The organism is Escherichia sp. E13S3 (assembly GCF_004212325.1).
In the GTDB taxonomy this organism is placed as follows: domain Bacteria; phylum Pseudomonadota; class Gammaproteobacteria; order Enterobacterales; family Enterobacteriaceae; genus Escherichia.
The window spans coordinates 1-57671 of record NZ_RHJR01000002.1 but is presented as its reverse complement, the minus strand read 5'-3'; the positions used below and the strand labels follow the sequence as shown (position 1 = coordinate 57671).

General features: G+C 51.4%; 58 protein-coding genes, 1 tRNA gene and 1 pseudogene (1 of these 60 running past the window's edge). 31 read left to right on the top strand and 29 right to left on the bottom strand.

The genetic code is table 11. From position 1 onward, the window contains the following. Positions 1 to 38 carry the start of an arginine exporter ArgO gene (argO, locus tag D9597_RS01490; RefSeq protein ID WP_130217989.1) on the bottom strand. It extends 598 nt beyond the left edge of the window, so only the first 38 of its 636 coding nucleotides appear in the window; its start codon is at positions 36 to 38; the stop codon falls past the left edge of the window. 214 nt (positions 39 to 252) lie between these two features. Here argO and D9597_RS01485 point away from each other — a divergent pair, with 214 nt between their 5' ends. Together D9597_RS01485 and dctP are read left to right on the top strand one after the other, a co-directional pair. Further along, complete coding sequence (locus D9597_RS01485) at positions 253 to 1182, top strand: hypothetical protein (protein WP_130221448.1); 930 nt, start codon at positions 253 to 255, stop codon at positions 1180 to 1182. Positions 1183 to 1236: 54 nt separating this feature from the next. Continuing rightward, a complete protein-coding gene (gene dctP, locus D9597_RS01480) occupies positions 1237 to 2280 on the top strand; it encodes a TRAP transporter substrate-binding protein DctP (protein ID WP_130221581.1) in 1044 nt (347 codons plus the stop codon). Between the two features lie 41 nt (positions 2281 to 2321). Here dctP and mscS read toward each other — a convergent pair whose 3' ends face one another. The 4 genes from mscS to epd form a co-directional block, all read right to left on the bottom strand. Beyond that, the gene (gene mscS / locus D9597_RS01475) at positions 2322 to 3197 is read right to left on the bottom strand and encodes a small-conductance mechanosensitive channel MscS (RefSeq protein WP_130217995.1); all 876 of its coding nucleotides are present in this window, start codon (positions 3195 to 3197) and stop codon (positions 2322 to 2324) included. A 190-nt stretch (positions 3198 to 3387) separates the two neighbouring features. Continuing rightward, on the bottom strand, positions 3388 to 4467 hold the full coding sequence (fbaA, locus tag D9597_RS01470; RefSeq protein ID WP_000034372.1) for a class II fructose-bisphosphate aldolase: 1080 nt from the start codon (positions 4465 to 4467) through the stop codon (positions 3388 to 3390). A 90-nt stretch (positions 4468 to 4557) separates the two neighbouring features. Beyond that, positions 4558 to 5721, bottom strand: coding sequence for a phosphoglycerate kinase (gene pgk, locus D9597_RS01465; RefSeq protein ID WP_130217997.1), 1164 nt, complete (start codon positions 5719 to 5721; stop codon positions 4558 to 4560). A gap of 49 nt (positions 5722 to 5770) precedes the next feature. After that, positions 5771 to 6790, bottom strand: a complete 1020-nt coding sequence (epd, locus tag D9597_RS01460) for an erythrose-4-phosphate dehydrogenase (protein WP_130221447.1) — start codon at positions 6788 to 6790, stop codon at positions 5771 to 5773. A gap of 371 nt (positions 6791 to 7161) precedes the next feature. On the opposite strand from epd, the gene D9597_RS01455 reads away from it, so the two are divergent. From D9597_RS01455 to D9597_RS01435, 5 genes are read left to right on the top strand one after another with little or no spacing between them, the layout of a single operon-like run. Next, positions 7162 to 7593, top strand: coding sequence for a PPC domain-containing DNA-binding protein (locus D9597_RS01455; protein WP_130221446.1), 432 nt, complete (start codon positions 7162 to 7164; stop codon positions 7591 to 7593). Positions 7594 to 7615: 22 nt separating this feature from the next. Then, positions 7616 to 8194, top strand: a complete 579-nt coding sequence (locus D9597_RS01450; protein ID WP_024245982.1) for an ECF transporter S component — start codon at positions 7616 to 7618, stop codon at positions 8192 to 8194. Continuing rightward, positions 8195 to 8902 (top strand): energy-coupling factor transporter transmembrane component T, encoded by a 708-nt coding sequence (locus D9597_RS01445; RefSeq protein ID WP_130221445.1) that lies wholly within the window; start codon positions 8195 to 8197, stop codon positions 8900 to 8902. It begins immediately after the preceding gene. Next, on the top strand, positions 8890 to 9567 hold the full coding sequence (locus D9597_RS01440) for an energy-coupling factor ABC transporter ATP-binding protein (RefSeq protein WP_130221444.1): 678 nt from the start codon (positions 8890 to 8892) through the stop codon (positions 9565 to 9567). Before D9597_RS01445 ends, D9597_RS01440 begins: the two co-directional genes overlap by 13 nt. Continuing rightward, positions 9561 to 10238: a sulfate/molybdate ABC transporter ATP-binding protein gene (locus tag D9597_RS01435; RefSeq protein ID WP_130221443.1), complete on the top strand. Its 678-nt coding sequence runs from the start codon at positions 9561 to 9563 to the stop codon at positions 10236 to 10238. Before D9597_RS01440 ends, D9597_RS01435 begins: the two co-directional genes overlap by 7 nt. Here D9597_RS01435 and D9597_RS01430 read toward each other — a convergent pair. From D9597_RS01430 to cmtB, 6 genes are read right to left on the bottom strand one after another with little or no spacing between them, the layout of a single operon-like run. Continuing rightward, on the bottom strand, positions 10210 to 10923 hold the full coding sequence (locus D9597_RS01430) for a nucleoside/nucleotide kinase family protein (RefSeq protein WP_130221442.1): 714 nt from the start codon (positions 10921 to 10923) through the stop codon (positions 10210 to 10212). The two genes, D9597_RS01435 and D9597_RS01430, sit on opposite strands and share 29 nt — an antisense overlap. Continuing rightward, on the bottom strand, positions 10920 to 11429 hold the full coding sequence (gene fumE / locus D9597_RS01425; protein ID WP_130221441.1) for a fumarase E: 510 nt from the start codon (positions 11427 to 11429) through the stop codon (positions 10920 to 10922). The genes D9597_RS01430 and fumE overlap by 4 nt, the downstream gene beginning before the upstream one ends. Before the next feature lie 21 nt (positions 11430 to 11450). Next, positions 11451 to 12416, bottom strand: a complete 966-nt coding sequence (glpX, locus tag D9597_RS01420) for a class II fructose-bisphosphatase (RefSeq protein WP_130221440.1) — start codon at positions 12414 to 12416, stop codon at positions 11451 to 11453. Then, complete coding sequence (locus D9597_RS01415; protein WP_130221439.1) at positions 12413 to 13690, bottom strand: zinc-binding dehydrogenase; 1278 nt, start codon at positions 13688 to 13690, stop codon at positions 12413 to 12415. Before D9597_RS01415 ends, glpX begins: the two co-directional genes overlap by 4 nt. Positions 13691 to 13704: 14 nt before the next feature. Further along, a complete protein-coding gene (gene cmtA, locus D9597_RS01410; protein WP_130221438.1) occupies positions 13705 to 15093 on the bottom strand; it encodes a PTS mannitol transporter subunit IICB in 1389 nt (462 codons plus the stop codon). Positions 15094 to 15120: 27 nt separating this feature from the next. After that, complete coding sequence (cmtB, locus tag D9597_RS01405; RefSeq protein WP_130221437.1) at positions 15121 to 15564, bottom strand: PTS mannitol transporter subunit IIA; 444 nt, start codon at positions 15562 to 15564, stop codon at positions 15121 to 15123. A gap of 377 nt (positions 15565 to 15941) precedes the next feature. Between cmtB and D9597_RS01395 the strand changes: the two genes are divergently transcribed. Continuing rightward, positions 15942 to 16850 (top strand): prohibitin family protein, encoded by a 909-nt coding sequence (locus tag D9597_RS01395; protein ID WP_000646923.1) that lies wholly within the window; start codon positions 15942 to 15944, stop codon positions 16848 to 16850. A 45-nt stretch (positions 16851 to 16895) separates the two neighbouring features. On the opposite strand, the gene tkt is transcribed toward D9597_RS01395, so the two are convergent. Next, a complete protein-coding gene (gene tkt / locus D9597_RS01390; RefSeq protein WP_000098613.1) occupies positions 16896 to 18887 on the bottom strand; it encodes a transketolase in 1992 nt (663 codons plus the stop codon). Positions 18888 to 19164: 277 nt separating this feature from the next. Between tkt and loiP the strand changes: the two genes are divergently transcribed. Further along, on the top strand, positions 19165 to 19923 hold the full coding sequence (loiP, locus tag D9597_RS01385) for a metalloprotease LoiP (RefSeq protein WP_130218025.1): 759 nt from the start codon (positions 19165 to 19167) through the stop codon (positions 19921 to 19923). Between the two features lie 205 nt (positions 19924 to 20128). Here the strand turns inward: loiP and speB are convergent, their stop codons facing one another. From speB to D9597_RS23490, 6 genes are all read right to left on the bottom strand, one after another. Beyond that, on the bottom strand, positions 20129 to 21049 hold the full coding sequence (speB, locus tag D9597_RS01380; protein ID WP_130221436.1) for an agmatinase: 921 nt from the start codon (positions 21047 to 21049) through the stop codon (positions 20129 to 20131). A 135-nt stretch (positions 21050 to 21184) separates the two neighbouring features. Then, positions 21185 to 21916, bottom strand: coding sequence for a hypothetical protein (locus tag D9597_RS01375; protein WP_130221435.1), 732 nt, complete (start codon positions 21914 to 21916; stop codon positions 21185 to 21187). Between the two features lie 145 nt (positions 21917 to 22061). After that, complete coding sequence (gene speA / locus D9597_RS01370; RefSeq protein ID WP_010347927.1) at positions 22062 to 24038, bottom strand: biosynthetic arginine decarboxylase; 1977 nt, start codon at positions 24036 to 24038, stop codon at positions 22062 to 22064. Positions 24039 to 24046: 8 nt separating this feature from the next. After that, complete coding sequence (gene yqgB, locus D9597_RS01365) at positions 24047 to 24178, bottom strand: acid stress response protein YqgB (RefSeq protein ID WP_001338822.1); 132 nt, start codon at positions 24176 to 24178, stop codon at positions 24047 to 24049. Positions 24179 to 24271: 93 nt separating this feature from the next. Next, positions 24272 to 24415 carry a protein YqgG gene (gene yqgG, locus D9597_RS23495; RefSeq protein WP_001297404.1) on the bottom strand — a complete coding sequence of 48 codons (144 nt, stop codon included), beginning with the start codon at positions 24413 to 24415 and terminating at the stop codon, positions 24272 to 24274. 110 nt (positions 24416 to 24525) lie between these two features. Continuing rightward, a complete protein-coding gene (locus D9597_RS23490; protein ID WP_130218033.1) occupies positions 24526 to 24777 on the bottom strand; it encodes a hypothetical protein in 252 nt (83 codons plus the stop codon). 55 nt (positions 24778 to 24832) lie between these two features. On the opposite strand from D9597_RS23490, the gene metK reads away from it, so the two are divergent. The 8 genes from metK (at position 24833) to ruvX (ending at position 32236) form a co-directional block, all read left to right on the top strand. Next, positions 24833 to 25987 (top strand): methionine adenosyltransferase, encoded by a 1155-nt coding sequence (gene metK, locus D9597_RS01350; RefSeq protein ID WP_130207895.1) that lies wholly within the window; start codon positions 24833 to 24835, stop codon positions 25985 to 25987. 617 nt (positions 25988 to 26604) lie between these two features. After that, the gene (gene galP, locus D9597_RS01345; RefSeq protein WP_130207899.1) at positions 26605 to 27999 is read left to right on the top strand and encodes a galactose/proton symporter; all 1395 of its coding nucleotides are present in this window, start codon (positions 26605 to 26607) and stop codon (positions 27997 to 27999) included. A 76-nt stretch (positions 28000 to 28075) separates the two neighbouring features. Beyond that, positions 28076 to 28573: a SprT family zinc-dependent metalloprotease gene (locus D9597_RS01340; RefSeq protein WP_130218035.1), complete on the top strand. Its 498-nt coding sequence runs from the start codon at positions 28076 to 28078 to the stop codon at positions 28571 to 28573. 94 nt (positions 28574 to 28667) lie between these two features. Next, positions 28668 to 29375, top strand: coding sequence for a deoxyribonuclease I (endA, locus tag D9597_RS01335; protein ID WP_130207903.1), 708 nt, complete (start codon positions 28668 to 28670; stop codon positions 29373 to 29375). A 78-nt stretch (positions 29376 to 29453) separates the two neighbouring features. Then, positions 29454 to 30185, top strand: a complete 732-nt coding sequence (gene rsmE, locus D9597_RS01330) for a 16S rRNA (uracil(1498)-N(3))-methyltransferase (protein ID WP_130221434.1) — start codon at positions 29454 to 29456, stop codon at positions 30183 to 30185. A gap of 12 nt (positions 30186 to 30197) precedes the next feature. After that, positions 30198 to 31148: a glutathione synthase gene (gshB, locus tag D9597_RS01325; protein WP_130221433.1), complete on the top strand. Its 951-nt coding sequence runs from the start codon at positions 30198 to 30200 to the stop codon at positions 31146 to 31148. Between the two features lie 108 nt (positions 31149 to 31256). Continuing rightward, positions 31257 to 31820 carry a YqgE/AlgH family protein gene (locus D9597_RS01320; RefSeq protein ID WP_130207909.1) on the top strand — a complete coding sequence of 188 codons (564 nt, stop codon included), beginning with the start codon at positions 31257 to 31259 and terminating at the stop codon, positions 31818 to 31820. Then, on the top strand, positions 31820 to 32236 hold the full coding sequence (gene ruvX, locus D9597_RS01315) for a Holliday junction resolvase RuvX (protein ID WP_130221432.1): 417 nt from the start codon (positions 31820 to 31822) through the stop codon (positions 32234 to 32236). The genes D9597_RS01320 and ruvX overlap by 1 nt, the downstream gene beginning before the upstream one ends. A gap of 227 nt (positions 32237 to 32463) precedes the next feature. Here the strand turns inward: ruvX and D9597_RS01310 are convergent, their stop codons facing one another. Continuing rightward, the gene (locus D9597_RS01310; protein ID WP_130221431.1) at positions 32464 to 33444 is read right to left on the bottom strand and encodes a type IV pilus twitching motility protein PilT; all 981 of its coding nucleotides are present in this window, start codon (positions 33442 to 33444) and stop codon (positions 32464 to 32466) included. A 17-nt stretch (positions 33445 to 33461) separates the two neighbouring features. Between D9597_RS01310 and yggS the strand changes: the two genes are divergently transcribed. From yggS to hemW, 5 genes are read left to right on the top strand one after another with little or no spacing between them, the layout of a single operon-like run. Continuing rightward, positions 33462 to 34166, top strand: coding sequence for a pyridoxal phosphate homeostasis protein (gene yggS / locus D9597_RS01305; RefSeq protein WP_000997795.1), 705 nt, complete (start codon positions 33462 to 33464; stop codon positions 34164 to 34166). A 17-nt stretch (positions 34167 to 34183) separates the two neighbouring features. Continuing rightward, positions 34184 to 34750 (top strand): osmotic shock tolerance protein YggT, encoded by a 567-nt coding sequence (gene yggT, locus D9597_RS01300; RefSeq protein ID WP_001094831.1) that lies wholly within the window; start codon positions 34184 to 34186, stop codon positions 34748 to 34750. Beyond that, the gene (gene yggU / locus D9597_RS01295) at positions 34747 to 35037 is read left to right on the top strand and encodes a DUF167 family protein YggU (protein WP_001277222.1); all 291 of its coding nucleotides are present in this window, start codon (positions 34747 to 34749) and stop codon (positions 35035 to 35037) included. The genes yggT and yggU overlap by 4 nt, the downstream gene beginning before the upstream one ends. A gap of 7 nt (positions 35038 to 35044) precedes the next feature. Beyond that, entirely contained in the window at positions 35045 to 35638 is a 594-nt protein-coding gene (locus D9597_RS01290) for an XTP/dITP diphosphatase (RefSeq protein WP_130207915.1), read from the top strand. Next, on the top strand, positions 35631 to 36767 hold the full coding sequence (gene hemW, locus D9597_RS01285; RefSeq protein WP_046080683.1) for a radical SAM family heme chaperone HemW: 1137 nt from the start codon (positions 35631 to 35633) through the stop codon (positions 36765 to 36767). The genes D9597_RS01290 and hemW overlap by 8 nt, the downstream gene beginning before the upstream one ends. 242 nt (positions 36768 to 37009) lie before the next feature. Here the strand turns inward: hemW and D9597_RS01280 are convergent, their stop codons facing one another. From D9597_RS01280 to trmB, 5 genes are all read right to left on the bottom strand, one after another. Then, entirely contained in the window at positions 37010 to 38017 is a 1008-nt protein-coding gene (locus tag D9597_RS01280) for a DUF1202 family protein (protein ID WP_130221430.1), read from the bottom strand. A gap of 116 nt (positions 38018 to 38133) precedes the next feature. Next, on the bottom strand, positions 38134 to 39180 hold the full coding sequence (gene ansB / locus D9597_RS01275) for an L-asparaginase 2 (RefSeq protein WP_130221429.1): 1047 nt from the start codon (positions 39178 to 39180) through the stop codon (positions 38134 to 38136). 175 nt (positions 39181 to 39355) lie between these two features. Next, positions 39356 to 40075: a DUF2884 domain-containing protein gene (locus D9597_RS01270; protein ID WP_000984796.1), complete on the bottom strand. Its 720-nt coding sequence runs from the start codon at positions 40073 to 40075 to the stop codon at positions 39356 to 39358. A 183-nt stretch (positions 40076 to 40258) separates the two neighbouring features. Further along, the gene (locus D9597_RS01265; protein WP_001107564.1) at positions 40259 to 40585 is read right to left on the bottom strand and encodes a YggL family protein; all 327 of its coding nucleotides are present in this window, start codon (positions 40583 to 40585) and stop codon (positions 40259 to 40261) included. Then, on the bottom strand, positions 40585 to 41304 hold the full coding sequence (gene trmB / locus D9597_RS01260; protein ID WP_000786911.1) for a tRNA (guanosine(46)-N7)-methyltransferase TrmB: 720 nt from the start codon (positions 41302 to 41304) through the stop codon (positions 40585 to 40587). Before trmB ends, D9597_RS01265 begins: the two co-directional genes overlap by 1 nt. 160 nt (positions 41305 to 41464) lie before the next feature. Between trmB and mutY the strand changes: the two genes are divergently transcribed. The 4 genes from mutY to nupG all read left to right on the top strand — a co-directional run bounded on the left by mutY (position 41465) and on the right by nupG (position 45420). After that, a complete protein-coding gene (mutY, locus tag D9597_RS01255; RefSeq protein WP_130221428.1) occupies positions 41465 to 42517 on the top strand; it encodes an A/G-specific adenine glycosylase in 1053 nt (350 codons plus the stop codon). 27 nt (positions 42518 to 42544) lie between these two features. After that, a complete protein-coding gene (locus tag D9597_RS01250) occupies positions 42545 to 42820 on the top strand; it encodes an oxidative damage protection protein (protein ID WP_000091700.1) in 276 nt (91 codons plus the stop codon). Positions 42821 to 42884: 64 nt separating this feature from the next. After that, a complete protein-coding gene (mltC, locus tag D9597_RS01245; RefSeq protein ID WP_130221580.1) occupies positions 42885 to 43964 on the top strand; it encodes a membrane-bound lytic murein transglycosylase MltC in 1080 nt (359 codons plus the stop codon). 199 nt (positions 43965 to 44163) lie between these two features. Next, entirely contained in the window at positions 44164 to 45420 is a 1257-nt protein-coding gene (gene nupG / locus D9597_RS01240) for a nucleoside permease NupG (protein ID WP_064529710.1), read from the top strand. A 47-nt stretch (positions 45421 to 45467) separates the two neighbouring features. Here nupG and speC read toward each other — a convergent pair whose 3' ends face one another. Next, a complete protein-coding gene (speC, locus tag D9597_RS01235; RefSeq protein WP_130221427.1) occupies positions 45468 to 47603 on the bottom strand; it encodes an ornithine decarboxylase in 2136 nt (711 codons plus the stop codon). 401 nt (positions 47604 to 48004) lie between these two features. On the opposite strand from speC, the gene D9597_RS01230 reads away from it, so the two are divergent. From D9597_RS01230 to D9597_RS01220, 3 genes are all read left to right on the top strand, one after another. Further along, positions 48005 to 48712, top strand: coding sequence for a DUF554 domain-containing protein (locus tag D9597_RS01230; protein ID WP_130207927.1), 708 nt, complete (start codon positions 48005 to 48007; stop codon positions 48710 to 48712). A gap of 105 nt (positions 48713 to 48817) precedes the next feature. After that, a tRNA-Phe gene (locus tag D9597_RS01225) sits at positions 48818 to 48893 on the top strand. Between the two features lie 159 nt (positions 48894 to 49052). Beyond that, the gene (locus D9597_RS01220; protein WP_130221426.1) at positions 49053 to 50309 is read left to right on the top strand and encodes an integrase arm-type DNA-binding domain-containing protein; all 1257 of its coding nucleotides are present in this window, start codon (positions 49053 to 49055) and stop codon (positions 50307 to 50309) included. Positions 50310 to 51321: 1012 nt separating this feature from the next. Here D9597_RS01220 and D9597_RS01210 read toward each other — a convergent pair. From D9597_RS01210 to D9597_RS23165, 4 genes and pseudogenes are all read right to left on the bottom strand, one after another. Continuing rightward, a pseudogene (locus D9597_RS01210) lies at positions 51322 to 52207 on the bottom strand (integrase domain-containing protein). A 785-nt stretch (positions 52208 to 52992) separates the two neighbouring features. Continuing rightward, positions 52993 to 53265: a HigA family addiction module antitoxin gene (locus D9597_RS01205; RefSeq protein WP_130221425.1), complete on the bottom strand. Its 273-nt coding sequence runs from the start codon at positions 53263 to 53265 to the stop codon at positions 52993 to 52995. Positions 53266 to 53414: 149 nt separating this feature from the next. Beyond that, complete coding sequence (locus D9597_RS01200; RefSeq protein ID WP_130221424.1) at positions 53415 to 53669, bottom strand: helix-turn-helix transcriptional regulator; 255 nt, start codon at positions 53667 to 53669, stop codon at positions 53415 to 53417. Continuing rightward, positions 53666 to 54127, bottom strand: coding sequence for a hypothetical protein (locus D9597_RS23165; protein WP_130221423.1), 462 nt, complete (start codon positions 54125 to 54127; stop codon positions 53666 to 53668). The genes D9597_RS01200 and D9597_RS23165 overlap by 4 nt, the downstream gene beginning before the upstream one ends. Before the next feature lie 584 nt (positions 54128 to 54711). Here D9597_RS23165 and D9597_RS01185 point away from each other — a divergent pair. Beyond that, positions 54712 to 55893, top strand: coding sequence for a DUF2169 domain-containing protein (locus tag D9597_RS01185; RefSeq protein ID WP_130221422.1), 1182 nt, complete (start codon positions 54712 to 54714; stop codon positions 55891 to 55893). Between the two features lie 2 nt (positions 55894 to 55895). Then, a partial coding sequence (locus tag D9597_RS01180; protein ID WP_240780420.1) for a PAAR-like domain-containing protein occupies positions 55896 to 57671 on the top strand: 1776 nt, incomplete at its 3' end.

The following is a 57671-nucleotide window of genomic DNA, read 5'->3' as shown; positions in this document are numbered from 1 at the left end:
GCACCAAGTGCAAGACCTTGAAAATAATAAGAAAACACGTTGAACATTCCGAACTAATTATCTGATAAAGAGACTATAGCGCGGGATTGTTATTAGATAAAATTTATAATGCTAATAGCATATAAATAATTTTAATAAAAAAATAAATAATTCTATTCGGTAACTGATTTTAGGATAAAGATCTCATCATTCCCCATAACATAAACGGCGTTATGGCTCTCTTTCCTGCTAGCGTTGTAAAGGACTAACACTATGCAAGCCTATGATCTCACTCTTCTCCCCTACCCTATCCACGAAAATATGCCGCGCCAACAAGGTTGGTGCTTTGGCCTACCGCCAGGCATAACGCCCGAACAGTGGCCGCTGGATCCAAATAATGGTTTCCCACTGAATCATGGATTTACCCTGCTGTTGCCGGAAGATTATCGGATTTATGGGCCAGAAATTGTCGCGTTATCTTTCTTTGCTGTTGCGCCCGAGCACAACGATGGCGGAACACCCTGTACAGAAGAAATATTGGATGTGTTTGAGAATTTTGAATCCTGCACCCCACCCAAAGATCCAGACCTTTATGTTTTCTGGCAGGCAGAAAAGCAACGACATCCACGGCTATTTCGGATGGAAGATATATTAGGCTGTTCTTATGCGGTAATTTTACTCACCCAGCACGAGTTCAACGGCCCATTTTGTGAGCCACCTGAACTTATACCTAACCACTATCGTGACCAGCAAGATACGCCAGAATGGCTGACTATTGGCAGTGCGTTTAGTTATTTTCAGGCTAACGTCAGGCCAAAAGATACGCCTGAAAGCAATTTTGTATACCGTAAAATGGGCACCATTCCTGAGCAGTCACTGGCTTTCAATCTGGCGATTTCATGCGAGCCGCGCGCTTTTGATCCTAATGCGGGAATTAGCCCCACAGAAAGAAATAATACGGAATATCAGTCCATTCATTATTGTTCTAAAGATGCAGAGGGAAAGAGTAAATATGAAACTCACCAGTGGCATAGCGCTCATCAGCTTGATCATCTCGGTGGTTCAATGGCGCCCGTGCAGTCTATACCAAACGAAATGTCGCCTTATTATATTGAGTTTGAGGAGTATTTCGGCGGGTATAATTTTGGTGCGGGTAATGCCTGGCTGGACTTTAAAAATATGAAGTTTGATTTTAGTTGTTAAAGTTTACAGCTTTTAATATTAATGACGACAAATAAAATTACAGAAGGAACTGACATGATATTCAAACCATTCTTACTCTCTGTGTTATCAGGATCACTTCTGATATCTACACCCAATTTTGCCGCAGAAAAAATTCTACGCTATACCGATCATGAACCTTATGGCGGAATGCGTACCCAGCTAATTCAAAATACATTTTTTGCCGAAATTGAAAAAGAATCTCAGGGGCGTTTGAAAATCGAACCACACTGGAACGGTGAAACCGCCATCAGCTATGATGCACTGGCGACGATAAGCGATGGCAGTAAAGCTGATATGGGTATCGTGGTGCCGGAATACACAGCGAAACAATTGCCGCTTCATCAAATCTTCAAGAGCTTTGCTATTGGCCCGGATCATGGAGCCAGTCAGGTAGAATTTTTTCATCGCGTTTATGCAGAAATACCTGAGTTTAACGCTGAACTTGAGCGTAACAATATCGTGAATTTACAGTTTTTCCTTGGCTACCCGGTAGGTTTTTTCTCTACCAGGCCCATTGATAAATTGACTGTGCTTCAGGGAACCACCTGGCGAACAGCCAGTTTCTGGCATCGGGCTTATTTAACTCATACGGGAGCAAAAACCGTAACCTTACCGTGGAATGAGCAAATTACGACAGCAATCCGCGAGGGAAAACTCGATGGCTTAATGGTCAATCTTGATAGCGGATATGACATCCATGCTGAACGTGCTGCGCCGAATGTGTTGCTCTCCCCTTCTCTCTGGCTTGGTCATGTCTATCTGCTGGTAATGAATAAACAAACGTGGGAAAACCTTGATAAAAGAGATCGTGAGGCGATTCAACGAGCAGCCATTACAACCGAGAAAGCGCTGGGCAAGGCATTAGATGACAACCTGATCAGCATGGTAAAAACGCTTGAGCAGGAAGGTGCACAAGTTCGCTATCTGAAAAAATCAGAGCTGGACGCCTGGCAGAAAGCAATTGGTTATCAGCAAGAGCAAACTCAGTGGGTAGAAAAGCAGAAAGCTGAAGGAGTAGACAATGCTGAGGAAGTCATGCAAAAAGTTGCCAATATACTAGATGAAACAATGCGTTAAATTGGTAGTGCGCCCATGAACTTCATGGGCGCTTCACATGATTAACGTGTTACCGCTTCGCTCTCTTTATTTTCTTTCACCCGCTTAAAGTTCACATCCATTTGCGGATACGGGAAGCTGATACCAGCAGCATCAAATTCACGTTTAATACGTTCCAGCACATCCCAGTACACGTTTTGCAGATCGCCACTGTTGCTCCAGGCACGAACGACGAAATTAATCGACGATGCGCCAAGTTCGTTCAGGCGTACGGTAATTTCACGATCTTTTAAAATACGATCTTCGGACTGAATAATATCGGTCAGGATCTGCTTAACCTGATCGATATCAGAATCATACGCTACGCCAATAATAAATTCGTTACGGCGCGCCGGCTCACGAGAGAAGTTAATAATATTACCGGCAATAATTTTACCGTTCGGAATAACAATTATTTTACCGTCTGCGGTACGCATGGTGGTGGAGAAAATCTGCACACTCTGCACAGTACCAGCAACGCCGCCGAGGTCAACATATTCTCCTGCACGGAACGGGCGGAACATAACCAGCAAAACGCCAGCAGCCAGGTTAGACAGTGAACCCTGCAAGGCCAGACCTACAGCTAAACCTGCGGCACCGAGTACGGCAATGACCGATGCGGTTTGTACGCCCACGCGGCCCAGTGCTGCAATTAACGTAAAGGCGATAATTGCGTAACGGATTAATGCAGAAAGAAAATCAGCAACGGTGGCATCTATGTTACGGGAGATCATCAGGCGATTCACCGCGTTGGAAATCATCCGCGCGATAATCAAACCAACGATGATGATCGCGAGTGCCGCCACGATGTTTACAGCATAACTCAGCAACAGCGCCTGGTTATTTACCAACCAGGATCCTGCGCCGTTTATGCTATCGACAACTTTCAAATCTTCCATTCAATATTCCTTTTCAACTGACTTAAATTGGAGAAACATACTCCGCCGCCTTACGACGGGCAGTCTGACAAGGGTAAACAATAAAGCATAATTTTGCCAAATAGATCACAGATTTCTTAAGTACATCACCTTGCTTTTGGCGAAAAAAAGACCCGCAGAGCGGGCCTTGAGATAAGCAGAAAGGAATATCTTACAGAACGTCGATCGCGTTCAGTTCCTGGAATGCTTTTTCCAGACGAGCGATCATCGAAGTCTGACCGGCACGCAGCCATACGCGCGGATCGTAGTATTTCTTGTTCGGCTGATCTTCGCCTTTCGGGTTGCCCAGCTGGCCCTGCAGGTAAGCTTCGTTCGCTTTGTAGTAGTTCAGAACACCTTCCCAGGTCGCCCATTGGGTGTCAGTATCGATGTTCATTTTAACTACACCGTAGCTTACGGAATCTTTGATTTCCTGAGCAGTAGAACCGGAACCACCGTGGAATACGAAGTTCAGGCTGTTGTGCGGCAGGTTGTGTTTCTTAGAAACATATTCCTGAGAATCACGCAGGATGGTCGGAGTCAGAACAACGTTACCCGGCTTGTAAACACCGTGTACGTTACCGAAGGACGCTGCGATGGTGAAACGCGGGCTGATTTTGCTCAGCTCGGTGTATGCGTAATCAACGTCTTCCGGCTGGGTGTACAGTGCAGAAGCGTCCATGTGGCTGTTGTCCACGCCGTCTTCTTCACCACCGGTGCAACCCAGTTCGATTTCCAGAGTCATGCCGATTTTGGACATGCGCTCCAGGTATTTAGAGCAGATTTCGATGTTCTCTTGCAGAGATTCTTCAGACAGGTCAATCATGTGAGAAGAGAACAGCGGCTTACCGGTAGCAGCGAAGTGTTTTTCACCCGCGTCCAGCAGACCGTCGATCCACGGCAGCAGTTTCTTCGCGCAGTGGTCGGTATGCAGGATAACCGGAACACCATAGTGTTCAGCCATCTGGTGAACGTGATGCGCACCAGAGATCGCACCCAGGATAGCAGCGCCCTGCGGAACGTCAGATTTCACGCCTTTACCAGCGATAAAGGAAGCACCACCGTTGGAGAACTGAACGATAACCGGCGCTTTAACTTTAGCAGCGGTTTCCAGTACGGCGTTGATGGAGTCAGTACCGACGCAGTTTACTGCTGGCAGTGCGAAGTTGTTTTCTTTTGCTACCTGGAAAACTTTCTGTACGTCATCACCAGTGATTACGCCAGGTTTTACGAAATCAAAAATCTTAGACATGTCTCTTGTCCTGTATCGTCGGGCTGTAGAAAAAGTGCGTGCTTTAAAAGCGCGCTGCAACAAGGGCAGGTTTCCCTGCCCTGTGATTTTTTACTTCTTAGCGCGCTCTTCGAGCATCGCTACTGCAGGCAGTACTTTACCTTCCACGAATTCGAGGAATGCGCCGCCGCCAGTGGAGATGTAGGAGATTTTGTCAGCAATGCCGAACAGGTCGATTGCTGCCAGAGTGTCGCCGCCGCCAGCGATGGAGAACGCTTCGCTGTCTGCGATAGCGTTAGCCACGATTTCAGTACCTTTGCGGAAGTTCGGGAATTCGAACACGCCAACCGGACCGTTCCACAGAATGGTTTTCGCATTCTTCAGGATTTCAGCCAGTTCCTGAGCGGAAGCATCACCGATATCCAGGATCTGCTCGTCAGCTTTCACATCGTTAACAGATTTCAGAGTAGCCGGAGCGGTTTCAGAGAACTCAGTCGCTACGCGAACGTCAGACGGAACCGGGATGTCGCAGATGGTCAGCAGACGTTTTGCTTCGTCAACCAGGTCAGCTTCGTACAGAGATTTACCCACATCGTGGCCTTGTGCCGCGATAAAGGTGTTAGCGATACCACCACCTACGATCAGCTGGTCAGCGATTTTAGACAGGGAGTCGAGAACGGTCAGTTTAGTAGAAACTTTAGAACCACCAACGATAGCCACCATCGGGCGAGCAGGTTCTTTCAGTGCTTTACCCAGCGCGTCCAGTTCAGCTGCCAGTAGCGGGCCTGCGCACGCAACATCAGCGAATTTACCGATACCGTGAGTAGAAGCTTGCGCGCGGTGAGCAGTACCGAATGCGTCCATTACGAACACGTCACACAGTGCAGCGTATTTTTTGGACAGGGTTTCGTCGTCTTTCTTCTCGCCTTTGTTGAAGCGAACGTTTTCCAGAACAACCAGTTCACCTTCAGCAACGTCAACGCCGTCGAGGTAATCTTTAACCAGACGAACCGGGTTAGACAGTTTGTCTTTCAGGTAGTTAACAACCGGCAGCAGAGAGAATTCTTCATTGTACTCGCCTTCGGTAGGACGACCCAGGTGGGAAGTTACCATCACTTTTGCGCCTTGTTTCAGGGCCAGTTCGATGGTTGGCAGAGAAGCACGGATACGCGCGTCGCTGGTTACTTTCCCGTCTTTTACTGGTACGTTCAGATCCGCACGGATAAATACACGTTTCCCAGCAAGATCCAGATCGGTCATCTTAATTACAGACATGGTGAATCCTCTCGTTGATTCTAAAAGTTTTGCAGACGCTGCTTGCGTCTTACCTGAAAGCAACAGTAGCCATAGCTAACGTCGTGTCGAGCATTCGGTTAGCAAAGCCCCATTCGTTATCGCACCAGACCAACGTTTTGATCAGGTGTGCGCCACTGACCCGGGTTTGGGTGCCATCGACAATGGCACTGTGCGGATCGTGGTTAAAATCTACAGAGACCAACGGTAATTCCGTATAGTCAACTATACCATGAAATGCACCTTGTGCTGCTTTTTGCAGCAACAGGTTGACTTCATTGGCTTTTACAGGTTTCTTCACCGTCACGCTTAAATCGATTGCCGTCACATTTATGGTTGGCACACGTACCGCAATCGCTTCAAAGCGATCATTAAATTGCGGAAAAAATCGTGTGATACCGGCGGCCAGTTTGGTATCGACCGGAATGATCGACTGGCTGGCTGCCCGGGTGCGGCGCAGGTCAGGATGGTATGCATCAATAACCTGTTGATCGTGCATGGCGGAGTGAATTGTGGTCACAGTGCCGGACTCAATACCGTACGCATCATCCAACAATTTGATGACAGGAATTATGCAATTCGTGGTACAGGAAGCGTTAGAAACGATGCGGTGTTCCGCACGAAGTTGATCCTGATTGACGCCGTAAACAACGGTCGCGTCGAGATCGTTACTGCCAGGATGTGAAAAGAGCACTTTTTTGGCCCCGGCGGCAATGTGCGCTTCGCCATGCTCGCGGGTGCCATATACGCCGGTGCAGTCGAGAACCACATCAACGCCTAGTTCACGCCAGGGAAGCGATTGCAGTGAACGTTCATGCAATAGGCGGATGGCATCATCACCAACAAAAAGTCGATCACGTTCCTCACGGACTTCCCATGCAAAACGGCCATGACTGGTGTCATATTTCAACAAATGCGCCATGCCCGCAGCATCCGCCAGTTCGTTGATTGCCACCACGGTAATTTCCGCACGGCGTCCTGATTCATACAAAGCACGAACCACATTACGCCCGATGCGACCGAAGCCATTTATCGCTACGCGTACGGTCATAGATCTCCTGCAAGGCTTTCCCTGAGCAAATTTGCCAGACAGAGTAATCCAGCAAATCGTTCGGGGAAACCTTACCTGTCGCAAACTGCGACTGATTGGTTAATTGTCGAACATTTAATCGACTGAAACGCTTCAGCTAGGATAAGCGAAACATGGAATAAAAGGAATGATTGTCCAGTCAAAGAAGACAATTATCTGACTTGCGTCACGTTTTCCGGCCTGATGCGTTGGAATTTATTCCACTTTGCAGAATCACGAATAAGCGTAGCAAAATCTTTTCGTTGTGCCGTCACAAACCCTGACTTATATCAGAATATGACTGATGCAGCGTCGATATTATCCGCAATACGTCCGAGTTTCGGAGTACTCCAATGATGACATTGCCCTACCCATATTCTTCCTCCGCACGCTTTTACGCGCTGCGCCTGCTCCCCGGGCAGGAAGTTCTCTCCCAATTACGCGCCTTCGCGCAGCAACAGCAACTCCACGCCGCGTGGATTGCAGGTTGTACCGGCAGTCTGACTGACGTCGCCTTACGCTATGCCGGGCAAGAAAACACGGCCCTACTAAGCGGTAAGTTCGAAGTGATCGCACTGAACGGCACGCTGGAACACACTGGCGAGCATCTTCATCTCTGCGTTTCTGACCCACGCGGCGCGATGCTTGGCGGTCATATGATGTCCGGCTGTACCGTGCGGACCACGCTTGAACTGGTGATCGGCAGCCTTGAGGAACTGGCGTTTAGCCGCCAACCTTGCGCGCTTTCTGGTTACGACGAGTTGCATATTTCCCCCGTTAAATAACTATTTGCAGAGAGGTTTTCTTATGGCGCGTCGCCACTTTTCCAGTCAGGCACTGGTGTTGATCGTTATCTCTATCGCCATCAATATGATCGGCGGGCAACTGGCCAGCATGGTTAAATTACCTATTTTTCTCGACTCAATCGGTACGCTCATTAGCGCGGTACTACTTGGCCCGGTTATTGGCATGTTGACCGGCTTACTGACCAATTTACTCTGGGGATTGCTAACTGACCCGATCGCCGCCGCATTTGCGCCCGTCGCGATGGTCATCGGCCTGATCGCCGGTTGGCTGGCGCGGGCGGGTTGGTTTCGCACTCTGCCAAAAGTCGTTGTCAGCGGCGTGATTATTACGCTTGCGGTAACGGTCGTCGCTGTACCGCTGCGTACTGCGCTGTTCGGCGGCGTGACAGGAAGCGGAGCCGATTTGTTCGTTGCCTGGATGCACTCTATGGGGCAAAACCTGGTGGAGTCGGTGGCGATTACGGTGATAGGCGCAAACCTGGTCGATAAAATTCTTACAGCAGTGATTGTCTGGCTTTTGCTCCGACAACTGCCGATTCGCACCACGCGGCATTTCCCGGCAATGGCTGCTGTGCGCTAAATGCATCCATTTACCTCATTAACACTGTGGGCATTGGCGGCCTGCACCACGTTTATCCTGCCCACACAGACAATATTGCCAGTCTATAGCGCGGCGACCTTTTTCTGCCTTATTGCGCTAAAGGCCACGCGGCGGCGGGCAAAATATGTCGCCTGGCTGATGTTCTCACTGGGAGCCGGGCTGTGGCTGGTACACGGTGGCTGGCTAACAGAATGGCTTAGCGGCACGCCGCGTTCGCCGGAACGTTGGACGTATGCCATTACGCTCTGGTTGCGGATTCTGGCGATTGTTTCAACCTCGCAGTTGTGGATGCAATTCGTCCCCGTGCAACATTTTATCCGCGCTCTGTTTGCTTCTCGCCTGCCGCCGGGCGTCGCTTATCTGTTCGCCGGGCCGTTGTTGGTCGTTGAGCAGTTAAAACGGCAATTAGCGATTATTCATGAGGCGCAGCGCGCCCGCGGCGTGCCGCTGGATGAGGGCTGGTATCAGCGTTTACGTGCGATGCCCGCGTTAATTATTCCGCTAACACACAATGCGCTTAACGATCTGGCTGTCCGTGGTGCGGCGCTGGATATGCGGGCATTTCGAATCAACAATAGGCGCACTACGTTATGGGCACCAGCCGATAGCACCCTACAACGCGTAGCACGTTACGCCATGATCTTGCTAATGCTGGCTGAATTCGGAGTGTGGATATGGTTACGTTAGAACAGTTTCGCTATTGCCCGACACACTCAACGCATCCTCCGTTCTGTTATGACTTTCACTATGCCAAACCGGGGATGGTCGCCATCTTTGGTGACAACGGCAGTGGCAAAAGTACGCTGGCACAGCTGATGGCGGGCTGGTATCCGGACTTTCTGCCAGGAGAGATAGCCGGCACGGGGACGCTTCTCGGTACGCCCATTGGACATCTCCCGCTTAATGAGCAATCCGCCACTATCCAGCTTGTCCAGCAATCGCCCTATTTGCAACTCTCCGGCTGTACCTTTAGCGTGGAAGAAGAAGTTGCCTTTGGGCCAGAAAATCTGTGTCTTGCTGAAGAAGAGATTATGGCGCGGATTGATGCCGCCCTGACTCTGACCGAGTGCCAGCCGTTGCGCCATCGTCACCCGACAACACTCTCCGGTGGAGAGACACAGCGCGTGGTCGTTGCCTGCGCCATCGCGATGCAGCCAAAGCTCTTAATTCTTGATGAAGCCTTTAGCCGCCTGACGCCGCAGGCCAGCGAAATGCTGTTGCAGCGCTTACAACACTGGGCGTTTGAACGTGGTTCGCTGATTATTCTTTTTGAACGTCATCGCACGCCTTTCCTGAACTACTGCCAGCAGGCGTGGCACCTGCAAAACGGAGCGCTCCAGCCATTATGTTAACGTTAAATCAGGTAACTTATCGCTGGCCAGGTGCGGTAACGGATTGTCTTTGCGACATTTCTCTGCAACTCAAACAAGGTGAATGGTTGGCGCTGACCGGCGACAATGGCGCGGGAAAATCGACACTGTTACGAGTAATGGCAGGTCTTCTTACGCCCACAGCCGGTACGGTTATGCTGCAACAACAGGCGATGAAAAACCTGAAAAACCGCCAGCGCGCGGCAAAGATTGGCGTACTGTTTCAGGAAGCGGAAAACCAACTGTTTCACAGCACCGTCGCCGACGAGATCGCATTTGGTTTGAAACTACAAAAATGCCCGGCGGATGAAATCACTCAACGTACCAATGCTGCCCTGCAATGCTGTCAGTTAGCAGATGTTGCCAGTGCGCATCCGTTAGATCTGCACAGTGCGCAGCGACGGATGGTCGCCGTCGCCTGCCTGGAAGCACTCTCTCCGCCACTATTGCTGCTGGACGAGCCGAGTCGGGATTTTGACGAAAATTGGTTGAGCGTGTTTGAAAGCTGGCTGGAAAAGTGCCGCCAGCAAGGCACAAGCGTCGTAGCAATCAGTCATGACGCCGCATTTACCCGGCGTCATTTCTCTCGTGTGGTGCGACTGGAAGGCGGTGTAGTGAAGGATGTTAATCCACCAGACGATATTCACCCGTAGCGGTCATCATTAAGGTCAAATTTGCAGGCAGACTCTCTTCAAGCACCCTGCGAACATTCGGCCCGTCGGTACGGTCATAAAAAGCTTCTGCGTCTGCCAGCGATAACCCTCCCGCCAGCTTTCGCCCCACCAGTCGTTCCCGCAACGCAGTAGCTGGCGCGTTGATAAAGATCGAGAAATCACAAAATTGCGCAAGCTGGCACCACTTCTCGTCGTCCAGCAACAACCAGTTTCCTTCGACGATGACGAGTGGTGCGGTAACGTGCAACGCATCTTCAACAGGATCATGCTTTTGTCGATCGTACTGCGGCCACGTACAATCCCCTTCCACTACCTGGCACAGATTTTCCGCCAGTTTCGCAACGTCGAATGTCTCTGGTGCGCCTTTGAAGGGGCGCAATTGATGCGCATCCAGCCAGCTATTGTAATGGTGAAAACCATCCATCGGGAGCGTCTGGATAGCGGGTAATTCAGGGTCTTGTTGCGCGAGATATTCCCAGAAGGTAGTTAAGGTAGATTTACCCGTCCCCGGCGGAGCGCAAAGAAAAACCACCGTACGTCGCTGCGGATTTACCGCCTGTAAGGCCGCCAGCATACGCAGTAGCGGTTTATGTACATTCTCAATTTCATCATCAGAGTACTGCGCCTGTACCTTTAGTCCATTCACCGTCAGTTCGATTTTCACGGCGTTAATTCCTTTAAAGTTGTCGTTACTGCCAGCGTCAGCGCCGTTTTGACCATCCCGCTAAAACGCGCCTCTGACCAGACGGCGAAATCGGCGAACTTCATCGCTTTTAACGCATCGTAGAGCGTCGCATTGCGGGTTATACTGTTGACATTACTGATAAAATCCCAGGTTATATCATCGGTAAATCCGGGCGTTTCATCCTGTTCGTTCAGGTAATGCCAGAACTGGGAAAAGTGCGTGATATCGGCGTACAGCCATTTATCCATTTTCCCCAGCGCATAAATCAAACGCAGCGCAACATCAATATCGTCAAGCGGGCCGCTTTGGGCGAGTAACGGCTTCACTGCATATTCGACGATCTCTTCATCGTTATCGACAAACAGCGACGGCAGAAACTGGCGTATCCCCTGGAGCAAAATAGAATGCGCAGTTTTCATAAATGACAATAAATTGTCCTGTGCATCCAGTTGCTCAAGCACATCATCTTCTGTCAGCGTCGCCATTCGTCTTCCGATAGATCACCATCAATGCAGGGAGTCTATTATATTACACGTTTGGTCCGCGCCGCCGATCAGTAATGTCTGCGTCCGCACCCCATTCGCCGTTTGTTGGATACCGTTCACCAGCTCACCGCCCGTCACGCCCGTAGCGCTAAAGAGGATATCGTTCCCCCTCACCAGTTCGTCGAGCGAGTACACACGGTTGACTTCAACACCCATCTTCTTACAACGCTTGCGCTCCTGCTCTGCAATCTGCCGATTTTCGGTGTAATCCCCTTTAGCCTGACAAAAGTCAATCAGCTCGGCCTGCATATCCCCGCCTAATGCTTTAACAGCACAGGCAGAAATCACGCCTTCCGGTGCGCCACCGATGGTGTACATCACATCGTAAGGATTATCCTGCCAGCAGGTCAGCACGCTGGCGGCAACATCGCCATCCGGCAGGGCAAAAACCTTCACGCCCAGCAGTGTTGCTTCCTCAATCGCGGCACTCAGGCGCGGTTTATCCAGCGTAACCATGCGCAGCTTGTCCAGCGGTTTGCCTAACGCTTTCGCCACGTTGCGCAAGTTGTCCGCCAGAGGCAAAGACAGATCAATCGCCCCGGCAGCCAGTCGATTAACAACCAGCTTTTTCATATACATATCGGGCGCATGTAACAGGCTATCTCGAGGGGCGAAAGCCATGACCGCCAGCGCATTGCTCTGCCCCATCGTCACCATCCGCGTGCCTTCAATCGGGTCAACCGCGATATCGACTTCTGGCCCGTCGCCTTTGCCCACCTCTTCGCCAATCCACAGCATCGGCGCATGGTCAATTTCTCCTTCGCCGATAACCACTCGTCCACGAAAAGCGACGTCGTTTAATGCCTGGCGCATCGCGGTGACCGCCAGGCCATCAATTTTATTTTTGTCGCCACATCCGGTTTGCGGCCAGGCAGCCAACGCTGCCTGTTCCGTAACGCGAAATAATGGCCACGCCAGGGACATCATTGCGCGGCCTCCCCGATATCAACGCCAAATTGCGCCAGCAGATATTTCTCGGCCTGTTCATTCCAGATGCCGTGCGTTTCCTCAACCAGCCGCGCCAGCTCTTTAAACAGCGGATCGGTTTTGCCTTTTTCGGCAAAATCGGCAATGGCAGTGAGCGGCATGGTCACGCCGTTATAAATGAGTTTTTTGCCGCCGGGGATATCCGGCAGATTGAGCACGGTTTCTGGCACCGCATCCAGGCCACCGATATGGGTCACCATAAACGACGGCTGTAACTGCCCCGTGGCGCTAAGGGCAATCGCCTCTTTCATGTCGTCCGTTGAACCACCGGATGTACCGACGACATGCGTGCTGTTGTAATGGACGTTGTAGAAATTAAACGGCACTTTGAAGTTTTTATCTGTCGGCCCGGCGAAGAAATTCAGACAACCATCTTCCGCCAGTAATCCATCAGCCATTTCAACGACAGCAGGCACCGCCGCATAAACAAAAATGTCATCGAACCCGGCATCTCCTGTTAGCGCCCGCAGCATCTGGACAGGATCGCTCATCCCTTTGGTATTCACATACACCAGCTCAATGCCTTTACTGGCCGCCAGTTCCACCGGCAGCAGCTTCTGTACCTGCGCCAGACGTTTGTCGTCGATATCGACCACCACCACCCGCGACGGTTGTATGCCGCCGTTAATGGCGTAATCGATAGCGCCAATGCCCATCGGACCTGCACACGCCAGCAGTGCAATATTGCCGCCAGGTTTGACGCCCATGCGATGCTCATAAACATATTGCGTGGTGTGATAATTGGCATGATAAGCACCAATAATGCAGCACATAGGCTCTGCCAGCGACGCCGCAGCAAAATAAGAGCCGTGATACGGTAATACGCAGCCCAAATTAATGGCGATTTCGGGAATAATCATATAAGTGGCATTGCCGCCAAAATATTCGTAGCTGTAGCCCGCTGAATATCCGCTTGGTAATCCCATCGCCGGTTGCAATACAAAACGCTGACCTTTTTTATATTTGCCAGTGAGATTTTTACCCACTTCGACAATAACCCCGGCACATTCATGCCCGGTAATGACCGGATGATTTTCTAAATCGTCGGGTACGCGTTTATGTTCACTACCGAGTAACGCCGCTTTCCAGGTGGATAAACAGACGCTGTCAGAAATTACACTCACCAAAAGTTCGTTATCAGTAATTTCTGGCAATTCAAATTCGCGCAGACGGACATCCCGCTTGCCATAAATAGCAGCAACTTTGGTTTTCATTTTTACCTCTGCAATCAGTTTTTATGTTCGGCGGTTAATTGATTAAATAAAGTGTCAAGTTTTGGATCGCCAATATAGTTATTAATCAATATCAGCGGTTTATCCGTCACACGTTTCACGCGCCCTTCCAGACTGGCGTGAGTGACAACGATATCCGCATCCGCAGGCACGTTTTCTATGGCGTAATGTTTTACTTCAATTGCCAGCCCTGCTTTTTCCAGGCGTTTACGGAAGGTGGTTGCGCCCATCGCGCTGGAGCCCATCCCCGCATCGCAAACGAAGGCAATACGCTTAACACGGCTTAACGAGAATGCGCCTTCCTGCTTCATTGCTTTAACCGCATTGGCTGACTCGGTAAATTCATCTTCGCTCTCAGTCTCCACTGTTTTTTCCATCTTCAGTATCAGGGAAGTGATGACAAAGGACACCAGCGTGCCTACCGTAACTCCGGCAATTGTCGCCAGGAACGAGCCTTTCGGCGTCAGCGCCAGGTAAGCAAAGATAGAACCTGGGCTTGGGCCTGCAACCAGACCACCGTCCAGTAAGTTAAACATCCAGGTGCCAGACATACCGCCCGCAATCATGGCGATAATGGTCAACGGCTTCATCAGCACATACGGGAAATACAGTTCGTGGATCCCACCGAGGAAGTGAATAATCATCGCACCAGGTGCAGAGCGCTTACTCATCCCTTTACCAAACAGAGTGAATGCCAGCAGCAGTCCTAAGCCAGGCCCAGGGTTGGACGCCACCATAAAGAAGATGGATTTACCGTTAACCGAAGCCTGTTGCATCCCCAACGGGTAATAGACGCCCTGATCTATCGCGTTATTGAGGAAAAGCACTTTCGCCGGTTCATTGATGACTGACAGCAAAGGCAGATAGCCTGCATGTACCAGTGCTTCAATACACTCTTTGACGAAAGTATTGGCAATTAACACCGCCGGGCCGATGACTTCAAAACCCAGCAGACAGAGAATCATCCCAGCAATACCTAATGAGAAGTTATTGATAACCATCTCAAAACCAGCAGGTATGCGTTTTTCCAGTGCTTTATCGACATATTTTATGACCAGCCCACCTAACGGTCCCATGATCATCGAGCCAAGGAACATCGGAATTTCAGCACCGACAATAACGCCAATCGTCCCTATTCCTCCCATGACCGCACCGCGTTTACCACCGACCAGATGACCACCGGTAGAACCAATCATCACGGGCAATAAATAGGTAATCATCGGGCCGACAATTTTGGCGAAATGTTCGTTAGGCAGCCAACCAGTAGGAATAAATAATGCAGTAATAAAACCCCAGGCAATAAAAGCACCAATATTGGGGATGACCATTGCCGTCAAAAAGCCCCCAAAAGCCTGGACCTTTGCACGAGCAGACTTGTTTTCCATAATATTATCCTGTAGAGGAGAGAGTAATTATCCGCGGTTGATTATGTCCGCTAATTGTTTTTCTGATGTTGCTGTTAAGAGTTGTTCGAGTATTTCTTCTTCGCACAGTAATTCACTTAACGCCTGAATAGCGCCAATGTGCGAATCGGCATCGGCAGCAGAGAGTCCGATGAGTAATTTAATCGGTTCGTCATTTCCCGGAAAATAAACGCCTTGTTTAAGTAACGTCAAAGACATCCCGGTTTTAAGCGCCCCACATTCCGGTCGCGCATGAGGCATTGCCACGCCTGGTGCGAGAATATAATAAGGGCCATTGTTAATGGTGGAATCTTTAATTGCCTGAATGTAATTATCGCTGATATAGTTTTTATCCAGCAATGATACCATCGAGAAATCGATAGCTTCCTGCCAGTCTTTTGCAGAATGTATAACTGAGATTGATGATTCTGGAAAATAATCACTAAGCCGCATAAATTATCCTTATTTTATTTTTAGGGTACCGTCCGGCGGTAAAAATAAAATACTCGTGCGGTTTAATGAAAGCAATTGGGTACGCGAGAAGAAAAACCCCATAAACCAAAATAATAAAACCTTAAATAACAACAATATGAAATTGATATTTTTAAAGTCAACTTTGTATTTGTTATGTTTATCATAAAATCAATATTTTGTTTGTTATTGTATTTGTGATGCATATCTCTATTTATTTATTGAATGTTCGAAAACATACTTTTCTAATGCAATGTTTTTTCGCTATACCCCTTTATAGATTCTGAATTCTCACCTGTCGGCTGTTTTCCCCTCACCTCATGTGACATATTCCCACACTTTACTCAAGGAAGATTGTCATGAAAGCACCTGTTTCTATAACCTCATTTCGCCCACAAAAATCTATTGCTATCGCCATTGGCGTGCTTGCCGTGGTTGTGCTGCCATTTCTCTCGTATTACACCGTTAATGAAGGTGAACGCGGCATTTTGCTGCGCTACGGAAAAATAGTAAAAGTCGCCGAGCCGGGTCTGGGTTTTAAGATCCCGTTTATGGAAAGCGTGGAGAAAATTTCCACGCGTAATCAGGCCGTGGTCTATCAGGGATTGCAGGCATACAGCCGCGACCAGCAACCTGCACAAATGACCGTGTCAGTCAGCTTCCACATTAAACCTTCAGAAGCAGGCGCTGTTTATACCACTTACAACACCATTGAAGCATTAAAAGATCGTCTGATTGTCCGTCAGTTGCCAACTCAACTGGAGAACGTTTTCGGCCAATATACCGCCATCAGCGCCGTACAGGATCGTACAAAACTGGTTCAGGATCTGCAAAATGCCATGCGCAAAGCCGTTGTTGGGCCAGTGGTAATTGACGGGGTCCAGATTGAGAATATTGATTTTTCTGACGCTTATGAAAAGTCGATTGAAGATCGAATGAAAGCGGAAGTCGCCATTGCCACTCGTAAGCAAAATCTGGAAACAGAGAAAATCCAGGCGCAAATTGCGGTAACTCAGGCCCAGGCAGAAGCAGACAGTAAACTGGCGGCAGCCAAAGCAGAAGCTGAGACTATTCGCGTAAGAGGCGCGGCAGAGGCTGAAACTATTCGTTTAAAAAGTGCGGCTGAAGCAGAAGCTATCCGCCTGCGCGGTGAAGCCCTGCGGGATAATCCCGGCCTTGTAGCCCTCACCACCGCCGAACGTTGGGACGGTAAGCTGCCCGATACCATGATCCCCGGCAGCACAGTTCCGTTTATCTCTACTAAGTAAAAAAAGGGCCGCTTTCGCGGCCCTTCTCACAAAGCATCTTACCGATTACAGCAACGCTTTTGCTTTCGCAACAACGTTGTCAACGGTGAAGCCGAACTCTTCAAACAGCAGCTCAGCCGGAGCAGATTCACCGAAGGTGGTCATACCGACGATAGCACCGTTCAGGCCAACATACTTGTACCAGTAGTCAGCAATGCCTGCTTCTACTGCAACACGAGCAGTAACCGCTTTCGGCAGTACAGATTCGCGGTAAGCCGCGTCCTGCTTGTCGAATGCGTCGGTAGACGGCATGGAAACCACGCGCGCTTTCACGCCTTCGGCAGTCAGTTTTTCGTAGGCAGCAACCGCCAGTTCAACTTCAGAACCGGTGGCGATGAAGATCAGTTCCGGCTGACCAGCACAGTCTTTCAGCACATAACCACCGCGCGCGATGTTTGCCAACTGCTCTTCAGTACGTTCCTGCTGCGCCAGGTTCTGACGGGAGAGGATCAGCGCAGTCGGGCCGTCCTGACGCTCAACGCCGTATTTCCACGCGACCGCGGATTCAACCTGGTCACACGGACGCCATGTAGACATGTTCGGGGTTACGCGCAGAGAAGCGACCTGCTCTACCGGCTGGTGAGTCGGGCCATCTTCGCCCAGACCGATGGAGTCGTGGGTGTAAACCATCACCTGACGCTGTTTCATCAGCGCAGCCATACGTACGGCATTACGTGCGTATTCCACGAACATCAGGAAGGTGGAGGTGTACGGCAGGAAACCACCGTGCAGGGAGATGCCGTTAGCAATCGCGGTCATACCGAACTCGCGAACACCGTAGTGGATGTAGTTACCCGCAGCATCTTCGTTGATTGCTTTAGAACCAGACCACAGGGTCAGGTTAGACGGTGCCAGGTCAGCAGAGCCACCGAGGAATTCCGGCAACAGAGGACCGAAAGCTTCGATAGCATTCTGCGACGCTTTACGGCTGGCGATTTTCGCCGGATTAGCCTGCAGTTTAGCGATGAATTCTTTCGCTTTCGCGTCGAAGTCAGACGGCATTTCGCCTTTCATACGGCGGGTAAATTCAGCGGCTTCCTGCGGATAAGCTTTCGCGTAAGCAGCGAATTTCTCGTTCCATGCAGATTCTTTCGCCTGGCCTGCTTCTTTCGCATCCCACTGAGCATAGATTTCAGACGGAATTTCGAACGGTGCATATTTCCAGCCCAGCTGTTCGCGGGTCAGGGCAATTTCAGCGTCGCCCAGCGGCGCACCGTGGGAGTCGTGGGTACCGGCTTTGTTCGGGGAACCGAAACCGATGATGGTTTTGCACATCAGCAGGGACGGTTTGTCGGTCACTGCGCGCGCTTCTTCTACTGCGCGTTTGATGGATGCCGCGTCATGACCGTCGATGTCGCGAATAACGTGCCAGCCGTAAGCTTCGAAACGCATTGCGGTATCGTCGGTGAACCAGCCTTCAACGTGACCATCGATAGAAATACCGTTGTCATCGTAGAACGCAATCAGTTTACCCAGCTTCAGCGTACCCGCCAGAGAGCAAACTTCGTGGGAGATGCCTTCCATCATGCAGCCGTCGCCCATGAAGGCGTAGGTGTAGTGGTCGACAATGTCGTGACCCGGACGGTTAAACTGCGCCGCCAGCGTTTTTTCTGCAATCGCCATACCGACTGCGTTGGCAATACCCTGCCCCAGCGGACCAGTGGTGGTTTCCACACCAGCGGTGTAACCCACTTCCGGGTGGCCCGGAGTTTTAGAGTGCAGCTGACGGAAGTTTTTCAGTTCTTCCATCGGCAGATCGTAACCGGTGAGGTGCAGCAGGCTGTAGATCAGCATGGAGCCGTGGCCGTTGGACAGCACGAAGCGGTCACGGTCAGCCCAGGACGGATTCTGCGGGTTGTGTTTCAGGAAATCACGCCACAGGACTTCGGCAATGTCAGCCATACCCATCGGGGCGCCCGGGTGACCGGATTTGGCTTTCTGTACTGCGTCCATGCTCAGCGCACGAATAGCATTGGCAAGCTCTTTACGTGAGGACATTTTGACTCCAGATCGGATGATGAAGGGCACGCCCTTAACGACTTGACGACAGCGCGTTTTGGGCTACGCCGGAAAATTTGCCAACAATTTACCGCAAGCCGCGCGTCATGTACATGGAACATCCTTTTGCCGTTTCAGAAATCTCTGGATCATGCTCGCATGTTGCGCAATCTGCTCGCCCGTCCGCTGCGCTTTTTCTTATACTTAGGACGAGCATCGATTCGCCTGCAAACGGCGCATTTTTAGAATAATCCTGACCTTGTGCGGAAGAGAAAACATGAAAATTCGCGCCTTATTGGTAGCAATGAGCGTGGCAACGGTACTGACCGGTTGCCAGAATATGGACTCCAGTGGACTGCTCTCATCAGGAGCAGAAGCTTTTCAGGCTTACAGTCTGAGCGATGCGCAGGTGAAAGCCCTGAGCGATCAGGCGTGCCAGGAGATGGACAGCAAGGCGACGATTGCGCCAGACGGTAGTGAATACGCTAAACGTCTGACCACCATTGCTAATGCGCTAGGAAATAACATCAACGGCCAGCCGGTAAATTACAAAGTGTATATGGCGAAGGATGTGAATGCCTTTGCAATGGCTAACGGCTGTATCCGCGTCTATAGCGGGCTGATGGATATGATGACGGATAACGAAGTCGAAGCGGTGATCGGTCACGAGATGGGGCATGTGGCGTTAGGCCATGTGAAGAAAGGGATGCAGGTAGCACTCGGTACCAACGCAGTGCGAGTTGCGGCGGCCTCTGCGGGCGGGATTGTCGGCAGTTTATCGCAATCACAACTCGGTGACCTGGGCGAGAAATTAGTCAATTCGCAATTCTCCCAGCGCCAGGAAGCAGAAGCCGATGATTATTCTTACGATCTTCTGCGCCAACGCGGCATCAGCCCGGCAGGTCTTGCCACCAGCTTTGAAAAACTGGCGAAACTGGAAGAAGGCCGCCAAAGCTCAATGTTTGACGACCATCCTGCATCCGCCGAGCGCGCCCAGCATATTCGCGATCGTATGAGCGCGGATGGAGTTAAGTAAGGCCTGGTGGTGCCGAACCCTGGTCAGATAAGGCGTTCACACCGCATCTGACATGAATGGCACATTTGTTACCCCGTGCGTATTGCCGGATGCGATGCTGGCGCATCTTATCCGGCCTACGGGTGCCGAACGTAGGTCGGATAAGGCGTTCACGCCGCATCCGACATTAATGGCACGTTTTACCCGTGCGCATCGCATCTGGTGCTTACTCGCCCTTTTTCGCCGCCTGAATATACAGCATTTCCAGCGCCAGCGTTGCCGCTGCCAGAGCGGTGATTTCCGACTGATCGTATGCCGGAGCCACTTCCACTACGTCCATCCCAACAATGTTGAGATCTTTCAGGCCGCGTACCAGTTTAATGGCGCGATCGGAGGTCAGGCCGCCAATTACCGGCGTACCGGTTCCCGGCGCGAAAGCAGGATCCAGGCAGTCGATATCAAAGGTCAGGTAAACCGGCATCTCACCCACAATCTGTTTCACCTGGGCGATAACGTCATCCACGCTGCGATCGTTCACCTGGCAGGCGTCCAGCACGGTAAAACCGTTGTCTTTATCAAACTCGGTACGAATACCAATCTGCACGGAATGATTCGGGTCGATCAGACCTTCTTTCGGCGCGGTATAGAACATGGTGCCGTGGTCAAATTCACAACCGTTCGCGTAGGTATCGGTGTGGGCGTCAAAGTGTACCAGCGCCATTTTGCCGAAATGCTTCGCATGAGCACGCAACAGCGGCAGCGTAACAAAGTGGTCACCACCGAAGGAGAGCATACGCTTACCAGCAGCCAGCAGCTTCTCGGCGTGCGCCTGCAGCTTCTCGCTCATCTCACGGGCATCGCCGAAGGCATATACCAGATCACCGCAGTCCACCACGTTCAGACGCTCACGCATGTCGAAATTCCACGGGAAGCGGTTGTGTTCCCAGGCCAGATTCGTCGAAACCTGACGGATAGCTGCCGGACCGTGGCGACCACCCGCACGACCAGAAGTGGCCATATCGAACGGCACGCCAGTAATCACCCAGTCAGCATCGCTGTCATACGGCTGGAAGTTCATCGGCAGGCGTAAAAAACCAAAGGCGTTGGAAACCAGTGAGTTATCGTATTGATGACCTAAGGTGCTCATGGATGGACTCCTATTACAAAGTCGATATAAAAAAACCCTTCCGCGTCGTTAGGCCCGACGAGGAAGGGTTGGATTTGCGAAACACAAGTTTGTGCTAATTATCGCCCTAAATGGGCGAGGCATCAAGCAAGGTTACTATTTCCGACACGGTGGCGGCGCATAGCCATTGTTGTCCGCCGGAAATGCTTGTCCAGAGCACGGCGGCAGCGCGTTTTGCGCCGGGCCTTGTAATTCAAAGGCGGCAAAGCCGATTACACCGGTATTACGCACATCGCCTTGCGTCGAATTGGCTGCGTAGGAATCAGCAACGTTGGCGAACTGAAAAGCCGCTTCGGTATGTTTATCTTTGCGGAATCCTTTAATCGCTAACGAATCTCCGGCATTCACAATATAACCGTTGTTATTCAGCGAACCTTGTTTACCATTCAGAACATCCAGGCCATCAACCGTAGCAACGATCTCGTAGTTGGTGTTACGACTGTAATTGCGGACATATAATTGATAATTCATTCCTACTCTGGCATGGACAATATAGCGTGGTTCATTATTGGATGAATCATAAACCCGCGTAATAGGTAGAGAATTAAAATTACCATCGCGAATAGCATATTCCAGTTCGTTAATACGAATGCTATAAACGCGGTCGTAGCCGGAAGGAACATTAGTCGAATAACTAATAACGATCATCTCCGCCGGATCGCGCCAGGCTCGCTCAACAGATACGCCCTGAACCGTTGAGTGCACATCCCCACCCCAGGCGGTGCCGACATTGCCCGACGCACTGCTATTATACTGCGCATTACTGGAACAACCAGCCAGCAGCACGACTAATGCCATCAACGCGCTACGTACTTTCCATTTTTTCATAACCGTTCCCTCTGCATTTAATTAATGCAGCGATTGTAGGGAGATTATTTAATAAGAAAAGCAGCTAAATTATTTTTAAGAATATATAAAAAGAAAGCGGGCCGATTTACGTAAATAAATCGACCCGCCAGCGGAATAATCTTAATTATTCATCTTCAAGATAGGTATAACCGTACAAACCTGCCTCGAACTCTTCAAGGAACTGTTGTTGCAGTTCAGCATCAAGATCGGTTTTCTTCACTTGATCGCGGAACTGGGTTAACAGCGTTTTCGGATCTAGCTGTACATATTGCAGCATGTCCGCCACGGTATCGCCTTCGTCAGACAGTTCCACTTCTACACTACCGTCAGGGAACACGAACACGTCAACCGCTTCGGTATCACCGAACAGGTTGTGCATGTTGCCGAGGATCTCCTGATATGCGCCGACCATAAAGAAACCGAGCATCGGCGGATTCTCCGGATCGTACTCCGGCATAGGCATTGTCGTGGCAATACCGTCACCATCAATATAGTGGTCGATAGCACCGTCAGAGTCACAGGTAATATCCAGCAGCACAGCGCGGCGTTCCGGCACTTGATCCAGCCCTTCCAGCGGCAGAACCGGGAACAACTGGTCGATCCCCCATGCGTCCGGCATCGACTGGAACAGCGAGAAGTTGACGTACATTTTGTCCGCCATACGTTCCTGCAATTCATCGATAATCGGACGATGAGCACGGTTTTGCGGATCCAGTTGCTTTTGCACTTCATGGCACATGCTCAAATAAAGCTGCTCAGCCCATGCGCGTTCTTGCAGGCTAAAGGTGCCAGAAGAGTAGCCGATATGAATATCGTGCAGATCCATCTGGCTGTCGTGCAACCATTCACGCAGAGAACGGCGAGTTCCCGGTTCGTGCATTTCCTGCCAGGTTTCCCACATGCTTTGCAGTGCGCGCGGCGCATCTTCTGCGGGCGCGGTCGGCACCGTGTATTCGTTACGTTCCACGCCGATGATATTAGACACCAGCACGGTGTGATGCGCAGTCACCGCACGACCCGATTCGGTGATTACCGTCGGATGCGGCAGACCATTTTCTTCACACGCATCACCAATCGCCCAGATGATATTGTTGGCGTATTCATTGAGGCCGTAGTTCACCGAGCAGTCAGACTGCGAACGGGTACCTTCATAGTCCACGCCCAGACCGCCGCCGACGTCGAAGCACTGAATATTGACGCCCAGCTTATGCAGTTCCACATAGAAGCGTGCGGATTCACGAACGCCCGTGGCGATATCGCGAATATTCGCCATCTGCGAACCAAGGTGGAAGTGCAGCAGTTGCAGGCTGTCGAGACGCCCGGCTTCACGCAACGTTTCAACCAGTTGCAGTACCTGAGTCGCAGCCAGGCCGAACTTCGATTTTTCTCCACCGGAGGACTGCCATTTACCCGAGCCCTGCGAAGCCAGACGTGCACGCACGCCCAGACGAGGAACGACATTCAGACGTTCTGCTTCATCCAGCACAATGGCGATTTCTGACATCTTCTCAATGACCAGATAGACCTTGTGGCCCATCTTCTCGCCAATTAATGCCAGGCGGATATATTCGCGGTCTTTATAACCATTACAGACGATGACGCTACGGGTCATGCCAGCATGCGCCAGCACCGCCATCAACTCTGCTTTCGAGCCTGCTTCCAGCCCCAACGGTTCGCCAGAATGAATCAGGGACTCAATCACGCGGCGGTGCTGGTTAACTTTGATCGGATAAACGAGGAAGTAATCGCCGTTATAGCCGTAGGATTCCCGCGCACGTTTAAACGCGGCGTTAATGGAACGCAAACGGTGCTGCAGGATCTGCGGGAAACAGAACAGTGCAGGCAGACGCTGGCCCTGTGCTTCGCGGGTTTTCACCAACTGCGCGAGATCGACGCGAGCTTCCGGGACGTCCGGGTCCGGGCACACGCTGATGTGGCCCAGCTCGTTAACGTCATAGTAGTTATTGCCCCACCAGGCAATATTGTAAGTACGCAGCATCTTGCTGGCTTCCTGGGAGCTCATTGCAACCTCCTGCATGGAGCGTAGTACACCGTGTTCGCCCGCTGACGAAGGCAAACTCATAGACATGTCGTCAGACATAGCGAACCTCAAATTATTTTATTAAGTGTAAAACAGTTAACCACTATCGCAGCCTGAAACTGCGATAACAACCCATAAGCACATGGATTTTCCAGCAGTGTATGCTGACGCTCCGACTGCGCAACCGGTTTCTTTTTCATAACATTATTAAGCACATAACCGAACATAAGTGTGACAGTTCGGCGAAACCACGAGAAAACTCTTGTTTTTACAAGAGCGCCCTTGTTCAGTCCTCAGTAACTGTAACCAGCTCTTGAATCCTGAGAAGCGCCGAGATGGGTATAACATCGGCAGGTATGCAAAGCAGAGATGCAGAGTGCGGGGAACGAATCTTCACCAGAACGGTGAGACAGGTTAAGCAGCAGACAACGGTTCATTATTTCGTATCACCTCCACGGCCGCCCGTTAAGACGAACCCACAAGCCAAAACTCTGATTTCAACCCGGCTGGAAGTGGCAACACGAAAGAAACGTCGTGTGCTTTTTATTTAAGCCGCGCGCCGCGTTTTATACCCCACAATGGCAGAAAATTGCAAAAGATAAATACGCAGAATGCCAGCATTGTCAGGAAAAATTTCCAGCCACGTTTCTAACAGAATGAGACACGATTCAAAAAAAAGTGGAAATCGGGTGAAGGATTGACCTAAAATAGCCATCCAGATGTTAATCCATCCATACTGATTAACACTCAGACTGCCAGTGTTTTTAACCTGACGAGTCGTGGTAGGATCCGCTACCACAGAAAATCCACACAACAGTTTGAGCTAACCAAATTCTCTTTAGGTGATATTAAATATGGCAAAACACCTTTTTACGTCCGAGTCCGTCTCTGAAGGGCATCCTGACAAAATTGCTGACCAAATCTCTGATGCCGTTTTAGACGCGATCCTCGAACAGGATCCGAAAGCACGCGTTGCTTGCGAAACCTACGTAAAAACCGGCATGGTTTTAGTTGGCGGTGAAATCACCACCAGCGCCTGGGTAGACATCGAAGAGATCACCCGTAACACCGTTCGCGAAATTGGCTATGTACATTCCGACATGGGCTTTGACGCTAACTCCTGTGCGGTCCTGAGCGCTATCGGCAAACAATCTCCTGACATCAACCAGGGCGTTGACCGTGCCGATCCGCTGGAACAGGGCGCGGGCGACCAGGGTCTGATGTTTGGCTACGCAACCAACGAAACCGACGTGCTGATGCCAGCACCTATCACCTATGCACACCGTCTGGTACAGCGTCAGGCTGAAGTGCGTAAAAACGGCACTCTGCCGTGGCTGCGCCCGGACGCGAAAAGCCAGGTGACTTTCCAGTATGACGACGGCAAAATCGTCGGCATCGATGCTGTAGTACTTTCCACTCAGCACTCTGAAGATATCGACCAGAAATCGCTGCAAGAAGCGGTAATGGAAGAGATCATTAAGCCGATTCTGCCCGCTGAATGGCTGACTTCCGCCACCAAATTCTTCATCAACCCGACCGGACGTTTTGTTATCGGCGGCCCGATGGGTGACTGCGGTCTGACTGGTCGTAAAATTATCGTTGATACCTACGGCGGCATGGCGCGTCACGGTGGCGGTGCGTTCTCCGGTAAAGATCCATCAAAAGTGGACCGTTCCGCAGCCTACGCAGCACGTTATGTCGCGAAAAACATCGTGGCTGCTGGCTTGGCTGACCGTTGCGAAATTCAGGTTTCCTACGCAATTGGCGTGGCTGAACCGACCTCCATCATGGTGGAAACTTTCGGTACCGAGAAAGTGCCTTCTGAACAGCTGACCCTGCTGGTACGTGAGTTCTTCGACCTGCGTCCATACGGTCTGATTCAGATGCTGGATCTGCTGCACCCGATCTACAAAGAAACCGCAGCATACGGTCACTTTGGTCGCGAACATTTCCCGTGGGAAAAAACCGACAAAGCGCAACTGCTGCGTGAAGCTGCCGGTCTGAAGTAATCTTTCTTCTCCTGCTTTCAAAGGCCAGCCTCGCGCTGGCCTTTTTCTTTTACCTCTCCGCGGTGGATAGGCGTTCACGCCGCATCCGGCATTTGTGTCGGATTCGATGCTGCCGCATCTTATCCGACTTACAGACATCCCGCGCTCGTAGGCTGGATAAGGCGTTCACGCCGCATCCGGCATTGTGTCGGATGCGATGCTGCCGCATCTTATCCGACCTACAGATATCACCGCGCTCGTAGACTGGATTAGCCGTTCACGCCGCATCCGGAAAAAAGCCGCCCGCAGAATAACATCATTCTTCCTGAACACGTTTTACCGCAAATCATCATCACCACTGAAACCGATTACACCAACCACACCAGCCAAATATTTGTAATATTTTCATATTATTATTCAGTTTTCACGGTTGTTACATTTCTTTTCAGTAAAGTCTTAATTGCAGATAACCGTGTTTAACCTATGATGATATAACTCAATTAATTTCATACACTTAAATTATAACCATAATGAATATTAGTGTAAGCGATTACACTGATGTGATTTGCTTCACATCTTTTTACGTCGTACTCACCTATCTTAATTCACAATAAAAAATAACCATATTGGAGGGCATCATGCCTGACGCTAAAAAACAGGGGCGGTCAAACAAGGCAATGACGTTTTTCGTCTGCTTCCTTGCTGCTCTGGCGGGATTACTCTTTGGCCTGGATATCGGTGTAATTGCTGGCGCACTGCCGTTTATTGCAGATGAATTCCAGATTACCTCGCACACACAAGAATGGGTCGTAAGCTCCATGATGTTCGGTGCGGCAGTCGGTGCGGTGGGTAGCGGCTGGCTCTCCTTTAAACTCGGGCGCAAAAAGAGCCTGATGATCGGCGCAATCCTGTTTGTTGCCGGTTCGCTGTTCTCTGCGGCTGCGCCAAACGTTGAAGTACTGATTCTTTCCCGCGTTCTGCTGGGTCTGGCGGTAGGTGTAGCCTCTTATACCGCGCCGCTGTACCTCTCTGAAATTGCGCCAGAGAAAATTCGCGGCAGTATGATCTCGATGTATCAGTTGATGATCACTATCGGGATCCTCGGCGCGTATCTTTCTGATACCGCCTTCAGCTACACCGGTGCATGGCGCTGGATGCTGGGTGTGATTATCATCCCGGCAATTCTGCTACTGATTGGTGTCTTCTTCCTGCCAGACAGCCCACGTTGGTTTGCCGCTAAACGCCGCTTTGTTGATGCCGAACGCGTGCTACTGCGCCTGCGCGACACCAGCGCGGAAGCCAAACGCGAACTGGATGAAATCCGTGAAAGTTTGCAGGTTAAACAGAGCGGTTGGGCATTGTTTAAAGAGAACAGTAACTTCCGTCGCGCGGTGTTCCTGGGTGTACTGTTGCAGGTGATGCAGCAATTCACCGGGATGAACGTCATCATGTACTACGCGCCGAAAATCTTCGAACTGGCGGGTTATACCAACACCACAGAGCAAATGTGGGGGACCGTGATTGTCGGCCTGACCAACGTACTTGCCACCTTTATCGCAATCGGTCTTGTTGACCGTTGGGGGCGTAAACCAACGTTGACGCTGGGCTTCATGGTGATGGCTGTGGGCATGGGCGTACTGGGTACAATGATGCACATCGGTATTCACTCACCGTCGGCGCAGTATTTCGCCATCGCCATGCTGCTGATGTTTATTGTCGGTTTTGCCATGAGCGCGGGTCCGTTGATTTGGGTACTGTGTTCTGAAATCCAGCCGCTGAAAGGCCGCGACTTCGGTATCACCTGCTCCACCGCTACCAACTGGATTGCCAACATGATTGTCGGCGCAACCTTCCTGACTATGCTCAACACGCTGGGCAACGCCAATACCTTCTGGGTTTACGCAGGTCTGAACGTGCTGTTTATCCTGCTGACACTGTGGCTGGTGCCGGAAACCAAACACGTTTCGCTGGAACACATTGAACGTAATCTGATGAAAGGTCGTAAACTGCGCGAAATCGGCGCTCACGATTAATCTCCCCAGGCTTCCTCCCGTCGCGGAGGAAGCCACCTCTTGCAGTCATCTTTTCTTCGCTCTATCCTCTGCCGCTATGAAAACATCCCGTCTCCCTATCGCCATCCAACAGGCTGTTATGCGTCGCCTGCGGGAAAAACTCGCCCAGGCCAACCTGAAGCTGGGGCGTAACTATCCGGAGCCAAAACTCTCTTATACCCAGCGTGGCACATCCGCCGGAACGGCCTGGCTGGAAAGCTATGAAATTCGCCTCAATCCGGTGTTGCTGATGGAAAACAGCGAGGCTTTTATAGAAGAAGTGGTGCCACACGAACTGGCGCATTTGCTGGTATGGAAACACTTTGGTCGCGTAGCGCCACATGGCAAAGAGTGGAAGTGGATGATGGAAAGCGTGCTGGGCGTTCCCGCCCGCCGTACGCATCAGTTTGAACTGCAATCCGTGCGCCGTAACACTTTCTCCTACCGTTGCAAATGCCAGGAGCATCAGCTTACCGTACGTCGTCATAACCGCGTGGTACGAGGCGAAGCCGTCTATCGCTGCGTTCACTGCGGCGAACAACTGGTTGCTCAATAACCAGCAGAACTATCAGGAATTTTACTGATCTGGCTGATTGCATACCAAAACAACTTTCGCTACGTTGCTCGCTCGTTTTAACACGGAGTAAGTGATGTACCGTAATTTGTCTGTGGCTGCGGTGGTACTGAGCGCAGCATTATCCGGCACGGCGTTAGCCGAAGGCATCAATAGTTTTTCCCAGGCGAAAACAGCAGCGGTAAAAGTCTACGCTGATGTGCCGGGAACATTTTACTGCGGATGTAAAATCAACTGGCAGGGTAAAAAAGGCATCGTGGATCTGGAGTCGTGCGGGTATCAGGTGCGCAAAAATGAAAACCGCGCCAGCCGCGTAGAATGGGAACATGTTGTTCCCGCCTGGCAGTTCGGCCACCAGCGTCAGTGCTGGCAGGAAGGCGGTCGTAAAAACTGCGCTAAAGATCCGGTTTATCGCCAAATGGAAAGCGATATGCATAACCTGCAGCCCGCGATAGGTGAAGTGAACGGCGATCGCGGCAACTTTATGTACAGCCAGTGGAATGGCGGCGAGGGGCAGTATGGGCAGTGCGCTATGAAGATTGATTTCAAAGAAAAAGTTGCTGAACCGCCAGCTCATGCCCGTGGTTCCATTGCGCGGATTTACTTCTACATGCGTGACCAGTACAACCTGACACTCTCACGCCAGCAAACGCAGCTGTTTAACGCCTGGAACAAAATGTATCCGGTCACCGACTGGGAGTGTGAGCGTGACGAACGCATCGCGAAGGTGCAAGGCAATCACAATCCGTATGTGCAACGCGCTTGCCAGGCGCGAAAGAGCTAACCTACACTAGCGAAATTCTTTTTGTTAACCCTACCCCACGCGCGCAACCGCGTGGGGAGACGACGCGGATATTTAACCATGCGTATCCCCCGCATTTATCATCCTGAACCACTCACCAGCAATTCGCAGATCGCGCTTTGTGAAGATGCCGCTAACCATATCGGGCGCGTCCTGCGTATGGCGCCAGGTCAGGCATTACAGTTATTTGACGGCAGCAACCAGGTCTTTGACGCAGAAATCACCAGCGCCAGCAAAAAAAGCGTGGAAGTTAAAGTGCTGGAAGGCCAGGTAGACGATCGTGAATCTCCCTTGCATATTCACCTTGGTCAGGTGATGTCGCGCGGAGAAAAAATGGAATTCACTATCCAGAAATCGATAGAACTTGGCGTAAGCCTCATTACGCCACTTTTTTCTGAACGCTGCGGCGTTAAACTGGATAGTGAACGTCTGAACAAGAAGCTCCAGCAGTGGCAGAAAATTGCAATTGCCGCCTGCGAGCAGTGTGGTCGTAATCGGGTACCAGAAATCCGTCCGGCGATGGATCTGGAAGCCTGGTGTGCAGAGCAAGATGAAGGCTTGAAACTCAATCTTCACCCGCGCGCCAGTAACAGCATCAATACATTGCCGTTACCGGTTGAACGCGTCCGCCTGCTGATTGGCCCGGAAGGCGGTTTGTCGGCAGATGAAATTGCCATGACTGCCCGCTATCAATTTACTGATATCCTGTTGGGACCTCGCGTTCTGCGTACTGAGACAACTGCGCTCACCGCCATTACCGCGCTACAAGTGCGTTTTGGCGATCTGGGCTAACGGAGAAGAATAATGATCAAGCTCGGCATCGTGATGGACCCCATCGCAAACATCAACATCAAGAAAGATTCCAGTTTCGCTATGTTGCTGGAAGCACAGCGTCGTGGTTACGAACTTCACTATATGGAGATGGCCGATCTCTATTTGATCAATGGTGAGGCTCGCGCTCGTACCCGTACTTTGAGCGTCGAACAGAACTACGATAAATGGTACGAGTTCACGGGTGAGCAGGATCTGCAACTGGCCGATCTCGACGTGATTCTGATGCGTAAAGATCCGCCGTTTGATACCGAGTTTATCTACGCGACCTATATTCTGGAACGCGCCGAAGAGAAAGGAACGCTGATTGTTAACAAGCCGCAGAGCCTGCGCGACTGTAACGAGAAGCTGTTTACCGCCTGGTTCTCTGACTTAACGCCAGAAACACTGGTCACGCGCAATAAAGCGCAGTTGAAAGCGTTCTGGGAAAAACACAGCGATATCATCCTCAAGCCGCTGGACGGTATGGGTGGCGCGTCGATTTTCCGCGTGAAAGAAGGCGATCCGAACCTTGGTGTGATTGCCGAAACCTTGACTGAGCACGGCACTCGCTACTGCATGGCACAAAATTATCTGCCAGCGATTAAAGATGGTGACAAGCGTGTGCTGGTGGTGGATGGCGAACCAGTACCGTACTGTCTGGCGCGTATTCCACAGGGCGGCGAAACCCGTGGCAATCTGGCTGCCGGTGGTCGTGGCGAACCTCGTCCGCTAACGGAAAGCGACTGGAAAATCGCCCGTCAGGTAGGACCGACGCTGAAAGAAAAAGGGCTGATTTTTGTTGGTCTGGATATTATCGGTGACCGCCTGACTGAAATTAACGTCACCAGCCCAACCTGTATTCGTGAGATTGAAGCAGAGTTTCCGGTGTCTATCACCGGAATGTTAATGGATGCTATTGAAGCACGATTACAGCAGCAGTAACCCTGTTTAGCGAGAGGGATCTCGTTGAGACTATGAGTGACAGCGCCATACTTTCCACGCATACTGGGCGCTGTTGCTTTTTTGAACCAGGAAACAGAACCTCTGACAATGAATTTACAGCATCACTTTCTTATTGCCATGCCTGCTCTCCAGGATCCGATTTTCCGTCGTTCCGTGGTCTACATTTGCGAACATAATACCAATGGAGCAATGGGGATCATCATTAACAAGCCACTGGAAAATCTCAAAATTGAAGGGATTCTGGAAAAGCTGAAGATCACGCCGGAACCGCGTGATGAATCTGTCCGTCTGGACAAACCGGTTATGCTTGGCGGTCCGCTGGCTGAAGATCGCGGGTTTATTTTGCATACCCCGCCATCCAATTTTGCGTCCAGCATTCGCATTTCAGATAACACGGTGATGACCACTTCCCGCGATGTGCTGGAAACACTCGGCACCGATAAACAACCTGCTGACGTGATGGTAGCCCTTGGTTACTCCTCCTGGGATAAAGGCCAACTGGAGCAAGAAATTCTCGATAATGCGTGGTTAACCGCCCCGGCAGATCTGAATATTCTGTTCAAAACACCGATAGCCGACCGCTGGCGCGATGCGGCAAGGCTGATTGGTGTTGATATTCTCACCATGCCAGGTGTGGCAGGGCATGCCTGATGAGCGGAACATTACTCGCCTTCGACTTCGGCACCAAAAGCATTGGCGTAGCGGTCGGCCAACGCATTACCGGCACAGCTCGCCCGCTGCCCGCAATTAAAGCACAGGACGGTACGCCGGACTGGAACATCCTCGAGCGTTTACTGAAAGAGTGGCAGCCAGACGAAATCATCGTCGGTTTGCCGCTGAATATGGACGGCACCGAGCAACCATTGACAGCCAGAGCGCGTAAATTTGCCAACCGTATTCATGGCCGTTTTGGTGTTGAAGTAAAGCTCCATGACGAGCGTCTTAGCACCGTGGAAGCACGTTCCGGTCTGTTTGAACAGGGCGGCTATCGGGCGCTCAACAAAGGCAAAGTCGACTCTGCCTCTGCGGTTATTATTCTCGAAAGCTATTTCGAGCAGGGATATTAAGGCGATTTAAAAACCTGGCGAATTGTCGTTACCGTCATCCCGCCATCTTGCCGGATGCGGCGTGAACGCCTTATCCAGTCTACATGTGGCACCTGCTGTAGGTCTGATAAGACGCATCAGCGTCGCATCAGACATGTATTGCCGGACGCGGCGTGAATGACTACGTTTGTAGGCCCGATAAGCTTGCGCATCGGGCATGTTTACAATTCGTATCAGGCACAGCAACGTCACAAACGCCCTTCCCCCACCCGCTGCTGATAACTCTGCTGAAACGTTAACATCCCCACCTGCTGACCGGTTTGAATAACATGCGGCAACTGGTGGGTTTTCCCTTCGCGAATCAAATTCCCCACCGCAGGTGTGTTAATCAGTAATTCAAACAGCGCCACGCGTCCTTCCTGTTTATCCACTTCCAGCTTTTGTGACAACACCGCCCGTAAACTACCTGCCAGTTGATTACGCACGGGATCTTTTTCCTGCGCCGGAAACGAATCCACCAGTCGCTCAACTGCCTGCGCTGCGCCGCGCGTGTGTAATGTCGCCAGCACCAGATGCCCGGTTTCTGCCGCCGTTAGCGCCAGACGTATTGTCTCGCTGTCACGCAGCTCTCCAAGCAAAATCACATCAGGATCCTCCCGCAATGCGGCCCTCAATCCCGATGCGAACGTCATACAGTGCAAACCAATTTCCCGTTGCTGGATCAAACATCGCTGGCTGGCATAGAGATATTCCACAGGATCTTCCAGTGTCAGAATATGCGCATCGGCATGTTGATTGAGATAGCCAACCATTGCCGCCAGCGTGGTGGATTTACCGCTCCCCGTCGCCCCCGTCACCAGAATCAGGCCATTCTCGCTCTTGAGTAATTCCGGCAATACCGGTGGTGCGCCAAGCTGTTCGAGCTGCGGGCAGTGCGAAGGTAACAGCCGTAACGCCAGAGAAATACCTTGCCGTTGTGCGAACGCACTGCCACGCAATCGCTGGTTTTCCGCCAGCGACACGGCAAAATCCAGCTGACCATTCTCCAGCAATATTGCCCGCTGATCGTCATCCAGCCACTCCCCCAGTAGCTCTTCGACGTCCGGCGCATCAAACGGCGCAGCTTCCATTCTGCCGCGAATGCGCCATCGTGCGGGCCAGGCGCTGCACAGGTGTAGATCCGAGACGTTATGCTTTACACTAAGGGCCACAATTTCTTCCATATTCATACTAAGATCCTCGGAAAATGAACGATATTGCGCATAACCTGGCACAGGTCCGGGACAAAATCTCAGCGGCTGCAACGCGTTGCGGCCGTTCTCCAGAAGAAATTACGCTGCTTGCAGTCAGTAAAACAAAACCTGCGAGCGCCATCGCAGAAGCCATTGATGCCGGGCAGCGTCAATTTGGTGAAAACTACGTTCAGGAAGGGGTAGATAAAATTCGCCACTTTCAGGAGCTGGGCGTAACAGGATTAGAATGGCATTTTATTGGCCCGTTGCAGTCTAATAAAAGCCGCCTGGTGGCAGAACATTTCGACTGGTGTCATACCATCGACCGTTTGCGTATCGCCACACGCCTGAACGACCAGCGACCGGCAGAACTTCCCCCTCTTAACGTGCTGATTCAAATCAATATTAGCGATGAAAACAGCAAGTCAGGGATTCAACTGGCGGAACTGGACGAGTTGGCAGCTGCGGTCGCTGAACTACCGCGTTTACGTCTGCGCGGGCTGATGGCAATCCCTGCGCCTGAGTCAGAATATGTAAGGCAGTTTGAAGTTGCACGCCAAATGGCTGTAGCATTTGCCGGACTGAAAACGCGCTACCCGCATATCGACACGCTCTCTCTGGGAATGTCGGACGATATGGAAGCCGCCATTGCGGCAGGTAGCACGATGGTTCGTATCGGCACTGCCATCTTTGGTGCACGTGATTACTCTAAAAAATAAGGAATCTTAAGAACGCCATGAATACGTTGACTTTCCTGCTTTCAACGGTCATTGAGCTGTATACCATGGTGCTGTTATTACGCATCTGGATGCAGTGGGCTCATTGTGATTTTTATAACCCTTTCTCACAGTTTGTAGTGAAGGTGACACAACCGATTATCGGGCCACTGCGCCGCGTTATTCCGGCAATGGGGCCAATTGACAGCGCCTCACTGCTGGTCGCTTACATTTTGAGTTTTATCAAAGCCATCGTGCTGTTTAAAGTGGTGACCTTCCTGCCAATCATCTGGATTGCCGGTTTATTGATTCTGCTGAAAACCATCGGTCTGCTGATTTTCTGGGTCCTGCTGGTGATGGCGATTATGAGCTGGGTAAGCCAGGGTCGTAGCCCGATTGAATACGTGCTGATTCAGCTGGCCGATCCGCTGCTGCGCCCGATTCGCCGCTTGCTACCGGCAATGGGTGGGATTGATTTCTCGCCGATGATCCTCGTTCTGCTGCTGTATGTCATCAATATGGGCGTCGCAGAAGTATTACAGGCAACCGGAAACATGCTGCTGCCGGGGCTGTGGATGGCGTTATGAGTGCCGTAACAGTTAATGATGACGGTCTGGTTTTACGGCTCTATATTCAGCCGAAAGCCAGCCGTGATTCTATTGTCGGTTTACATGGCGACGAAGTTAAAGTCGCCATTACCGCGCCGCCGGTTGACGGCCAGGCCAACAGTCATCTGGTGAAGTTTCTCGGTAAGCAATTCCGGGTTGCCAAAAGCCAGGTGGTGATTGAAAAAGGCGAACTTGGCCGCCACAAACAAATTAAAATCATTAATCCGCAACAAATCCCGCCAGAAATCGCGGCGTTAATTAATTAGGTATCCTATGCAAAAAGTTGTCCTCGCAACCGGCAATGCCGGTAAAGTGCGTGAGCTGGCGTCGCTGCTTAGCGACTTCGGTCTTGATATCGTGGCCCAAACAGACCTCGGCGTAGATTCCGCTGAAGAAACCGGCCTGACCTTTATCGAAAACGCGATTCTGAAAGCGCGCCATGCGGCAAAAGTGACCGGTTTACCGGCAATTGCCGACGACTCTGGTCTGGCGGTAGATGCGCTGGGCGGCGCTCCAGGGATTTACTCCGCGCGTTATTCCGGTGAAGACGCGACCGATCAAAAGAATCTGCAAAAACTGCTGGAAACACTGAAAGACGTACCGGACGACCAACGTCAGGCGCGTTTCCACTGCGTGCTGGTATATCTGCGTCACGCGGAAGATCCCACTCCGCTGGTGTGCCACGGCAGCTGGCCGGGTGTGATTACTCGTGAACCAGCGGGTACTGGCGGCTTTGGTTATGATCCAATCTTCTTCGTGCCTTCCGAAGGGAAAACCGCTGCCGAACTGACCCGCGAAGAAAAGAGCGCCATTTCCCACCGTGGTCGGGCGTTGAAACTGCTGCTGGACGCTTTACGTAATGGTTAAATTACCGCCGCTGAGTCTCTACATTCACATCCCGTGGTGCGTGCAGAAATGCCCGTACTGCGATTTCAACTCTCATGCGTTGAAAGGGGAAGTGCCGCATGACGATTATGTTCAGCATCTGCTTAACGATCTGGACAACGATGTGGCTTACGCTCAGGGCCGTGAAGTGCAGACAATCTTTATTGGCGGCGGTACGCCGAGCCTGCTTTCCGGCCCGGCGATGCAAACGCTGCTGGACGGCGTACGTGCGCGTTTGCCGCTGGCAGCGGATGCAGAAATTACTATGGAAGCGAACCCAGGTACGGTTGAAGCCGATCGCTTTGTTGATTATCAGCGTGCTGGCGTGAACCGCATCTCTATTGGCGTACAGAGTTTTAGCGAAGAAAAGCTGAAACGGCTCGGGCGCATTCATGGCCCACAAGAAGCGAAACGTGCAGCAAAACTGGCAAGCGGACTGGGTCTGCGTAGCTTTAACCTCGATTTGATGCATGGGTTGCCGGATCAATCACTGGAAGAGGCGCTAGGCGATCTGCGCCAGGCCATTGAACTGAATCCGCCGCATCTTTCCTGGTATCAACTGACCATCGAACCCAATACGCTGTTTGGCTCGCGCCCTCCCGTACTGCCGGACGATGATGCGTTATGGGATATTTTCGAACAGGGGCATCAGTTGTTAACCGCGGCAGGTTATCAGCAATATGAAACTTCCGCTTACGCCAAGCCCGGTTATCAGTGCCAGCACAATCTCAATTACTGGCGATTTGGCGACTACATCGGTATTGGCTGCGGCGCGCACGGCAAAGTGACCTTCCCGGATGGGCGCATTCTGCGTACCACCAAAACGCGTCATCCGCGTGGTTTTATGCAGGGGCGGTATCTGGAAAGCCAGCGTGATGTCGAAGCCGCAGATAAACCGTTTGAGTTCTTTATGAATCGCTTTCGCTTGCTGGAGGCCGCGCCACGCGCAGAGTTTAGTGCGTATACCGGGCTTTGCGAAGATGTGATTCGCCCACAGTTAGACGAGGCGATTGCCCAGGGTTATCTCACCGAATGTGCGGATTACTGGCAGATTACGGAACATGGGAAGCTGTTTTTAAATTCGCTGCTGGAGCTTTTTCTAGCTGAGTAAACTTGTATTGCCGGATGCGGCGTGAACGCCTTATCCAGCCTACATGTGGCAACGGTTGTAGGTCTGATAAGACGCGCAAGCGTCGCATCAGACGTTGATTGCCGGATGCGGCGTGAGCGCCTCAGCCGACATGTGGCAGCGGTTGTAGGTCTGATAAGACGCGCTAGCGTCGCATCAGACGTTGATTGCCGGATGCGGGGTCAACGCCGCATCCTGCTACAAATCGTGCGCTATATCAAAAATTACTTAATCACCCCATTGCGCCGCAGTTGTTCGGTATCTTTTTTCCAGCGTTCATTAGCCTGGTTGATATCGTCAATTTTCATCAAAATCGCGACTTTTTTACTGTTTATTTCTGAAACTTTCATCGTTAACGGATATTGCCCTTTTTCGAGCGTTATCCAGTCATCCTGCAATTTACGGCTAAGTTTTTGTGATTGCAGAAAAGTCTGTCGCCGTTGTTCGTTGATATCAAAATCTCGCTTCTGCTGAATCGGCACTTCATAACACTCTTCACTCTGTTTATGACATGCCGCAATCGCCGGTTGATAAACCTCTTTGTCATATTTAACCGCGAACGCCTCGCTATCATTTTGTTTATTAAACTCATCCCGCTGTTGGTGAATTTTTTTAAAGGCGTCTTCGCGAGTCATTTGCTTGCCATTTGCATCTTTTCCCCAATATGCATCTGCTGCTTTCTTCGCCGCCACCATTTGCTTATCAAGCGCTTTTACATCCTTTTCCAGCGCAGGAATCGAGTTCTTCTGGGTATTCAACGTTGATTCAAGCTGACTAAAGCGATAATTGAAATCTTCGCTATTCACAATCAGGTACTTATTATTCGTTTTAATATCGTCGACCGCCCGCCCACTATCGCTGGCTGCCGCCTGAAAAGAGTAAAAGTTCACCGTCCAGCCAGACGCGGGCATTCCTTTACTGGTTAACATCGCCGAGAATTTTACTGGTTTATCTTTCGTCCAGGTCTGTTCGAGCAGTTCGTAATCTGCCAACTGACCGACCCAGGTATAGAGATCGTCGCTGGAAGAAACATCGCCTTCCGCTGACCAGGTGGCCTGATTACCCTTGGCATCAAGATTTTTTAAGCTGATGGCATCAAGCTTGAGAATGCCGTGATACTGCTTTTTGAATTGATCTTTTAAGACATTTTCAGTTGGCGGTTCGCCATCGGCCCAGACATTACCAGACATCAACATAAGCAGCGCCGTGCCTACAATCCATTGCTTTTTCACCGGAACACCCTCGCGCGGAATAATTTATTCCGGTGATTATCATTAGGGTAATGAAAATTGGCAATGGACGTGAGTCTGAAGTGAATAAGCCCCGGCGCGATACCGGGGCGAGGTGATTAGTACTGATTGAAGATCTGCTGGATCTGCTGCGGATCTTTGGTTTGCGTCAGAGCCAGTTGCAGCAGAACGCGCGCTTTTTGCGGGTTCAGCGTGCCAGAGGCGACGAAGCCGTATTTCGCATCATCCACTTCGGCATCCTGAGTGGTAGCGCCCGTCGGTACGCGGGAAGAACGCACTACCGCAGTGCCGTTTTTCGCGGCGGTCGCCAGAGTGTCAAACACGGATTTATACAGGTTGCCGTTACCCACACCAGCGCTCACGATGCCATCATAGCCCGCATCTACCAGGGCTTTAGCCGGAAGATCGGATGCGTTAGCGTAGTTATAAACAATGCCGACTTTCGGCAGTTCATTCAGCTTAGAGACATCGAACGGCGTGTCGCCAGTATGCTTACGTGCCGGGGTACGCTGATAGTCAATCTTACCGTTGTGAATGTAACCCAGAGGGCCGTAGTTAACAGACTTGAAGGTCGCAACGTCAGTGGTGTTGGTTTTGGTGACATCACGACCATCAAGCACGGTGTCGTTCATCACCACCAGCACACCACGATTGGCGGAGGCTTTATCAGCTGCGGTCACTACCGCGTTATACAGGTTGAATGGACCGTCTGCGCTCATGGACGTGGACGGACGCATTGCGCCAACCATCACCACGGGCTTGTCGCATTTCACCGTCAGGTCGAGGAAGTAAGCAGTCTCTTCCATCGTGTCGGTACCGTGGGTAATAACGAAGCCGTCAGTCTTATCACAGTCGGTGTTAATTTTTTTCGCCAGTGTCAGCCAGACATTATCGTTCATGTCCTGGGAGCCGATATTAACGACCTGCTCGCCTTTAACGTTCGCAATGTCCTTCAGTTGCGGCACCGCATTGACCAGATTTTCTACGCCAACTTTACCCGCTGTGTAGTTAGATTTGGTTGCGGAGTCACCACCACCGGCAATCGTCCCGCCAGTCGCTAAAATGGTGATATTGGGTAATGCCAATGCTGCACCACTAAAACCCATAACCAGTGCGGCAAGTGCCGTCTTTTTGAAAAACTCCATTTCATTCCTCCAGTTACGTGAACGCTACGTATTATCCCCTAGCTTTGTATAGGAAATTTGACGTTAAACAATTTACTTTGTGAATAGATTTTGGAGATCTATAAAGTTAGAGGCAGGTAACAAAATGAAGAATTAAACGGCATAAAAAAACATTATGCCGTCTTAAACTAGAGGATTATTTCAAATTCCCGACCAGGGCTTTACGGCTGTCTTCCAGAGTCACAACACGGCTACAAACATCTTTGCCAAATTGCTGGAAATCTTTTTCCTGCTTTTTCCACTCGGTCTGGATTGAGGATTGCAGTCCCCCCAGGCTTCCCAGCACATTCTGTAACGGGTTGCCGCCGCTTTTCAGCACCGCTTTCGCGCCCATTTCGTTAATGCTGTCCTGCAAAATTCCGCCCATCGCCTGATTCACTAACTGCTGACCTTCGGCGCGAACCTGATCAATGGCTTTATAGTGAAATGTCAGGCCATCGCTGCGCGTTTCGATAATGCGATTCATCTGCTCTTTAAGCTGCGCATCAAGTTTGGTCAGACGGCTGCGCATTTTGCTGCTTTCGCCCATCTCCTGAACAATAATTTTATCCAGCGCAATACGGGCTTTCTCGACGCGGCTTTTCGCGCCTTCATCAATCCACGGCAGCGTGCTGCGCAGTTCGGCCTGATAATCCTTCGCCTGCTCGCGCTGGGCGGCGTTCAGTGAATATTGCTTGCCGTTGTACATCACATTGCCGTCTGGCGTGATCACCAGATTGCCGTTTTCGCCCTTCACCTGCACGGTTTGCGGGCTGACAATCACATCGTCACGCGGCGTGACGCTGCACTGGTAGTCGGCGTGAGCGGTCATTGCCGTCACTGAAAGTGCTGCCGCCAGCAGCATTTTGCGCATCATAGTCTTCCCTCAAGAACAAATCAGGCCAGCATTTGCTGGCCCCAGATTGATAACAAAGTACACGTTGTCCATGCCGGATGCGGCGTAAATGCTTTATCCGGCCTACTCGATCGTGCATCTTTGTAGGCCTGATAAGCGTAGCGCATCAGGCAGTTTTGCATTTGTCATCGCCCGTATGCTTTCTTAGTCCCACCAAACATCGAAAAGTTCGCTGGTGCGTACCTCATCCAGTTTGCGCTCTTCCAGCCACTTACGCACAATCGCTTGATGCTCTTCGGTGCATTTGCCGATTTCCTGCATGCAGATCAGACCTTCCCAGGCCAGATAACCGCTGCCGTCAAAGGCCAGTTTGTTCGGTTCGATAACCTCGTTAATAAAGTCATCAACGGTTTTATCAATCTGCTCTTCCGATGTACCTTCCGGGAATCGCCATGCCACCGAAAATCCTAATTCCTGGAATTCGTCGATGTGCATTTTTTTACGCAGACGACGGCTACGGTTCTTTGCCATTATTTCACCCTCTCGAACATTAAGTCCCATACTCCGTGACCAAGACGATGACCACGTTGTTCAAATTTCGTCACCGGACGTGATGCCGGACGCGGTACGTAATCATTGCTCTCTGACAGGTTTTTATAACCGTCAATGGAAGACATCACTTCGAGCATATGTTCCGCATAAGGTTCCCAATCGGTCGCCATATGGAATACGCCACCCAGCTGCAGTTTGCTTTTTACCAGTTCGGCAAACGGCACCTGAACGATACGGCGTTTATTATGGCGCGCTTTGTGCCACGGGTCAGGGAAAAAGAGCTGAACCATGCGCAATGAATTGTCAGGAATCATTTTATGCAGCACTTCAACCGCGTCATGACACATCACGCGCAGGTTGCTTAAGCCCTCTTCATGCGCAGAAGCCAGGCACGCACCAACGCCCGGAGAATGCACTTCAATGCCGAGGAAGTCCTGCTCAGGGCGATCTTTGGCCATTGCCACCAGCGACGCCCCCATGCCAAAACCAATCTCAAGCGTCACCGGCGCTTCACGGCCAAAAAGCGCAGGGAAATCCAGCATATCTTCGCTGAACTCAACGCCCATCACCGGCCAGTAGTTTTCCAGCGCATGTTCCTGGCCTTTGGTCAGTCGCCCCTGGCGGCGCACAAAACTACGGATACGGCGCAGTGGGCGGCCGTTTTCATCAAATTCCGGTGAGATGACGTCGTTTTTCATAAAGATTTAGTCGCTTGTGAAAGTGTTCTGAAAACGGGCATTATCCAAAGTTAGTTGCCGGATGCAAGCATGATAAGGCCGTAGCTGCGGAAAGTTCCGGTTTACACCCCGCCGCGGCTGTGCTGCAATCTTGCCCCCAACAACAGTGAATTCGGTGACCATGCAAGCGTCGCAATTTTCAGCCCAGGTTCTGGACTGGTACGATAAATACGGGCGGAAAACGCTGCCCTGGCAAATTGACAAGACGCCCTACAAAGTATGGCTCTCAGAAGTGATGTTGCAACAAACTCAGGTTGCGACCGTTATCCCCTATTTTGAACGCTTTATGGCGCACTTCCCGACGGTGACCGATCTCGCCAATGCGCCACTGGACGAAGTTCTCCACTTGTGGACCGGGCTTGGCTATTACGCCCGCGCGCGCAATCTGCATAAAGCGGCACAGCAAGTTGCCACCTTACACGGCGGTAAATTCCCGGAAACCTTTGAGGAAGTTGCGGCGTTACCGGGCGTCGGGCGTTCCACTGCGGGCGCGATTCTCTCGCTTTCTCTGGGTAAGCACTTTCCGATTCTCGACGGTAACGTCAAACGCGTGCTGGCGCGCTGCTATGCTGTAAGCGGCTGGCCTGGGAAAAAAGAGGTCGAGAATAAACTATGGAGTTTGAGCGAGCAGGTGACGCCCGCGGTCGGCGTGGAACGGTTTAATCAGGCGATGATGGATTTGGGCGCGATGATTTGTACGCGCTCGAAGCCGAAATGTTCGCTCTGTCCGCTACAAAACGGATGTATTGCCGCCGCCAATAATAGCTGGTCGCTTTATCCGGGCAAAAAACCGAAACAGACGCTGCCGGAGCGCACCGGCTACTTTCTGCTGTTACAGCACGAAGATGAAGTATTGCTGGCGCAGCGCCCGCCGAGCGGATTGTGGGGCGGTTTATACTGTTTCCCGCAGTTTGCCGACGAAGAAAGTTTGCGGCAATGGCTGGCGCAACGGCAGATTGCTGCCGATAACCTGACGCAACTGACCGCGTTTCGCCATACCTTCAGCCATTTCCATTTAGATATTGTGCCTATGTGGCTTCCCGTGTCGTCATTCACCGACTGCATGGATGAAGGCAATGCGCTCTGGTATAACTTAGCGCAACCGCCGTCAGTTGGCCTGGCGGCTCCCGTGGAGCGTTTGTTACAGCAGTTACGCACTGGCGCGCCGGTTTAGCGCGTGAGTCGATAAAGAGGATGATTTATGAGCAGAACGATTTTTTGTACTTTCCTGCAACGTGAAGCAGAAGGTCAGGATTTTCAGCTGTACCCCGGCGAACTGGGAAAACGCATCTATAACGAGATCTCCAAAGAAGCCTGGGCGCAGTGGCAGCACAAACAAACCATGCTGATTAATGAAAAGAAACTCAACATGATGAATGCCGAGCACCGCAAGCTGCTGGAACAGGAGATGGTCAACTTCCTGTTCGAGGGTAAAGAGGTGCATATCGAGGGCTATACGCCGGAAGATAAAAAATAAAAACAGTGCCGGAGCACGTCTCCGGCAACTTGCATAAAAACAAACACAACACGCACCCGGAATGATGAAAAAATATCTCGCGCTGGCTTTGATTGCGCCGTTGCTCATCTCCTGTTCGACGACCAAAAAAGGCGATACCTATAACGAAGCCTGGGTCAAAGATACCAACGGTTTTGATATTCTGATGGGGCAATTTGCCCACAATATTGAGAACATCTGGGGATTCAAAGAGGTGGTGATCGCCGGTCCTAAGGACTACGTGAAATACACCGATCAATATCAGACCCGCAGCCACATCAACTTCGATGACGGCACGATTACTATCGAAACCATCGCCGGGACAGAACCTGCCGCGCATCTGCGCCGGGCAATAATCAAAACATTATTGATGGGCGACGATCCGAGTTCGGTCGATCTCTATTCCGACGTTGATGATATTACGATTTCGAAAGAACCTTTCCTTTACGGTCAGGTGGTGGATAACACCGGGCAGCCGATTCGCTGGGAAGGTCGCGCGAGTAACTTCGCGGATTATCTGCTGAAAAACCGCCTCAAAAGCCGCAGCAACGGGCTGCGTATCATCTACAGCGTGACCATTAACATGGTGCCGAACCACCTTGATAAACGTGCGCACAAATATCTCGGCATGGTCCGCCAGGCGTCACGGAAATATGGCGTTGATGAGTCGCTGATTCTGGCAATTATGCAGACCGAATCTTCCTTTAACCCGTATGCGGTCAGCCGTTCCGACGCGCTGGGATTAATGCAGGTGGTACAACATACTGCCGGGAAAGATGTGTTCCGCTCGCAGGGGAAATCCGGCACGCCAAGCCGCAGTTTCTTGTTTGATCCTGCCAGCAATATTGATACCGGCACCGCGTATCTGGCGATACTGAACAATGTTTATCTCGGCGGAATTGATAACCCAACGTCGCGGCGTTATGCCGTCATCACCGCCTATAACGGTGGTGCAGGCAGCGTATTACGCGTCTTCTCGAACGATAAAATTCAGGCTGCCGCTATTATAAATACTATGACGCCGGGCGATGTTTATCAGACGCTGACAACCCGCCATCCGTCTGCGGAATCTCGTCGCTATCTTTATAAAGTGAACATGGCGCAGAAATCTTACCGCCGCCGATAATTTCACCTTTGTCTCTGACAATACTCCGAGACAAAGTGTTATACACATCACAATTTCGCCTTGCAAATTGAGATTATTTGCAATTATTTGCTACGGATAACAAAAAAACAGTCAGTGAAGTTGATAGAATCGCATCATCTTGCACGGTCAAATGTGCTTTTTAAAACACTCATCCGCATCACGATGTGAGGAAATTAACATGAATCTTAAGCTGCAGCTGAAAATCCTCTCTTTTCTGCAGTTCTGTCTGTGGGGAAGTTGGCTGACGACCCTCGGCTCATATATGTTCGTTACCCTGAAGTTCGACGGTGCTTCCATTGGCGCTGTTTATAGCTCGCTGGGTATCGCTGCGGTCTTTATGCCTGCTTTGCTGGGGATTGTGGCCGACAAATGGTTAAGTGCGAAATGGGTTTACGCCATTTGTCACACTATTGGTGCGATCACTCTCTTCATGGCGGCGCAAGTCACCACGCCGGAGGCGATGTTCCTCGTGATATTGATTAACTCGTTTGCCTATATGCCAACGCTTGGGTTAATCAACACGATTTCCTACTATCGCCTGCAAAATGCCGGGCTGGATATTGTGACTGATTTCCCGCCAATCCGTATCTGGGGCACCATCGGCTTTATCATGGCGATGTGGGTAGTGAGCCTGTCTGGCTTTGAATTGAGCCACATGCAGCTATATATTGGCGCAGCACTCTCCGCCGTTCTGGTGCTGTTCACCTTTACGCTGCCGTATATTCCGGTTGCTAAACAGCAAGCGAATCAGAGCTGGACGACGCTGCTCGGCCTCGATGCATTCGCGCTGTTTAAAAACAAGCGTATGGCGATTTTCTTCATCTTCTCGATGCTGCTGGGCGCGGAACTGCAGATTACCAACATGTTCGGTAATACCTTCCTGCACAGCTTCGACAAAGATCCGATGTTTGCCAGCAGCTTCATCGTGCAGCATGCGTCAATCATCATGTCGATTTCGCAGATCTCTGAAACCCTGTTCATTCTGACCATCCCGTTCTTCTTAAGCCGCTACGGCATTAAGAACGTAATGATGATCAGTATCGTGGCATGGATCCTGCGTTTTGCACTGTTTGCTTACGGCGACCCGACTCCGTTCGGCACCGTACTGCTGGTTCTGTCGATGATTGTTTACGGCTGTGCGTTCGACTTCTTCAACATCTCTGGTTCGGTGTTTGTCGAAAAAGAAGTTAGCCCGGCAATTCGCGCCAGTGCGCAAGGGATGTTCCTGATGATGACCAACGGCTTCGGCTGTATCCTCGGTGGCATCGTGAGCGGTAAAGTGGTTGAGATGTACACCCAAAACGGCATTACCGACTGGCAGACCGTATGGCTGATTTTCGCCGGTTACTCCGTGATTCTGGCCTTCGCATTCATGGCGATGTTTAAATACAAACACGTTCGTGTCCCTGCCGGCACACAAACTGTTAGCCACTAATTACGCAAAGAAAAACGGGGCGCCAGAAGGTGCCCCGTTTTTTATTCTTACTTCAACACATAACCGTATAACCGTTTCATTCCATCCGCATCGGTTTCGCTATAGACACCTTGTAGCTCCGGCGAAAATCCCGGCAGCAAATTCACGCCTTCTTCCAGCGCAAGGAAATAACGCTGGACCGCTCCGCCCCACATTTCTCCTGGCACCACGCAAAGCACGCCAGGTGGATACGGCAGCGCGCCTTCCGCCGCAATTCGCCCTTCGGCATCACGAATGCGCACCAACTCCACTTCACCACGAATATAAGCGCTATGCGCGTCCTGGGGATTCATCACCACTGGCGGGAAGCTCTGCTGGCGGAACATCGCTTTTTGCAGGTCTTTGACGTCAAAACTGACATACAGATCATGCATCTCCTGACACAACTGGCGCAGGGTATAGTCGCGATAGCGCACCGGGTATTTGTTATAAACGCTCGGCAACACTTCAGACAGCGGCGAATCATCCTCAATATGTTGTTCAAACTGCACCAGCATCGCCACCAGCTGTGCCAGCTTCTCGTGGCTTTCCGCCGGAGTTAATAAGAACAGAATGGAGTTGAGATCGCACTTCTCTGGCACAATGCCGTTCTCACGCAGATAGTGCGCCAGAATCGTCGCTGGAACGCCAAAATCGCTATATTCGCCGGTTTCGGCATCGATACCCGGCGTGGTGAGTAACAGCTTGCACGGATCAACAAAATACTGATCCGCGGCATATCCTTCAAAGCCGTGCCACTTCGCCCCCGGCTCGAAACTGAAAAAACGGCGGTCGCTGGCTAACACTGATGTCGGATAATCCTGCCACAATTTACCATCAACAACGGGCGGGATAAACGGGCGGAACAGCTTACAGCGCGCAAGAATCGCCTTGCGAGCCTCAATCCCCAACTCTACACACTCAGCCCACAGCCGACGCCCACTCTCCCCTTCATGAATTTTGGCGTTAACGTCCAGCGCGGCAAACAGCGGGTAAAACGGGCTGGTAGAGGCGTGCAGCATAAAAGCATTGTTCAACCGCTTATGCGGGCAAAAACGCGCCTGCCCGCGAATATGGTTATCTTTTTTATGGATCTGCGACGTCTGTGAGAATCCCGCCTGCTGTTTGTGCACCGACTGAGTCACAAAGATCCCCGGATCATTTTCGTTAAGTTCTAACAGCAGCGGCGAGCTATCTGCCATCATCGGGATAAACTGTTCGTAACCGACCCATGCAGAATCAAACAGAATGTAATCACACAGATGCCCAATGGTATCGATCACCTGGCGGGCGTTGTAGATAGTGCCGTCATAGGTTCCCAGCTGAATAATCGCCAGGCGGAACGGGCGCGGCAATTCGGCTTTTTCTGGCGCAACGTCGCGAATTTGCTGGCGCAGATACTCTTCATTAAAACAGTGCGCATCAATCCCGCCAATGAAACCGAATGGGTTGCGTGAGGCTGCCAGATACACCGGCGTCGCCCCCGCCTGAATCAGCGCACCGTGATGATTCGACTTATGGTTGTTACGGTCGAAAAGCACCAGATCACCACGCGTTAACAGCGCATTCGTCACCACTTTATTCGCTGCCGATGTGCCGTTCAGCACGAAATAGGTTTTATCGGCATGAAAGACTTTGGCGGCGAATTTCTGCGCATCCTTTGCGGAACCTTCATGAATAAGCAGATCGCCCAATTTTACGTCAGCGTTACACATATCGGCGCGAAAGACGTTCTCACCAAAGAAATCGTAAAAATGGCGTCCGGCAGGATGCTTTTTAAAGAACGCACCATGTTGATGCCCAGGACAAGCAAAGGTGCTATTGCCCATCTCAACGTACTGGGTCAGCGTGTCATAAAATGGCGGCAGCAAATTCTCTTCATACTGACAGGCTGCGGATTCCAGCTCCAGCCACTGCTGCTCATTGCCGTTGATGATAGCCGTAACGCCCGCGGGTAATTCAACCGCATCTTCAGAATACAAAAACACCGGCAGATGAAAACCGGTGCGCTTAAGTAACGCAAGGATGCCGCTACGACTATCCGCAGCGGTAATGACGACTGCCGCGACGTCCGTAAAATCAGTATCTTCCAGCGCCACCACGCGGCGATGGGTAGAAAGTCGGGAAACCAGTTCACCACTGGCGGCAATACTCATTGATTTCATAAGCGCAAAACCCGTTTCGGGGAAGTAAAAATACCGGGCAAGGTGGAACCCCCTGCCCCATGAGATGTGGGTCAAACTGGTCATCAGCTCCGACCGCCAGACATCAGTAAAAGCAGAAACGCTCTGATTTTACTGTTGCCCTGCAGTGAGCATACGTTAACGTCACCGCATAAAAAGCAGCGTCACAGAACAGGAGACATTTCGCGCGAAACGGCGATAAGCGAAAGAATGTAAGGAGGCGGCGTGCATCAGGCAAGCTCCGTACAGGAAGGAGAAAATTCGCGCAATCATGGCACTTTTCGCTAACGCGTGCAAGCCAGGACTTTGCGACCAGACAAGCAATCGACGGGGCAAAAAGTTCATAATAAAAACATCAAACAACACAATTAACAGGAACTCTTGTGGTCATCGGCCCTTTTATCAACGCAAGTGCAGTATTACTGGGTGGCGCCCTCGGCGCACTGCTTAGCCAACGCTTACCGGAACACATCCGCGTCTCTATGACATCGATTTTTGGTCTGGCATCGCTGGGAATTGGTATTTTACTGGTGGTGAAATGTGCCAACCTTCCGGCGATGGTTTTAGCTACGCTACTCGGGGCATTAATCGGCGAAATTTGTCTGCTGGAAAAAGGCGTCAATACTGCGGTCGCTAAAGCGCAGAATCTGTTTCGTCACTCGAGCAAGAAATCTGCGCATGAATCTTTTATTCAGAATTTTGTCGCGATTATTGTCCTGTTTTGTGCCAGCGGCACCGGGATCTTCGGCGCGATGAATGAAGGGATGACAGGCGATCCGAGTATTTTAATCGCCAAGTCATTTCTTGATTTCTTTACAGCGATGATCTTCGCCTGTTCACTTGGCATTGCGGTATCGGTGATTAGTATTCCATTGCTCATCATCCAGTTAACGCTGGCGTGGGCTGCTGCGCTGATATTACCGCTGACCACACCGTCGATGATGGCGGACTTCAGCGCCGTAGGTGGTTTATTGCTGCTGGCAACCGGCTTACGCATCTGCGGCATAAAAATGTTCCCGGTGGTCAATATGCTTCCTGCCCTCCTTCTGGCAATGCCGCTTTCCGCTGCCTGGACCACCTGGTTTGCCTGACATTACGAGCGATAACGGCAAACTGATGATAGATTGTGCAGTCTGCCGTAAATTGAAGAAATTTGATTGACGAGACGAGGCGAATCAGGTTTAATGCGCCCCGTTGCCCGGATAGCTCAGTCGGTAGAGCAGGGGATTGAAAATCCCCGTGTCCTTGGTTCGATTCCGAGTCCGGGCACCACCTTTTCTTTTTTATGCTTCTCTATGAATCTCTATATGTATGAAATTCAGCAAGTTAGCATAAAAATCTTTCCCGGTACGTTTTGATTTGTTCCTATGTATCCGGAAAATTTGGGGTCAGATTCGGGGTCTTTCAGTTCGATGAACTAAGGAGACCCATATGGCCCTGACTGATAGTAAAATCCGCGCTGCAAAGCCCTTCGCAAAATCCTACAAGCTCACCGACTCGCAAGGTCTGTACCTGACGGTATCCACCAGCGGTTCTAAGCTGTGGTATTTTCGCTATTTCTTTGGTGGCAAAGAAAGCCGTCTGGCTTTTGGCCCCTATCCACAGATTACGCTGGCGGAAGCCCGCGAAAAACGCGATGCGGCGCGTAAGCTGCTGGCATCCCGCGTTAACCCTTCTCAGTTACGCAAATCCGAAACCGTTGACGCCTCCCGGACGTTTCAGTTTATCGCCACCGCGTGGCATACCAGTTGCCTGAAGCTCTGGTCGGAAAATCACGCGGATAAAATTCTTACCTGCCTGAAACGCTATGTTTTCCCCGATATCGGCACGATGGATATTGCGAAGATTGAGACCCGGCATCTGGCGCAGCTTGTGAAAGCCATTGACGATAAAGGCGTGCATGACGTTGCCGGGCGGGTGAAACAACACCTGACCAAAATCATGCGCCACGCCGTACAGCAGGGGATTATCAAATATAACCCAGCGTATGATTTGGATGGCGTCGTGACCCCGGTTGTGACCCAGCATCACCCCGCCCTGCCCCTGAAACGCCTGCCAGAATTGCTGGAGAAGATGGACGGCTATAAAGGCCGGGAACTGACCCGGCTGGCGCTGGAACTCAATCTGCATGTGTTTCTGCGCTCCAGCGAGCTGCGCCTTGCCCGCTGGGATGAGTTCAATCTGAAAGCCCATATCTGGACGGTGCCAGCGAAGCGTGAAGCGGTGAAGGGCGTGCGTTTTTCGGAGCGTGGCGCAAAAATGAAGGATGAGCATCTGGTGCCGCTGTCCGCGCAGGCAGTGGAGTTACTGAAGCGGATTAAGGCAATCACTGGCGAGTCGGTTTTCGTTTTTCCAGGTGCGCATTCGCTGGAGAAGCCGATGAGCGAAAATACCATTAACAAGGCGTTGCGGGTGATTGGCTATGACACCAAAGCGGAGGTTTGTGGTCACGGTTTCAGAACGATGGCCTGTAGCGCCCTGAATGAGTCGGGGCTGTGGTCAAAGGACGCTATCGAACGGCAGATGAGCCACAAGGAGCGCAACGGCGTGCGGGCGGCGTATGTGCATAAGGCCGAGCATCTGGAAGCGCGAATGGAAATGATGCAGTGGTGGTCGGATTATCTGGATGTGAGCCGCGATGGGTACGTTGCGCCGTATATTTATGCGCGGCAGCATAAGGCAGCCTGAGTCAAAAATAACGTAAATTACTAAAATGGAAAAGCAGATCCTGATTGATCGGGATCTGCTTTTTTGTATTGAGAGGTATTGCCGCTGTTTTAATTATTATTAATTGGGAAGCGCCCAAAATTATTCGCCGGTGAATAATTTTGGGTGAAAACCAATCAATATATAACCCATCAATAGGTAACCGCCTCCCGTAATTAACGTGTTAATCACGGGAGATGAAAATCTATCAATAAGCGATATTTTCACAAAAACACCGATTAACATATCCTAAAGGCTGCACCATAAAATACCAGGCTGTCCGTCCTGAAACACATTATAACTGCACGAGATATGCAGAGACAAAATAATCTGCACCAGCGTCCCGCCGCTTCACACATTCAGGACTGCGCCAGTTTCTGGCCCTTTGGTTCTCGGCCCTTTCCTGTCAGGCGCTGTTACCCTTATCGCCCCTTAACCTTTATGACCCTTCCCTTTCTGGCGCAACCAGTTCATTCGGAAATGTATCATGACAGTCTGCCCCATGAGATTGTTAATTTATATGAAGCAGATTATTATGTCAAAAACCGTCGCAGTATTTTTTATAAAATGATAAGCCATCCTGCGACTTCGCAGAATATGCCGCGGACACAGAAAAACATAGAGATAATCATTAAGACATTCTTCTGCACCAGAATTAATTTATTATGAAAAGTATTGGCGATAGATATCATTTATTTAACAGGAAAGCGTACAAAATATTTTGGGGCCAAAATTTTTTGTACAAAAATCTATCAATCCGGTATTTATACAAGGTTATGACTATTATTATTTTCACCCGGAGACATCATCAGACACGACAGGACTGTGCGCCAGATTATAACAGGGAAATAATAAAACATTTTCCATCATTATTAATAATATAACTCTGCACCAGCAAAACCCGACCGCCCCCTGCGCCAGATCCGGTGCAAGGGTACGATAAATCGCTGTCGTTACGCAGTAACATACTATTTTGCGCTATTCATGCATTCAGTCATTCCTCCTTCCAGCGGTAGCCGTAGACCTGTTTCACCCAGCGACCGCGACCATCGCCGTGGCCCAGATCCGTCGCCGTCAGCGCCAGGGATTCCTTTTCGCTGAATCCCTGCGCCAGATAATGGCGGATCGCGTCCTGCGCCCACGCATAACGCAGGGAGTGCGGGGGAAAATTCCCCCTTCAGCCCCGCCTTAATGGCCTGTTTGTGCCAGCTCTCCAGCGCCGTTTTAAGGTCTGGCTTGTCGATCAGCCTGCCATTGCGCTGTCTGGCGATCGGTAATGCGTTTTCCACCGCCTTCCTGACTGCGCCAGCGTCCAGGAGCGTCGTGTAACGTGGACGCCCGCCTTTGGTGCCGAACACCACTTTCAGCCGGGTTTCACCGCGCTCAATGGCTTTCAGCCATGTTTTCAGCGACTGTGAACTCTGTACCGCCTCCTGCGAGCGTAACCCCATCAGCCGCGCAATCTCCAGCGCTGCTGCCAGCCCTGCGTCCTGAGTGCGGGCTTTCTCCATCACCTGCTGGTAATGTTCTGGCGTAATGGCGCGGCGCGTGCCGTTGCGCGAAGCGCCTGACAGCCCCAGCGCCTTATTGGTCAGGCGCGGATGCTCCACCACCTGTCGGCGTCCCGCCAGTCTCAGTACGGATCGCAGCGCCGCCATTTCGTTTTGCAGCGTGCGTAGACCAATATCCTGCTCCAGCCGCTCCTGAATGTAGCATTCGATATGACGAACCTTGATCTGCTCCACCCGCTGGATCTGGATATTCAGCGCCCGTAAATGTTCACTGAACCGTTTTGTAATATGGATACGATCATTCACCGTTTTGAAGCTGCCGCCCGCTTTCTTCGCCAGCGCCTTCATTTCACTGCTTAATTTGCTCATGACTCCCCCTGACAACAAAAACAAACAGTTTCCGGCGTGTGCTTTTTGGCTGCGCCAGAACGATACCTTCACGCCGGAGTGGCTGATTGTTGAGGTTTAGGGAGTTTCAGGCTGTACGCGGTACAGACTGCCTGGCGAAGCAGGGGTGTCTCCGGGGCGTCGTGCCCCCCTCGGTATCGATCTTTTTCTCCTTTACTCTGAACTGACAGCGGCCCCAAAGGGCATGTCAGGCGGCGGAAATATGGCGCAGGCCAGAACTGGCGCGGCTTGCGGCAGTGAGTTGTGCGGCGTCACTTTGCTTTTTCGCTTACGCGATCAAAGTGACGCCTCGTCTGGTGCAGAGGATTAACGTTGCGTTTCTGGTGCAGATTAACGGTCACGCGGCAGCAAAGCCTGGCGGCAATGCAGGCCGCAACCCGTCATTTAAAGGGCGCTGGTAATCAGCAGGGTATAAGTGGGCCCGGAAATTTCGGCAAAGAGAAACCGTTCAGCCGGTGAAGACTGTTGTCGTTAAGCGATGACGATGGAGCTGTCCTTGTATATATGTACTTCGCCTCAAACGCTTTCGCGTTCCGGTATTGCGGAGGTCGTACCGGTAGCAAGGGCTGGTCGTCCTGATAAATCAGGGGCTTCTTGCAGACCATGAAGCCAAAGGGTGCCCGAAGGCGATAGTGCAGGAGGGAGATTATACTTTTATTTCTGGCGCAGAAAGGGGAAACTCATTTTTCTGGAAAAAGGGTTTCCCCCTGAATTTATCGTAAATTCGTGAATGTAAAAACACTAAGTTAACCCCGAAGTGACCGGATAACAGGCCGTGGCTTTTGCGACTCTTGCCAGAGATCATACTCGGCCTGCATCCCCGTCCACAGTTCAGCGCGGGTATTTAATAGCGTCGCCAGACGCAGCGCCATATCAGCCGTTACTGGCGTATGTCCATTGATAATACGGGATAACCGGGAACGGGAAATGTTCATCGCAGAAGCTGCCTGCACAATACTTGTGCCGTTCAGATAATCACGAAGAACCGCTCCCGGATGAGGCGGATTAAACATGTACATAAAAACGACTCCGGTTGTGACCGTTACCAGCAGCGGGATGGCATCCTGCCGCGATTCGCTTGTCTTCTCCCGGCTCTCCGCCAGCAGAAGCTGGCAGAGAGCCGGGAGAGCCTGATGTTACTGTAACCATGTTCCTGACGCGCCAGCCATCAGGAGCGCCGCTTTCGCATGAGTCTTATAATGTGGTTGCCCTGATTATCGAAGTATCTGGACGGCCAGATGATTTCCGGTGATGTTTCCAGCGCATCCGCAATGAGTTTTTCGCCACGCGGCCAGGAACGGGTCAGCGCGTTTGCCAGCGTGGCGGACGCCAGTCCCGCGCTGCGAGACACCTCAGCCAGCGATGTTCCCCGTTTTCTCAGGCCTGCGATAATATCAGCGAGGTGCCAATCGAGTTGCATCATACCGACCTCCCGTCGATAACCTGCACGCCGTCAGCGGTACGTATCCAGCGCGGGGCGCTCAGATTGGCGGCAAAGTACCAGACTAGCTCGCATAGCAGCCCGGTCAGCGTGGTTTCGGTTTCCGGCAACAGCGCGTGACTGTTCAGTATCTGCGTCAGCGCCAGGCAGTAATCGCAGAGTGCTCCTGCATCAGGTTCAAAACCGGGTGAAACATCGGGAAGATCATTCGCAATAAAACCGTCGATCAGATGCGGCGGGATCGGCTCGTTCATCGTGGGCCGCAACAATGCAAGACAGGCATTAAGCCTGCCGCAGAGCGCCATTTTCAGTGCTGGATCGTGGCATTCGATCAGAGTCTGGGCGAAGCGATCGCAGTAGTCGGCCAGATCGGTGAAATCCGTGGCTGCACTGAAAGGAACGGAGAGTAAATCATAATCAGGGGCGAGGATTGTAACCATGAGGCAACCTCCAGTGAGTGATGATCATGTCCACCACCAGAGGTTCCAATCTCGCGGGTGGCGGAGCCGGACGGGGTTGGAACTACCAGCCTCACTGACACTGGCGCATCTTGCGATGCCCCCGCCCGGCCCGCCATTGAGGTGTGACCGTGCGCGACACAAAAAGATTGTGTCGTCAGTGAAGTCTTTCGGGGTTCCAATCCCGACGCCTGATTTTGCAGGCGCGGCGCAACAATACAATGAAAACAAATAAACATGCAAATATAATCACAGCACAAATATTAAATACAAATATTATTTATACGAATAATATGATGAGCAATTTGCAGTCAATTATTAATAAATATTTTGCTGACTAACCCGCTCCGTTGATATCAGTCAAAAAAAAATAATGCCAAACGGGAGTATTCCGTTTCATACAGTAATCATGCTTATCATTTCGTCCGGTGTTGTACCATCAGGTCTGTTTTGCACTCTGCCACAATGCCGGTTCCCGCGAGATAAGTTTTTATCTGTATCAGGGGGGATTGTGCCATCAGTAAAATTATGTTTTGCGGCAGGTACAGACGGAACCGGGGTGACGTATGGAATTTCGTAACCTGACGCCGTTTTCAGCGATGGAATATGCGATGGATGATAAACATAGCGAACGTCACCGCGTTATCGCCATGAAAACAGGCTTCCGGCTGCAACAGGACGGAAATGGTCAGTGGCAAACGCAACTTATCGAAAACCCGCCGCTACCGCTCTGTGTGGAAGATGAATTCTCTGGGAAAATAAATACTTCTTCCATACAGCGTGAAAGTGACCTTGCTCCCCTGAAACCCGCCTGCGACATCATCATCAATGGAACAGCTTATACGCCGGGAGGCGCTGCCGTGCCAGAAATGACGGCAGGTGTACTTATGCTCTCATCGACAGGTGAGGTGCTGATAGACAAAAAACTGCGGATAACTGGTCAGCGCTTTTATCGCCACCAGCCGCTGACTCGGCAGTGGTATGAAACTGAACCGGAGCCATTCACCTCCCTGCCCCTGGACTACCGCTACGCTTTCGGCGGTGAATGCCGCGTGGAGGCCGACAGCGAATATGCCAGCCGCATCCCTGAAGAATATCGACTGACCGAAGAGCAGCGCAGGGAACATCCCGACCGTGATAATCCACCGCTGGCGCATATGGCCTGTCCGGTCAATCCGCTGGGGCTGGGCTATATGCAGCAGTGGTATCTGCGGGCCTGTCAGGTTCCGCAGGTTGAAGCGCCCCGTATCATCGCCGTGGACAGCCCATTCACACTCAAACAGTTCACAGACTGTCTCGAAGGGAAAGCCGACTTGTTCGCACCCGAATATCAGCCAGCCGGTTTTGGCTGTATCGGGCGCACCTGGCTGCCACGGTTACCTCTTGCTGGCACCTATGACCAGGAGTGGCTGGAAACGCAGCACCCTGACCTGCCGGACGACTTTGATTTTAACTACTGGAACTGCGCCCCGGATGACCAGCGAATTCCCTTTCCGCTGCCGGGGCCGGAGTTTGTGCTGACGGGTTTTAGCCCTGAAGGGAATATCCATTTCACCCTGCCTGCACATGAGGGACGCATACTGCTGCGCACCATGAGCGGGCATCGTATGCCGCTGCCGATGCTGCTGGACACGGTGGAAATCAATACTGACACACTGATTGTTGCGCTTACCTGGCGTTTTCTGCTGCCAGGCAACACACCACCAGTACGGGTACTGGAAGCACGTTACAGAACGAGGAGAACATAAATATGGCAGACAACTATACAGCCCGTCAGCACGGTCAGTGGAAGGTGGTTAGTGTAAAACCGGATGTTTGTAAGACACCCAGGGGAGACTCCACGCCGCCAGTTCCTTACCCCGTTACTGCCAATATGGCCTCAGCAGTGATGGTGGTTCAGTCGGTGAAGCTGAACGGCTGTCCGGCGGTGGTACTCAATCAGAGTTCCATTCCTCAAACACTGGGGGATTCAGCAGGTGCCGCAAAAGGTGTCAGTAGCGGTACTGTGGGGGATGTCTGCGAACCGAAGGGACACAGCGAAACGGTGTTTTTTGGCGGTAAGCCCATGTTGCGGCACAACGACGAATTCTGGATGAACAGCCGCAACACAATCGGGCTGATTGTTGGTCAGCCACCTCCTGCGGGTGTTTCTGCGGATGAGGCCGACCCGCCGGATGAACCGGAGACTGACGAAGAGGAAGAAGAAGGCGGTGGCTGGCTGGATGCACTACAGACAGGGCTGGATATTGCCGGATTCATTCCCGGTTTTGGCTTCTTCGCTGATATGCTGAATGCGGGCATCAGTGTGGCGCGGGGAAACTATGCAGAAGCGGCAATGTCAGTAATGGCATCTGTGCCGGGTATCGGTGATGCGGCAGCAGCAGGCAAAATGGTCGTTAAGGGTGCCAGGGCTGCGGGTAAGATGGCGGCTAAAGATGCCGCCAAAGCTGCTGCGAAGGCGGCAGCCAAAGCCGCAAAAGAAGCAGCCAAAGCTGCCAGAGCCGCAGCAAAAGCGGCCAGAGAAGCGGCAGCGAGACTTAAGGGCGGGATAGTCAAGGGCTGGAAAGATTTTAAAGCTGGTCTGGGTAAAGGTGCAGAAGGCAGGAAATGCACAAAACCCGGCGAACCCGTGGACGCCGGAACTGGCGACTTTCTCCAGCACTTCAGCATTCTTTCCCTTCCTGGCTCACTTCCTCTCTCGCTTTCCCGGTTTTATCGCTCTCAGGCACAACATGGCGGCATCTTTGGCCCCAAATGGACCGATGAATGGTCCGTATCCCTGAAAGTAAACACTGACGGCTATCTGCACTTCACTGACGGTGAAGGGGTGGAGCTGTATTATCCCATTCCGCAGGACGGCATTTTTAACGGCGCAGTCAACTCACGACAGGCGCACTACCGGCTGACGGGAAACATGAGCGGAGAACTGGCGCTGTCTGACCGCCGCACACAGCAGACGCAGATTTTTTCTCTGGCAGGCACAGGGACTTACCTGTTGTCTGCTGTCCATGATAACTATGGCAACCGGATTGATTTTATCCGCACGGATGGCCTGCTGACGGAAATCCGCCACAGTGACGGCTATTCGCTCGCGCTGGCCTGGCAACAGCAACAACTGTTAAGCATTGACCTGGTGACACCGCAGCACCAGCGTCTCGTTACATGTAAGTATGACGACCGTGGTTATCTGGCAGAGTGCGATACCTTCCAGTTCTCTCATCTGTGGCATGAATACACGGCTGAAGGGTTTATGACCCGCTGGCGGGATGCGGATAAAACCTGCGTGGATATCCGTTACGACCCGCAGGGTCGCGCCATCGGCACCCTGTCCACTGAAGGCTATTACAACGACCGTTTTATCTATAACGATGAAGAGCACTGTACCACCTACGTGGATGCGGAAGGCGGCGAAACCCGTTACTGGTATAACGAAGATGGCCTGGTCACCCGCTGCATCGACCCGCTCGGTCGGGAAGAGATTACGGTATGGGAAAACACGCAACTTCAGTCACGCACCGATGCACTG

Coding starts and splice junctions, on each gene's coding strand:
- yqgG (WP_001297404.1), bottom strand. CDS start 24,415: ATGAACCGTTGTCTGCTGCTTAACCTGTCTCACCGTTCTGGTGAAGAT.
- mltC (WP_130221580.1), top strand. CDS start 42,885: ATGAAAAAATATCTCGCGCTGGCTTTGATTGCGCCGTTGCTCATCTCC.
- tkt (WP_000098613.1), bottom strand. CDS start 18,887: ATGTCCTCACGTAAAGAGCTTGCCAATGCTATTCGTGCGCTGAGCATG.
- D9597_RS01185 (WP_130221422.1), top strand. CDS start 54,712: ATGGAATTTCGTAACCTGACGCCGTTTTCAGCGATGGAATATGCGATG.
- nupG (WP_064529710.1), top strand. CDS start 44,164: ATGAATCTTAAGCTGCAGCTGAAAATCCTCTCTTTTCTGCAGTTCTGT.
- D9597_RS01485 (WP_130221448.1), top strand. CDS start 253: ATGCAAGCCTATGATCTCACTCTTCTCCCCTACCCTATCCACGAAAAT.
- D9597_RS01220 (WP_130221426.1), top strand. CDS start 49,053: ATGGCCCTGACTGATAGTAAAATCCGCGCTGCAAAGCCCTTCGCAAAA.
- D9597_RS01445 (WP_130221445.1), top strand. CDS start 8,195: ATGCATCCATTTACCTCATTAACACTGTGGGCATTGGCGGCCTGCACC.
- speC (WP_130221427.1), bottom strand. CDS start 47,603: ATGAAATCAATGAGTATTGCCGCCAGTGGTGAACTGGTTTCCCGACTT.
- metK (WP_130207895.1), top strand. CDS start 24,833: ATGGCAAAACACCTTTTTACGTCCGAGTCCGTCTCTGAAGGGCATCCT.
- hemW (WP_046080683.1), top strand. CDS start 35,631: ATGGTTAAATTACCGCCGCTGAGTCTCTACATTCACATCCCGTGGTGC.
- D9597_RS01455 (WP_130221446.1), top strand. CDS start 7,162: ATGATGACATTGCCCTACCCATATTCTTCCTCCGCACGCTTTTACGCG.
- rsmE (WP_130221434.1), top strand. CDS start 29,454: ATGCGTATCCCCCGCATTTATCATCCTGAACCACTCACCAGCAATTCG.
- D9597_RS01340 (WP_130218035.1), top strand. CDS start 28,076: ATGAAAACATCCCGTCTCCCTATCGCCATCCAACAGGCTGTTATGCGT.
- ansB (WP_130221429.1), bottom strand. CDS start 39,180: ATGGAGTTTTTCAAAAAGACGGCACTTGCCGCACTGGTTATGGGTTTT.
- trmB (WP_000786911.1), bottom strand. CDS start 41,304: ATGAAAAACGACGTCATCTCACCGGAATTTGATGAAAACGGCCGCCCA.
- loiP (WP_130218025.1), top strand. CDS start 19,165: ATGAAAATTCGCGCCTTATTGGTAGCAATGAGCGTGGCAACGGTACTG.
- dctP (WP_130221581.1), top strand. CDS start 1,237: ATGATATTCAAACCATTCTTACTCTCTGTGTTATCAGGATCACTTCTG.
- D9597_RS01290 (WP_130207915.1), top strand. CDS start 35,045: ATGCAAAAAGTTGTCCTCGCAACCGGCAATGCCGGTAAAGTGCGTGAG.
- D9597_RS01440 (WP_130221444.1), top strand. CDS start 8,890: ATGGTTACGTTAGAACAGTTTCGCTATTGCCCGACACACTCAACGCAT.
- gshB (WP_130221433.1), top strand. CDS start 30,198: ATGATCAAGCTCGGCATCGTGATGGACCCCATCGCAAACATCAACATC.
- yqgB (WP_001338822.1), bottom strand. CDS start 24,178: ATGAAAAAGAAACCGGTTGCGCAGTCGGAGCGTCAGCATACACTGCTG.
- glpX (WP_130221440.1), bottom strand. CDS start 12,416: ATGATGTCCCTGGCGTGGCCATTATTTCGCGTTACGGAACAGGCAGCG.
- speA (WP_010347927.1), bottom strand. CDS start 24,038: ATGTCTGACGACATGTCTATGAGTTTGCCTTCGTCAGCGGGCGAACAC.
- D9597_RS23165 (WP_130221423.1), bottom strand. CDS start 54,127: ATGGTTACAATCCTCGCCCCTGATTATGATTTACTCTCCGTTCCTTTC.
- D9597_RS01310 (WP_130221431.1), bottom strand. CDS start 33,444: ATGAATATGGAAGAAATTGTGGCCCTTAGTGTAAAGCATAACGTCTCG.
- D9597_RS01375 (WP_130221435.1), bottom strand. CDS start 21,916: ATGAAAAAATGGAAAGTACGTAGCGCGTTGATGGCATTAGTCGTGCTG.
- D9597_RS01200 (WP_130221424.1), bottom strand. CDS start 53,669: ATGATGCAACTCGATTGGCACCTCGCTGATATTATCGCAGGCCTGAGA.
- galP (WP_130207899.1), top strand. CDS start 26,605: ATGCCTGACGCTAAAAAACAGGGGCGGTCAAACAAGGCAATGACGTTT.
- D9597_RS01415 (WP_130221439.1), bottom strand. CDS start 13,690: ATGAAAACCAAAGTTGCTGCTATTTATGGCAAGCGGGATGTCCGTCTG.
- yggU (WP_001277222.1), top strand. CDS start 34,747: ATGAGTGCCGTAACAGTTAATGATGACGGTCTGGTTTTACGGCTCTAT.
- fumE (WP_130221441.1), bottom strand. CDS start 11,429: ATGGCGACGCTGACAGAAGATGATGTGCTTGAGCAACTGGATGCACAG.
- fbaA (WP_000034372.1), bottom strand. CDS start 4,467: ATGTCTAAGATTTTTGATTTCGTAAAACCTGGCGTAATCACTGGTGAT.
- D9597_RS01320 (WP_130207909.1), top strand. CDS start 31,257: ATGAATTTACAGCATCACTTTCTTATTGCCATGCCTGCTCTCCAGGAT.
- D9597_RS01395 (WP_000646923.1), top strand. CDS start 15,942: ATGAAAGCACCTGTTTCTATAACCTCATTTCGCCCACAAAAATCTATT.
- yggS (WP_000997795.1), top strand. CDS start 33,462: ATGAACGATATTGCGCATAACCTGGCACAGGTCCGGGACAAAATCTCA.
- D9597_RS01270 (WP_000984796.1), bottom strand. CDS start 40,075: ATGATGCGCAAAATGCTGCTGGCGGCAGCACTTTCAGTGACGGCAATG.
- ruvX (WP_130221432.1), top strand. CDS start 31,820: ATGAGCGGAACATTACTCGCCTTCGACTTCGGCACCAAAAGCATTGGC.
- D9597_RS01250 (WP_000091700.1), top strand. CDS start 42,545: ATGAGCAGAACGATTTTTTGTACTTTCCTGCAACGTGAAGCAGAAGGT.
- D9597_RS01450 (WP_024245982.1), top strand. CDS start 7,616: ATGGCGCGTCGCCACTTTTCCAGTCAGGCACTGGTGTTGATCGTTATC.
- speB (WP_130221436.1), bottom strand. CDS start 21,049: ATGAGCACCTTAGGTCATCAATACGATAACTCACTGGTTTCCAACGCC.
- D9597_RS01435 (WP_130221443.1), top strand. CDS start 9,561: ATGTTAACGTTAAATCAGGTAACTTATCGCTGGCCAGGTGCGGTAACG.
- D9597_RS01265 (WP_001107564.1), bottom strand. CDS start 40,585: ATGGCAAAGAACCGTAGCCGTCGTCTGCGTAAAAAAATGCACATCGAC.
- epd (WP_130221447.1), bottom strand. CDS start 6,790: ATGACCGTACGCGTAGCGATAAATGGCTTCGGTCGCATCGGGCGTAAT.
- pgk (WP_130217997.1), bottom strand. CDS start 5,721: ATGTCTGTAATTAAGATGACCGATCTGGATCTTGCTGGGAAACGTGTA.
- yggT (WP_001094831.1), top strand. CDS start 34,184: ATGAATACGTTGACTTTCCTGCTTTCAACGGTCATTGAGCTGTATACC.
- D9597_RS01205 (WP_130221425.1), bottom strand. CDS start 53,265: ATGTACATGTTTAATCCGCCTCATCCGGGAGCGGTTCTTCGTGATTAT.
- mscS (WP_130217995.1), bottom strand. CDS start 3,197: ATGGAAGATTTGAAAGTTGTCGATAGCATAAACGGCGCAGGATCCTGG.
- cmtA (WP_130221438.1), bottom strand. CDS start 15,093: ATGGAAAACAAGTCTGCTCGTGCAAAGGTCCAGGCTTTTGGGGGCTTT.
- cmtB (WP_130221437.1), bottom strand. CDS start 15,564: ATGCGGCTTAGTGATTATTTTCCAGAATCATCAATCTCAGTTATACAT.
- endA (WP_130207903.1), top strand. CDS start 28,668: ATGTACCGTAATTTGTCTGTGGCTGCGGTGGTACTGAGCGCAGCATTA.
- mutY (WP_130221428.1), top strand. CDS start 41,465: ATGCAAGCGTCGCAATTTTCAGCCCAGGTTCTGGACTGGTACGATAAA.